This is a genomic window from Agarivorans gilvus (genome assembly GCF_001420915.1).
Lineage (GTDB): Bacteria > Pseudomonadota > Gammaproteobacteria > Enterobacterales > Celerinatantimonadaceae > Agarivorans > Agarivorans gilvus.
Genome location: NZ_CP013021.1, coordinates 3,497,844 through 3,553,936 on the forward strand (window position 1 = coordinate 3,497,844; position 56,093 = coordinate 3,553,936).

Sequence of the window (56,093 nt, forward strand, 5' to 3'; positions counted from 1 at the left end):
AATTGATTGGCTTGTTCTCGAGTACTGTCACAGCGAACGCGAATTTCCCCCACTCCGCGGCTATTCGCCCAATGGCGGCATTGTTTCACTAAGGCGCGACCGATGCCCTGTTGTTGTGAGGCTTGGTCAACCACCATACCGCTAATTTCGGCAAACGGAAGTGAGCCCAAGCGTAAGGCTATAAACACATGCACCCAGCCAATAATCTGGTCTTCTTGGTCTACATAAACAAAGGCTTGATGAGCCGGATTCTCTAAGATGGCATGAATATTCGGTAGCACAGCTTGGGCACTCGGATTATAACCAAGTTGTTTGGCCAGTTGCGCTACTTCACTGGCGTCTTGCTCTTGTATAGGCCTAATATGCATAGCTTTCCTTAATCAAATGAAAATAGTTTCACCGAACAGCCCATAGTGACTGACTTAACCAGTGAACTGCAAGCAGCTTAGAAGAATTTTGTTACTTTTTTACTACGCGAGGTTTACAAGCTAGTCATTAGTCAGCGCGGCGCTTAGCGCTTAAGTGAATTAAGTTGAGTAAGAGAAGGCAGGGTAGCGCTGAGCAAGTAAGGAAAGAGAGAAGGCGGCGTAGCAGGGGTTTAGCGGCTACGCCTTAAGAATCTTTAGTTAGCCCAGATAACTAAACTAAATAGTTTTTTACCACGCTTGATCACCGAGAACTTGCCGTAGAGGGCATCGCTAGCTTGCAAGTTAAGCTGTGGATCGGTGAGCTTTTCGCCATTCACGGAAACGGCACCGTTGCCGATGAATTCGCGCGCCATCTTGTTAGATTTAGCCAATTCAGTGGCGGTAAGCAGCTCAACTAAGCTGGCTTCGCTTTGCTCAAGTTGAGTGGTAGGCAGACCATCTTGCGCGAGCTGTTCTAAATCGGATTCGCTAAGTTCGCTTAAGTCGCCCGAGAACAAGGCTTGGGTAATGCGCATCGCCGAAGCTAGGCCTTCTTCACCATGGACTAAGCGGGTCACTTCTTGGGCAAGAATGCCTTGAGCTTCAGGGCGGCCTTGAGCTGCTTTATCACGCTCTTCAATAGCAGCGATTTCAGCTACGTCGATGAAGGTGAAGTAACGAAGGAAAGCGTATACGTCGGCATCGGCGGTGTTGATCCAGAACTGGTAGAAAGCATAAGGCGAGGTGCGTTTAGGATCTAACCAGATGGTGCCGGTTTCGGTTTTACCGAACTTAGTACCGTCGGCTTTGGTCACCAAAGGCATGGTCAGGCCATAAACCTTGTTGCCGTACATACGGCGGGCTAAATCGATACCGCCAGTGATGTTGCCCCATTGGTCTGAGCCGCCAATTTGTAGAGTGGTATTTTTCTTGTCACTTAATTCAGCAAAGTCAAAAGACTGCAACAACATGTAGCTGAATTCAGTAAAAGAGATGCCTGACTCGTCACGGTCGATACGTTGTTTTACCGACTCTTTTTTAATCATGGCATTAACGCTGAAGTGTTTACCCACGTTGCGCATGAAGTCGATAACGTTGATGCTACCAATCCAGTCAAGGTTGTTTATCACCTCTGCGGCATTCGCTTGCTCGCCAAATTCGATGAACTGGCTCACTTGCTTTTGCAGTTTGCCTACCCAGCCACTAACTACGTCGTCGCTGTTAAGTTTACGCTCAGCTGCTTTAAAGCTGGGGTCACCAATTAAACCGGTGGCGCCGCCCACCAAGGCGAGGGGTTTATGGCCAGCTTGTTGGAAGCGTTTTAGCATCAAAAGCGGTACTAGGCTGCCAATGTGTAGGCTGTCGGCTGTGGGGTCGAAACCACAATACAGGGTGCGGGCTCCACTAGAAAGGTGTTCGGCCAGTTCTTCATCGGCAGTGCATTGAGCAACCAGGCCGCGAGCCTTAAGATCTTCTAATAATGGATTAACCGTTGTTGTCATAATTTAACCTGTATGTATTTCTAAGCCCTTAGGGGAATGAACAATTTTCGAGCCGAAGATTCTACACTTAAGTCCTAACTAAAAAAACTGCTGAGTGACATCAAGCGTAGCTAAATCCTTTGTTTATTTAATTTTTCCGCTAACTAGCTCTTCTCTTAGGTCGAGCGGGGCGACAATCGTACCCTCACCGGCAAAGCTAGGCGCTACGGCTAAATCAAAACCGTCCTGTGCCATGCCAGGTAGCCATTTTTCTTTAAGCTCATCTAAATTAATCGCCAAGGCTTTGAAACTGGCGTGGTCTTTACTGGCCCAATGTTCCGCTAGCGCCGCATCACTCCATAACAACAGTACTTTCTCGTCACCGGTTTCGATGATTAAGCAGCCCTGTTCATCACTTAGCGTCCACACTTGCTGCTGGCTACGCGCCTGCTCGATAAAGTGTTGGTAGCGCTGTTTAGTGGTGAGGCGGTCATGTTCTTCGATAACAGAAAGCTGGCTCATGGGGTTTTCCTAAGTAAGATTTTAGCGGCGCGTAGTATAACAGTTTCTTGTCAGCAAAATAGTCTCGCTTTATTTATGCTTATTGATCTATTCCGGCGACCTTAGGGCGCGTCAGCGCTAGACTAGCCGCGAAATGTTAAGGCTGATTTAAGTCGATGGGAATAAGTAGTTGTTGTGCAGTTAGATTTATATGTAAACACGCTGGGGCGTCATATTAAGCAGCACTTTAGTGGGCGGGTTCGCAAACTCAGTGTTGATGGGGATTTCACCTGTCCAAATCGTGACGGCAGTATTGGTCGTGGCGGTTGTACCTTTTGTAACGTTGACGCCTTTGTTAAGCCCAAGCAACAGCAAATGTCGATAGTTGAGCAGTTGGCCGAGCGTAAAGCCGAGCTTAAACATAAAGACATTCGTTACCTGGCTTATTTTCAGGCTTATACCAGCACTTATGCCGAGGTGGAGTATTTGCGAGGTATGTACCAACAAGCGCTCGCCGACGACTCAGTGGTGGGCTTGTGTATTGGTACTCGCCCTGATTGTGTGCCAGACGCGGTATTAGAAATGCTGGCTGAGTATCAGCAGCAGGGTAAGGAAGTGTGGTTAGAGTTAGGTTTACAAAGTGCCAATAACCATACCTTAAAGCGGATTAATCGAGGCCATGACTTTGCCGCGTTTCAACAGGCGCTGGCGCGGGCGCATCAGCATGGTCTTAAGGTGTGTGCTCATCTGATTCTCGGTTTGCCGGGCGAAGGGCCGGACGATTATATGGCGTCTTTAAATGCCGTGCTGGCAGAACAGGTAGCAGGCATTAAGTTGCACCCTTTACATGTGGTTGACGGCAGTAGCATGGCTAAGGCTTGGCGAGCCGGACGCTTAAGTGTAATGACTCAGGCTGATTATGTAGAGCAAGCGGTGCGTTTGATTCGCCATACTCCACCACAGGTGGTTTATCACCGGGTGAGTGCGCATGCCCGCCCGCCAGTATTGCTGGCGCCCGAATGGTGTCATAGCAAATGGTTGGCGTTAACTGCGATTGCTAAAAAGTTAGCGAAAGAGGGGCCGCAAGGCAGCGCTTTGCAGCGCTAGTTACCCGCGATGCGTGAGCTAATTCCTTGTTTAGTAAATGATTATTTTAATATTTAAATTATTCAGGTAAAGTAAGCGCTATTGCGGAAAAAATGGACAATTAATGCAAGGCAGTTTCTATCCGGCGGCTTGGATGCAGGCCTCAATCGCTTTACTCAGTCTTTTGTTGGTGGTGGTGACCATATTGTGGGCCTTAGCGGCCAGAAAGGTGCGTGCCAAGCGTTTGGCCATGCAAAAATCACCGGCTGGGCAAATGACATTGGATAGTGAAGCCAAGCAAGTGCTGTTTGCTAATCCGCGTTTTTGTGAGTTAGTGCAGTTATCAAATAGTGGCAAAAGCTGGCAGTTTTCTTCGCACGAGCATTTAAACCAGTTAATAGCATTGCTCGAGCCCTACCAAAAACAGGCACGGGTGGAAGGGATCCACTGGAAGTTGGAATTTGGCGAGCATGCTCGGGTGCTGTTAATTTACGCCAATCTAGAGGTGGTTCGTGGCCGTGAGCTTTGGTATGTCAATGCCTATGAAAATGCTCAAGGGTATAGCTACCTTAATCGCATAGAACAAGAACAAGCATTGTTTGCTAACGTGCTTAACTCAATCCCCGAGTTCATTTATTTTAAAGACGCCGAAGAGCGGCTGCTGGGCTGTAATCAGGCTTGGGCTGGTTTTCATGGTTTGAAACCCAATGAGCTAACCGGCAAGCGTTTAAGCGATTTTCTCACTCGCCGCGAGTTGAGCTTAAGTCAGGCCTATGATTCAGAGGTATTAGCCGGCAAACCCTGCCAACATACCGAATGGTTTAGTGCGCCAGATAGTCGACAAATTTTGCTGCAGCACAACGTTTACCCCTTAAAAAATCAGCAAGATGAAGTGACCGGGGTGCTGAACGTTTCTTACGACGTAACTAAATGGCACGAGCTGAACCGCCAGTTAGAGCAAGAAAACCAAAATAGGCTGAGTTCTGAAAAAGAACTGGGTCGGCAGAATAACTTGATCCGTACGGTATTTAACTCTACTCCCGATCCCTTGGGTTTTATCGATGATAAAGGCAACTTTGTTGGCGGTAACGAACCCTTTGCCAAAATGTTTGGCTACACCAGTGATGCGCTACTAGGCAAACATTTAACTGAAGTATTAAGCGCCGAACAACTAGAACAACATCAAGTGCAAAACAGCCAAATTCTTGAAACCGGTAAACCGCTGCGTTACGAAGAGCTGGTGTATTTAGATGATGGCCACCAGATTTGGTATGAGGTAATTAAAGGTCCTTACTTTGATGATGTCAGTGGTGAGCGCGGAATTATCTTCATTACTCGGGATGTGACCGAGCGTAAGGCCACCGAGCAGCAATTAGCCGATGCTATCATGCAGTTACAGGAACTCAGTTTCATCGACAGCCTAACTCAGGTGGCTAACCGCCGTAGTTTTGATGAAAAATTGCAGCAGTTGTGGCTAACCCATCGCCGCGAAGGCTTAGAGCTGAGTTTGCTGTTATTAGATATTGATAGCTTTAAGCAGTACAACGATAACTACGGGCACCAACAGGGTGATGAAGCCTTGCGTCAGGTGGCCAAGCTGACCAGTCGTTCGGTGAAGCGCGGCTCTGATTTAGTGGCGCGTTACGGCGGTGAAGAGTTTGCTATTCTATTGCCTAATACCAGTAATGAAGGGGCCAAGTTGGTGGCTGAGAACGTACTGAAAAATATGACGGAAGCTCAAATTCCCCATGAATATTCCGAGGCGGGCGAGTATATTTCAGTGAGCATTGGCGTGGCCACTGTGGTGCCTCAACAGGGCGTGGATTATGGCGAGTTAGTTCGCATTGCCGATTTGCAATTGTATCGCGCCAAACACCAAGGTAAGGCGCGTTATTGTTGTGCCGGAGACAGCGCCAGCGCCTAAGTATTAGGCCTGATAACCTTGGCTAAGGCCTTTGGTAACAATACCTACCGCATCATGAGCGTGTAGGCTTTCTAGGTGGTTGACGCGTACCCAGAAATCATCAATGTCTGGACGGCGGTTAAGACAGTGCTGTAAACGCCGCGCCGCATCTTCACAAAACATCAGGTTCTGGCCATTAAGTCGAGCAAATTCTTGTTCATCCTCGCGTTTAACTGCCGCTTGTACTGGGGTTTGTAGGCTCTCTTCCAACTGATCGATCAGCTCGATTAAGGGTAAGTCAGTGGCGCTGGCATTTAACTTTACTTTGACTTGAGCGATGCTGCGCTGACTGTGTGGCGTAGCCACAATGCCTTGAGTACTGCCTAACCATTGTTGAACCTCGTCGCGAGACACTTGCTCTTGGCTAAATTGTTCGCTAAAAGCTTGCTGGATTAACTGGCGGGCTAAAGCTGCAGAGCAAGGGCAAGTCGAAGAATAAGGCACTTCAACACTGAGTTCTATCTCGGTGCGCTGTTGATGACGAGTGGCCACTATGCTGGTGGGGTAGGCTTTCCATCCGGTTTTACCCGATACCAGTGATTGACGACGTAAATGGTAATCAAAATCGAAACGAACTCGCGCGTGTTCGCTAAGGTCCTGATGGCTTTCGATAAATTGATCTAAAATGGCGTTTAATGCCGAATAATCCAAGATTTGCTGATTCGACAGTTGATCTAAGATCAGATACAAACGCGACATGTGGATGCCTTTGGCGTGAGGGTCATCTAAGCTGACGAAAGCTTCGATACGAGCGCTAACACGACTAGGCTGTTGGCCTTCAAAGGCAATCAACATTGGCATTTCGATTTGGCTCATCCCAACCCAGTTGAGCTTACCTTCGGTTTGAGCGCGTCCTGAATGGGCGATATCAGGCATTACACTAGACATGCGCGTAGTTCTCCACAGAAACTGCCAAGGCTTAGCGCGTTGACATGAGATTAAGGTGTAAAATGATGGGCTGTTATACCATAAAAACTGGTTTACTATTAACCCTCTTTATTTTATGGACTTGTGTAAGCAAGCATAAAAACAGCTCGGGTATAAGGAAAGGGCTTGAATGACGCCGTTAAAGAAACTCGCTACTTACTATGTGCATCTGTTATCTCGCTTGGGCATCGTAAAATTTAGTATCAGCTTAGCTGGTGCCATTATTTTAGTTGCCCTTGCGATACAAATGAGTGTGACTTTTGCTCTTACTGGGCAGGTGTCGTCGGTGGATTTAATTCGCTCGGTTTTCTTTGCCTTGATTATCACACCCTGGGCGGTATTTTTTATGTCGGTGGTGGTAGAGCAAATTGAAGACTCGCGGCAACGTTTAAGCAAGATGATCCGCAAGTTAGAGAAGATGCGCTCACGCGATTTGCAATTAACTAATCGTTTAAAAGCCAATATTAGCCAACTAAATAACGAAATCGACGAACGGGAAAAAGCCGAAGCAGCGCGCCGTCAGGCAATCAGCCATTTAGAGTTGGAGGTGAAGCAGCGCCAGCAGGCGCAACAGGAGTTGGAAGAACACTCGGCGCTGCTACGTAGCTTCATCGACAGTTCCCCTGACTTGGTGTATTACCGTAACGAACAAGGGCAGTTTTCCGGCTGCAATTTGGCGCTGGAACAATTGGTTGGGCGCTCAGAAAAGCAATTGATTGGCTTGACGCCTTATGATGTCTATCCCGAAGAAGTCGCCGACAAGGTTGTCGAAACCGACCATCAGGTATTTGATAATGATGAACCCTTAACTTATGAGCAATGGCTGGAATATCCCGATGGGCGTAAGGCTTTTTTCGAGCTGCGTAAAGTACCGTTTTATGGGCGTAATGGGAATCGCCTGGGTTTGTTAGGTTTTGGTCGGGATATTACCGAACGAATGCGCCACCAAGCCAATATTGAAAAGGCCAATCGCGACAAAGCGCAATTTATCTCAACCCTGAGCCATGAGTTACGTACCCCATTAAATGGGGTAGTCGGTTTGAGTCAAATGCTGTTGGACACTCCCTTAAATGACGCTCAGCGCAAACATGTGAATACGATTTTATTAAGCGCTACGACTCTGGGGAATATTTTTAATGACATTATCGACCTAGATAAATTGGACCGTCGCCGCTTTGCGGTGTCGATGGAAACCATGGATTTTAAAGCTCTAGTGAGTGACATCGAAACGCTGACCGAAATGCAGCTGCAGGCTAAAGGTTTAGACTTTCGCTTTGAGCAAATTGGGCCACTTCCGCAAAGCATCGTTGCCGACCCAACCCGTTTACGACAGGTATTGTGGAACCTAACCCATAACGCGGTGAAGTTTACCGAACACGGGCAGGTAGCCTTGACCATTAAAGCTAAGTCAGTGGCCGAACAGCAAGTAGAATTGGAATTTGTGATTGAAGATACCGGGCCGGGCATACCCGAAGACCAATTAGAGCAAATTTTTGCCATGTACTATCAGGTGGAAGGCAGTAAGTCGGCCACCGGAACCGGCATTGGTTTATCGGTATCACGGCAATTGGTACGCGCCATGGGCGGGGATATTGTGGTAAGCAGCGAAGTGGGTAAAGGCTCGTGTTTTACGGTACGTTTAACGGTGGATTTAGATGTTATCCCCGATGAAGCCGAACAAATTGACCATCCACCCTTAGAGATTTTATTGGTTGAGGATGTCGAGTTAAATATCACCATTGCCAAAGCGCTGTTAGAAAAATTGGGCCATCAGGTTGAAGTGGCCAAAAGTGGCCAGCAGGCACTGGCGATGTTTGAGCCAGATAACTTCGATTTGGTGCTGTTAGACATTCAATTGCCCGACATGACGGGCTTTGATATTGCTAATCAATGGCAGCAACAATATAGCGCAGCACAAATGCCGCCGGTGGTGGCCTTAACCGCCAATGTAGTCAACAGCAAAAGCCAATTTCAGGCGGCTGGGATGGTGGATGTGATCCATAAACCGATTAATCGTAATGCGGTGGTGCATTGTTTTAATGAGGTGTTTGCCATTGGAGAAGAGCCACAAGTTGAGGCCTCTGTGTCACCCAAGCAAGCTCTGAGCCGCAGCTCGCTACCTATTCTAGATTTAGATCTAATAGAGCAATTCTGCGAAACCATAGGGGTTAAGGTGTTAAATGACAGCGTGGATTTGTTTAAAAAGGTCATGCCAGACTATTTGCAAGTCTTAGAAAGCAACATGTACGCTAAAGACAAACAAGGCATTGTTTCGGAAGCGCATAAAATCAAAGGCGCCGCCGGTTCGATAGGCTTAGCGCGGATCCAGCGTTTAGCCAATAAAATCCAATCGCCGGAGTTGCCAGCTTGGGCCGACAATGTGGAAGACTGGATTTATCAACTCAGTCACGACTACCCGGAAGATCTTAAGTTGCTAGATAAGGCCATTGCTGAGCATATCGAGCAATAGCCCAGCGATGAGCACTGAGTTGTTTAAGCGAGGTTCACCAATACCAAGATCAGCAGTGGGCAAAGCAAGCTGAGAATAAAGCCGCTGGCGATGGCCACCGGTACCAACTGGTTGCCCCCGGCTCGTTGTAACATCGGTAGCGAGAAGTCCATGGCGGTGGCACCCGCATAACCAATCGTGGCGGCGGGCGAGCGCAGCATCAAGCTGGGGATTAGCAGTAGAGTGATTAACTCGCGGCTTAAATCTGCAAAAAAGACGGTACTGCCGATCAGTGGGTTTACCGCTTCGGTGAGCAAGGCACCCGATAAGGAGTACCAGCCAAAGCCGCTGCTCATGGCCAAACCTACTGAATAGGGTAAATCAAACCAGTAGGCGCAGATAAGCCCAGCGGGAATCGAACTTAATACCATCACCAGTGCGATGATCAGCCCACGGCGGTTGAGTAGTAATTGGCGAACACTGATCCCCGCACTGCGCAGTTCTATGCCGATGCAAAATATCAATGCAATGAGTGCGTATTCGGCTAACTCTCCCTGAGCGGGAAGACGTTGCTGATACAATAACCCCAAAAGCAAACCCAACATGAGCAAGCTAATGAGTACTAAAGGATCTTTAAACAAGGCCCACTTGTGAGTACTGCGCGCCTGCTGCGGCTCGGCCTTTGGCATATCTAAAAAGCGTCCTACCCAAACTAGAGCCGAGAGGTTAAACAGTAATAACAAGGCGATTAAGCTAAGGCTTTGATAGAGCAATTGCAGAATGTTTTGACCCAGATTATCAACAAAAGCCAAGCCATAACCCATTAAGAACAAGATGAGATAGAGCATCCAGCTGCTTAATCGGCGAACAAGTATTAATCCAGAAGGATGTTTTAGGGGAATGGCATAGCCAACAATTAATGCACCTAAAATAATCAATAAGCTGCTATACATCTCTGTGTCCTTACTCAAGCGGAGCTGAAATATAGCAGTAAATATGGCGGCTCACCAGTTTCGATTAAGCCTTGTTGGTAGACGACTTATTGACTTGGCTGGGGGAGCGAAAGGGTAGGCTAAGCAAACCTGGTAATTGTCGATTATCTTTAGCCAAGGGCCAGTTTGCTAGGCCAAAATTGATCCCTGGTGACCAAGTTCTGGTTGAGCCCGATAGCTGCGAAATAGTCGATCCCAACAGGACAAATTAAAACCGTAGTTACTGTTATGTTCATGATATAGCTGAGAGTGGTGTACTCGGTGCATGTCTGGGGTTACAAGGGCGTGTCTTAGTCGTGCGTCCCATCGTTGCGGAAGATTTAGGTTGCTATGATTAAACATGGCCATGCCGTTGAGAATCACTTCAAATAAAAATATCGCCAACAACGGTGGGCCTAAAATGACGATTAGCGCCAGTTTAATTGCCATCGATAAGGCTATCTCGATGGGGTGAAAACGCAGACCCAGGCTCACATCGTAGTCGGGGTCAACATGGTGAACGCGATGCACCCGCCAAAGTAGTGGAATGGCGTGAAATAAGCGGTGCTGCCAATAAATGGCAAGGTCAAATAACAATAAACAGATAGCAATACTGAGCCAACTTGGCAGTGCCAGTTGATTCAATACGCCCCAGTGTTGTTGCTCTGCCAGTGAACCTAAAGCCAGAGTGCCCAAGGGGAATATTAGCTTAATTGTTAAGCTATTAAGCACAATTAAGCCAAGGTTACTCGGCCAGCGCTGTCGCCGAGGGAAACGCCGAGCATGCCTAGGCCAAGCCCATTCTAAAATCATGAAAAGACTGAGTAGACCAACAAATAGGGCTAGCCGCCAAAATTCTAAATATTGCATGAGCTGAGTATAGTTAGGCGCTCAGGATGCACCAAGGGATAAACTTGTTTATTAAGAAGCGAAAACAGAGATGAGAGAGTCGCTGTTGAGTTTCTATTTACAAGTTTGTTGGTATGACATAGCCTTATTTCTTTTTAGCTAATTTTTATTCTATTTTTTTGATAGCTATAACAATTTCAAGCCATAGCGCAGGCTATTTTGGTCGATTGATTTAGTATGGCTGAATTAGCATTAGTCGTTACCCCCAAGTAAATTCTTATAGTTATGATCGAGTCTAAACCAGATCTAAGAATCGTAGATATTAACGCCTTGAAAAAGGGTATGTATGTAGTCGCAATTGCTAGCCAGACCGGCAAGGCTAACGTAGCTAAAGCTGGCCGGATTACCGAAGACAAGCAGCTTAAAGCCTTAAAAGATAAAGGCATTATTAATGTCACGGTAGACTGGTCACGAAGCAGCGTCGATGAAGCGTCTGAGCTAAGCACTGTGGATGAGGGGAGGCGCGCGCCCGTTCCTGAAACCAGAAGCTCTACTCCGGAAAGTGAAAAACGTGCTGCTAAGCGCTTATTTAATGAAGCCAAAAATCTACAAAGTAAGTACTTTAAGCAATTGCAGCATGGCGACTCCATCGATTTACAACCCATGGAGCGAGCCGCCGAAGGCCTGATTAACTCTCTGGAAAGCCAAAGTAATGCCCTGTTATGCCTCGCAAAAATTAGAGCTAAAGATAAATACTTAATGGAGCACTCACTGAATGTGGGCATGCTGTTAGCTTATTTTGGTCGTTTCTTGGGTATGAACAAAAATAAGCAAAAGCAGTTATTGATGGGCGGCATGTTACACGACATAGGTAAGATAAAGACTCCCGATGAGGTATTGCATAAGCCGGGCAAATTAAGCGATGAAGAGTTTGTGATTATGCGCCAGCACGTGGTGCATAGTTACCAGATCCTCAAGGCTCAAGAAGGAGTATCCACCACCATGCTGGATATCGCCCGTAATCACCATGAGCGTTTAGACGGCAAGGGTTATCCTAATCAATTAAAGGGCGAGCAGCTCTCTGAAACCACCCGCATGGCCAACATTGTGGACTGTTATGATGCGCTTACTGCTGACCGGGTTTATAAGAGTGGAATGCCCCCAACGGCGGCTTTTAGAATATTGTTGGCAGGCGTTGATAGTCAATTTGATAAGGTCTTGGTTGAGAAGTTCATTCGCTGTATGGGCGTATATCCCGTTGGCACCGCAGTGAAGTTAAAATCGGGTCGTTTAGCGGTAGTGGTGCAGCGTAATTCGGAGAAGCCATTAAACCCAGTGGTTAAGGTGATATTCAATACCTTAACCAATACGCATACTGAAGTTAGGTTACTCGATTTAAGTAAATACTCGCATGATCTGATCGAAGAGGCGGTATCTGCACGGGATTATGGCCTGTCGATTGACAATTTCTTGGTGGACCAGCCTTAAACTCCCGCGCCTCAATCTTAGTGCTGCATTTTCTTCATCAACATGACTTTTTTCACCGGCAGAGTGATGCGCTGTTGGCTGCCGTCGGAAAAATTAAGCTCTAAGTCTAACTCTTGGCCTTCTTTAAAACTTTGTTGAAGGTTAAATAGCATTAGGTGTAAACCGCCAGGCTTTAGCTCTACGCTGGAATGAGCTGGCACTTCTATTTTTTCAATTTGACGCATTTTCATCACTTCACCATCCATGCTCATGGTGTGTAATTCGACTCGGCCGGCGGCTGGTGTATTAGCCGAAACCAGGCTAATGGCGTGCTCTGAGGGGTTATTCAGGCGTAAGAAAATAGCACTGGTGGGCGCGTTGGGAGGTGTTGCTCTGGCGTAAGCCCCAGTTAATTCTAGAGAAGCCGCTAAAGAGTAGCCGCTAAATATTAGGCCTATTATTAGTAGAAATGCTCGCATTATGGGTCCTTATGGTTGGCTTAATAGTTGTTGTATTTTATCGATCACTGGTTGAGGGTCTAGGGTATGAGGGACTTTAGCTAGCAACTCTCCCTTGGGGTTAATGAAATAGAAAAAGGAATTATGATCCACGCTATATTCCAGCTCCGAGTCGGGAATATCCACATATTGATAATATACTCCTAGGCTTTGACTTAAGCCGAGTAACTGCCCTTCTTGAGGGCTTAATCCTACAATGTCAGGGTGAAAATAGCCGGCATAGGTCGTCACCATTTCAGGTGTATCTCGCTTCGGGTCAACACTGATAAACAAACTTTGTAATTGAGCCGCTTGAGCGGGCGATATTTCTCCTAGCGCAGCGCTAAGCACGGCTAAAGAAGTGGGGCAAACATCGGGACAGTGAGTAAAACCAAAGTAGGCAATATACAGACGCTTATCATCGCTTAGCCCCTGAAAACGGCCATCACTGCTGGTGATTTTAAATAAATTATTAGGCACCGTGGTGATCACCGCAGACGGACTCTCGGACACTTGAGGGCTAGGCGCGGGCTTAATCCATTGGAAACTAACAATGCCGGCAACGGCACTCAAGCAGATGACGGCTATCCAGATGAGATATTTCATTGGCTATCAACCTCAAAACTTAGGGCTAGGGGACGGCTGGCATCCAAAGAGGTAATTTCGGCTCGCCAACGCATTTTTCCGGTATTGCAAATCGGCAGTAACAGTTCGCTTTGATAACTGCCATTGGCATTGGGCTGCAAGTTAACTTTAACTTCACCCATATACATGTCTATACCCTGTAAACTTAATTCCAGAGGTGGTGGGTTTTCTAGATTGGTGCTTAGCCGCAGCGGCTGAGCTAACATGGCAGGCAGAGAGTCAGAAGGTAGGCTCAGTTGCCATTGTTGTTGTTCAACAAACCAAGAACACCGGCCTTGTTGTAGGGCCGAGCAATGCTCAAAATGAATATCAGCTGGCTTCGCTTGCCAATAGCTATAGCCAAAACCCAATGCAAATGCACCCGCAATAGTGCCGCAGACCAGCAGTGTTTTTTTAATTAAAGCAGACAATTATCAGTCCATGGTAGTGATGCGCCGAGGCGCGGTTAGCAGGCAAGCTAATCTACTCTGCTTGCTTTCATCTCTCAAGCCTAAATAATAATAGCGAGAATTACTGAGAACTAATTCCAATTCCTTCGGTCTGTTTATAGAAAGGAGAGCCGATGTTTAAACGAGTGAGGCGATGGACGGTAGTGCTGTTACTGAGTGTTGTGCTCAGCGGCTGTGGTATGCGTTTTGTTTACAATAATCTCGATTGGTTGGCCTATTGGTTGATAGATGATTATGTAGAGCTCACAGAGCAACAACAGCAGCAATTTGAACCGATGTTGCAAGATTGGCTCGCTTGGCACCGCAGTAGCCAACTGCCGATTTACTTGGCGCAGTTACAGTTATTTCGGGCGCAACTTGTCGCTGGGATCACCCCTGAGCAATTAAAAGAACAAGTGGCCGCTTGGCGAGAAAATGTGCGGGTGGTGGCCAACTATGTCTACCGAGACCTGGCCGAGCTAGCCCAGAGCGCAACACCACAACAGGTGAATCAGTTTATTAGTCAACTGGCGCAACAGCAGCAAACGGAGCACCGCCAGCAAAGCCATCTGGAATACCGTCAAGAGCATCTCAGCGAGAGTGTTGAGCGCTGGCTGGGAAGTGTGAATGCTCAGCAGCAAACGCTAATTGAACGGATGGCCGAGCAATTAGTGGATACTCGCCCCGATTGGTCTGCGGTGCAAAGCAAGTGGCAACAATATTTGGCCTTCAGTATGAGTCAGCCGCGTCAACAAGCCTACCTAGAGCAGCGTTTTTATGTATTGTTAGTTGAATCTGAGCAACTTTGGCCACAGCCGCTAGCGGCGCGTTTTAACGCAAACCATCAAATATGGGCGCAGGGAATGAGCGAAATATTGGCCTTGACCAATGCCAAACAAAAGCGCTATTTGTTGGCAAAGCTGGATGCTTATATAGAAGACTTACAATTACTGATAGGTGAGGACGGTTTGACTAAGCCTGCGGTACTGGCAGGCTTAGCCAATTAGTTAGCTTACGCGGCAACTTTCAGTGCTTGTGGCTGTTGCTTAAATTGTAGCGGACGGCCAACTGGCAAAATGGTGCGACCAAATTCGCCATTGAGTACTTGGGCCATGGCAAAATAAATCGCCGATAAACCACAGAAAATACCCTCAAAACCGGCGATGGTGCCGATTAAGGCATTGCCAGTAAAATCACGTATGGCCAATAACGCAAACAATAACGTTAGGCTACCAAATACCACTTGTTTGGCGGTGGGGTAACGTAATGAACCAATAAACATGAAGGCGGTAAATAGCCCCCACAGGCTTAAGTACCAGCCCATGAACCCATGTGGACTAGCTTCGGCCAAGCCCATTTTAGGCAGTAGCAACAAGCCAACAAAGCTAAGCCAGAATAAGCCGTAAGAGGTAAACGCAGTAGTACCGAAAGTATCGCCTCGTTTGAAGCACATTATGCCGACGATAACCTGTGACAGACCGCCATAAAACAGTCCCATGGCTAGGATCATGGCATCAATAGGAAAAAAACCAGCATTGTGAATGTTGAGTAAAACGGTAGTCATACCGAAACCCATTAATCCAAGTGGGGCGGGGTTTGCGGTAGTGGTAGTGCTCATAGTGTGTGCTTCCAAAATAAAGGGTAAAAGTGATGCGCTTTGTGGGCGGTGCATTATCTGAGCGAGACTAGCCGATTGATGTGATCTAGATCAATCTTTTATTTGGTTTTTTTAATGGAATTTCGTCAGGTATTTTCCTAAGGTGGAAAGACCATCGAATGGGTAAATTTAAGAGTCCTATGCCACATTGTATCGTTGAATATTCTGCTGATTTAAAAGCGCATCTTGATATTCAGCAAGTCTTGCATCAGTTATTTGTTTTGCTTGAAAAAAGTGCTGAGTTTGATAGCGCGGCGATCAAGTTAAGAGCGCAGCCTTACAGCGATGTATTCAGTGGTTTGGCCGACCACAGTTTCATGCATATTCGCTTACATATTCTATCCGGGCGTAGCCCACAACAGAAATTGGCGCTGACTAGCGCCATCGTGAACGGTTTGTCTGCCCAGTTAGCCATGGTAAAAAGTTTGAGCGCCGAAGTAGTGGATATTCAGCGCGAAAGCTACACCAAGCGGCTGACTTAGTCCGCAGCGTTTAAGTCAAATTTATCCAAAAGGGTTAAACGGGTGAGCGCTAGCTGGGTTGGCCCCTGTGGCTGGTGAATCAAGCGTAAACAACCAATTTCACAAAACAGTAAATCCTCAGCCACCGGGTAGAGCTGAAAGCTCAGTTCCTTATCTTGTAAATCCTTGCACAACAAGCGCAGTCCTTGTTGAGGATGCTGCTCAATGCTTACGTAGTCTTGTTGATTGCCATAGTCGCCAATAAACAACTTGGGATCGAGTTGTGAAGCGGCTGGGCGTTGCGCTTGAGAATTTGCTTGTTCGAGCAACCAACACCAAAAGCTTTGGCTGGCATACACATCATCCCAGATGTTGTGAGCGTGCTGAGGGTACCAAGTGCTATGCAGCGGAGCCTGCCGTGGCAGCAGACTGAGTTTATCGGCCAGCTCTATCGAGAATTCGGCCGGAATTACTTCGTCTTTGAGGCCATGAGCCAGATGAATCGGCAAGGAGTTGAGGCGCTGGTAGAGTTCGTCACAGATGGGGCGAGCGGGTAGCTTCAACGACCAAGGAGCCAGGCGATTTGGGTCGCCAGCAGCGAGAACGCTTAGTGCGGCGAAGCGTTGCGGCTGAGCCAAGGCAAGGTTGGCTACACCAAATCCCCCCATGCTCAAACCGGTTAAATAGATGCGCTGAGGATCAATATTAAATTGCTGTTCAATTTCGTCTAATAAACTAATTAGTTCATGTACTGCCCAAGCGCTGCGCCCCTCTGGAATATGTGGGCTAATACAAATAGCGTCTAGGTGGGCCTTTTGTAAGTAAGCATTGGGGCCAAAATCGAGTAGTTGTTTGATGTCGCCGCCAATTTCACCGCGACCATGTAAAAACAATACTAAGGGATAGGCTCGGTTGGCCTCTAATGACTGCGGCTGGCTCACCAAATAGTGATAAGAAGGATATTGCTGATGATGATGATGTTGAACAGAGATGGAATGAGAAAGCGCTGTGTTCACGTTAAGCTCCTTTAACTAACCCTAACGTGAACCATCATAGCGATTAAAAGCGATTAAAAATAGAGACGTACCACTGATTCCACCACACAAGCTGGGCGACGACAGCCTTCAATTTCCACGGTGATTTCTTTCACCAGTTCTAAACCGCGTTTAATCGGATTCACTTTAGTTAAGCGGGTGCGGGCACGGATCCGGTTATTCACCTTAACTGGATAAGGGAAACGCACTTGGTTAATGCCGTAGTTCACCATCATTTTTGCCGAAGGATATTGCGGGTTATCTGGGTCAACACTTTCGGTGAGCGCGGGCAATAAAGACAGGGTTAAAAAGCCATGAGCAATGGTGGTTTTAAACGGCGATTCTTCGGCTGCTCGCTCGGGATCGGTATGTAACCATTGGTGATCCTTGGTGACATCGGCAAATTGGTTGATTCGCTCTTGAGTAACGGTGAGCCAGTCGCCAATGTGGATCTCTTCGCCTAACTGCATCGACAACTCCTCCAATAACGCTTCGGCTTTGGGGTGTAGTTCAATGGTCTCTTTAGTGTTGGCGGGTTGCTCGGCAGCACTGCTAAGTTGGTGTTCTTTAACCCAACTCACTAACTGGTGGTGGTGAGCTTTATTAAGAAACTCGAGCCAATAGTCACGAATGGCCGGAGATAGCCAATCCTTTAACTCAAATGGGTTTTGAGCCAGCATTTCTCTCTTTTTCTTAATAAAATCAACTACCTTCATGTGCTCTCTCTATTTTTCCCAGGCTCTCGAGTGGGCCTATTCTAAAATAATCGCTAAGTCAGTCAAATAATTCTTAAAACTAAAGCTAGGTCACAGTAAACAATCTACGCCCTAGCTGCTGGTTTTAGTTACCCGGTTGAATATGTTAGGCCGAATTTAGCGCAGCCATACTTGTAAATCACGAACAATACGATTGCCGCTAAATTGCGGGTGAGGGTCTTCAATAGGATCTAAGGCAAAGTAATTACGTTGTTCTTCGGGCAGCGCATGGTAACTTCCCCATACTTGATAAAGCCAAGCTTCAGCATCCCACTGTAATTGATTTTGTTGATAATAGTCTAATGCGGTTTGGCCAACTGCGTTCTCAATCACAGCCAACAAATAGTTTTCAACATCTTGTTTAATCCGCTGCTCTTGTAGCGCAAACAACTCGGTCTCGCTCAGCATTACTGCCCGCTCCGGCTCGGCTGGAGTGAGTTTGCTGGATTGGCGCGGTGCCAATTGGCTAACCAAGAGCAGTAAATCTTGCTCGTGTTGGCTATTGTGAATATCGACGCTGGCAGGAGCAATTAAAGCTGCTGCCTGATTGAACAAGCTGGGTACATCCAGCTGTTGGCTGGGGTCATGGGCCTTAAACTCGGGGTGCTGAGCATGAAATAGCTGCAATCCTTTAAGTAAGCGCGATTTACCGCGCAATTCACGGAAGCGCCCCAGTAGGGTCAATAGCCGAGTTTGTACCACCGCCAATTCTTGAGTGCAGTCATGTACCGCCTGACTGAGATGAAGAACCAAGATTCGGCGCAGTTCGCGAATGTCTCCGGCGATTTGGCTTAAGCTGTCGAAGTTAAGTAGGGCGAGGCTATTTAATAGCTCGCTAACCTGTTGCTGGGCTAATTCATTTTCGCGGATTTTGGCACTCAAGCTAGGCACGTAACCAAACTCGTTGTTAATTCGCCCCCACAATACCCGCGAGCTATGGCGCAGGCTTTCGGTGAGGCTATAGCTATGTTCACTCAAGTCATTTAAATAGACTTCGGCTGCGGCTAAGTCGCCGATGTGTAAGGCTTCCTTATAATGCGCCGCCAAGGTTTTAATGGTGTCGAGGCGAGAGCCCACATTGGCGTCAATTTGCCGATTGCGGGTATCACTCAAGGCTTCTTCTAGCAGTCCGCGCAGATGCGAACTCAGATGCAAACCTTCATCCGCTGCTGGGCGCCAAATCACACCGGCCTTAAGCAGGCTTTCAATTTGTTTGCTGCTTAGTTGGCTTTCATCCAAGCTGCCGTTAAGGTAGCCGTGCATCAGGCTTTCGCCGTGGCGAGCCAGTAGCTTAAATAGCTTTAAGCCCGCCTGCTGCAAATGTTGGTTCACAGTAGCGACTCCTGCTGACCAATTGCATCGAGGGCTTGTTGTTCTAGGCCAAGCCCCTCGGCTTCGTCGATGAAGCTAATCACCTCAAAGATGTAATCAACTTTAGCGGTGGCGATATAAATTTGTTTTTCTTGGTTGGGGCGCACCAAATAGCCTTGCTCACACAAGCGTTTAAATATTTGTTTAAGCTGGCCATCCACTTGGCTGCTGGTAGAGCCAAATAGTTTATATTGAGCAATTTTCGCCAGTTGTTCGCGTAGTGCAGGCGTATCTTCCACCACCGTTTGTAATTCGCTTAGGCGCAGCGCCGAGCCTGCGCTGATTGGGCTGTCTTGGCCTTGGGCTTCTTGGCTGAGGATCAGCCATTCGCTGAGCGGTAACAGGTTGCCCGCTATCTCATTAAACTGTTGGCTAAGCACTTTATGTTCGGCATCACCCAATTGGCGATAGGCGCAAAAGTAGACTTCGCCTTCACAGGCACTGGCCAAGCGACGGTTGAGTACATGTAAGTGGCTGTCGATACGTTCTCGGTTACTGCTGTCACTCAGAAAATGAAAACCATCTTCATCGCTAATTTGGCAGATAAATTGCCCACTTAACAGGGCTTCCAGTAGCCGGCCAGTTTCACTCATGCCGGTGGCGCTAGGCATACTCATTGTTGACTCTCCAAGGTGGATTGGGCTTGCGCGGCTTTAGCAGCTTTGAGTTTTTCTTGTAAGGGATTAAGCCGAGGCTGTACCACTTGTAGTTGGCGCTTATCGCGGTTGATGATGTAGCGATGGGTAAATAAATCCAAGACTTCTGACTCTGGATTAGGGAAGGCGCCGAGAATGCGAATTTGGTTATGGTCGCAGGCATCAAAAATTTTCTTCACATTGCTTTGGTGCAAGGTACCTAACTCATCGATGGGCCAGTGAATGTAGGTATCGGCATTGCCGCGTAGCAGGCGAGTAAAGGCCAATAGAAACTTACATAAAATCAGGTAGGCCATGCCGTGGCTACTGGATTCATTTAGCTGGCGATCGGTGCGGATCAACAAATCACTGTTGCCTTCGCGCAGGCTCAGCTCAATCATCAGTAGCCTTGATACCCCTTCTTTGAGGGCGCTGCGACCAATAATGTCGAGGGCAATCCGCATACTGTTGGCGTAGTCTTCGTTAGGCAATTGGCTAAAACCTTGCTGCTGCCAGTTGTTGAAGTTATCCACGAATAACTTAAGTTCGTCCCAAAATTCCAACTCGCTGATTTTAGAGCGAATTTTTACCGCTGAATCGGACACCCCGTCTAGACTTAAGTCTTCGCCAATTTCGCGGGTAATGCGGCGGCTTTGGCTGAGAATACGTTGGTCGATGTCACTGAGGTTTTGGTAAAAGCTGCAAATGCTCATGCCTAGGTTACGGCCGTGGTCGATTAAACCCTGTACCTTTTGTGGTACCAAGCCGTTGAGCAATTCGGCTAAATGTGGCACGAGGTCGCGATAGGCCACGCTAGTTTCACCCTCGTCGTTGGTGTGTCGACAAGTGCTGCGCGAGCGCTCCCAAGTTTCGCTTAAATCCGAACCGGCTTGCTGGGCGAGTAAGCTGTCGAAGTGGCGCACTGACTCGTTCACTTGTTCTAAGTGCTGGTTACGTTGCTGGATTTGTTGCTCGGCTTCGCGGCTGCGCTCGGCTGGGCTGCCTTGAGCCTGCTCAGCTTTAGTCACTGGCAGTGCCGGCAGCGCCAGTTGTTTAATTTTACGTATTAGGTTTTGGCATTGGGCGTATTGTTGTTCTACTTGCTCTAACTGTTGCTTGTGCTTGCTCAATAAGGCTTGCTGGCTATCGCGCTGCTGTTGATAGTTGGCTAATTGCTGATTCAGCGCTTGCTTGGCTTCGCCTTGCTGTTGGCGAGCCGTCACCAAGGCCTGATTAAGCTTAGGTTTTTGACTTAACCAGACTTGCTGATGCCAAATTTTATATTCACTCACTTCATCGCGGTATTGCTCGGCGTCTTGAATGTTTTGGTTGAGTTGGCGCTTTTGTTTGGCTAAGTCAACAATCAATTGGTCATCTAAGCCCTGAGCTTGTAGCTCTCCGCGGTACCATTGTTCGGATTGTTTTAAAGCCTGCTTGGCTTGAGCTTGGCGCTGGCTGATGGCCTCCTGTGCTTGGCTAAGCTGAGTCTCTAGAGAGTCAATTTTTTCTTCCCACCAGGCTAGGGTCTCTAACTTGGCTTCTTGATGCTGTGCTTGTAATTCACTTAAGTAGTCTTGGTGCTGAGCATGCGCCTTGCTGAGGTAGTCTTGCAGCTTGCTTTGGCTCTCGCGTGACTCCTGCTGGCGCTGTTTTAAGGCTTGCGAAAACTGTTCTTTAAGCAGTTGTTTTTCTTCCTGTAAGCGCTGGTATTTATCGTCGCAGTTATGCAGGGCGGCAGTGGCTTCGGCTAGCGCCAGTTCTTGTTGTTGCACGGCTTGATTGGCGGCATCGAGTTCTTGTTCAGCTTGTTGGCGTTGCTTTTGCGCCTTGAGCAGCGCCTGTTGAACCTGCTCTAATTGCTGCTGAATTTGTTGCTCACTGGCGGCGCATTCCGGCGCATCAATGGCTTTTAGATCAACTACCAAGCCATAAAGGCTGTGCTGCTGCTCTTCGGCATGCGGTTTTAAATCGCGACGCTCTAAGAGGGCAGGGTTAATCAGTTTACCAATGCTCTGTTCCCAGAGTGGGTGTTCTTGGCGCAAGTGAGCCAGCAAGCTGCCATCGGCAGGGTGCAAGCGTTGTTGCAAGGTGTCTAGCTGTTGGCTTAGCAGGTTATGCTGCTGGCTGGCTTTGGCCAATTGCTGGTCGGCTTGCTGGCGTTGCTGCTTCAATTGCTGCAGTTGTTCACTGTGTTGGCGAACTTGTGCAGATAAAAGTTGGCGCTGCTGAGAGGCTTCATCAAGGCGGTTGTCCATGATGTTGAGCTGGCGGCTTTCTTCCTCGTTATAACCCATTTGTTGAGTGCGCGCTTCATGCTGCGCCAACTCTAGCTGAGTTTTGTGTTGCTGCTGCTGGAAGCGTTGCTCTAGCTGAGTAATTTGCGCTTGTTGTTGCTGTTGTTCGCTGCTGAGCTGGGCTTGTTGCTGTTGTTTTTCCTGATTTAACTGTTGTTGTAGCTGATCTTTATTGTTATGCAGCTTATTAAGCGCGCGGTTTAGCTGTTCGTTAATGTCGCTCTTACGTTGGTTGAAGTGGGCTTCAATGTCGCTGTGCTGCTCGGTTAATAGCTGGTGGCGTTCGCTCACTTCGCGTAATTGTTCGCGCCACTGTGGCAGTTGCTCTAATGCGCTTAAAGCCTGCTCAATGTTTTTGTCTTGCCAGGCTTGGTATTCATCTTCAATTTGATTGAGTTGCTGATCGAAGTGTTTCACGTCGGCATTGGCCGCCGACAGCGTTTGGTTGAGCTGTTCGCGTTGGTTTTGCCATTGCTGCTCTAGCGCGTTGAGATCTTGTTTTAGCTGATTGATTTGTCGCTGGCCGCTCTGAGTTTGGCTGTACAGCTCGCTTTCATCATCTTTGAGTTGTTGCTCAAGTAGACGCAATTGCGCCTCACTATTTAGTAGCTGCTGATGTATTTGTTCCAGTTTGACAAACTTAGGACGAATCGCCTCAAATTGTTGAATTAAGCGAGTTTCTTGGATCCACGCCTGGGCCTTATTGGCATCTACCCAGGTGGGTTTTAGGGTGACGCCGTCTTCTTCCATGATCGCCGCAATCATCGACTTGATGGTTTCCATCTTGCCTTCTTTAGAATGCACCGCCTTGGCGAGTTTTTCGATATGGCGCAAGGAGTGTTTAGGGTCGCACATCGAAAACTGACGCGCGTAGCCTTTTAGCGCACTGTCACCGCTGTTTTGTAAACTGCGATCGTTTTGAATGATGGCGCGATATTCACGGGTATTGAGAAACTTAGTGGTCGCTAGAGCCTGGCCTTGATAGAGCTGCTTTTTCAGCTTTTGACCCAACTTGGCCGGATTTAAAAACCAAGTGCCTTGCTGGTCTTGTTTTTCGATGAAATCTTCTAGCTCAAAGGGCTTGCCAATGAAACGGTACTTTACCCCTTGCTCTTCACGACCCGAGGACAATACTACCTGAGCCTGCTGGCCATTATACTGTTGGTATTCAAAGATGATGTAGCTGGCTTCTCGCGGTAAATACCAGCGCTCGAAACTGTCGCGGGTGCTGGGTACGACGCGGCTTGGATATTCGCCATAAAAAACGGGTATTAAGCGCTGTAGGGTGGTTTTACCCGAGGCATTAGTACCACAGATATTACTATGTTGGTCGAGTTTAAGTTCAACTACACCGCTAAGATGGGTGTCGATCAAGATGATCCGCAATAAGCCAGACAAAGTGCATCCTTTTTAAATTTAGCTAGTTGGTCTCTTGCTTGCTGGACAAGAGGGCAGCCATCAGGCAGGCCAATGTTTCAGTGTACCCAAGAACGCGCATTCAGCGAAGCCTTAGCTGTGGTGTTTGCTTAAAAACTGTTAGTTGTTGTACAAAAAATTAGCGCAGGGTTCGCTTAAGCGGATTGTTTGGCTATTGAACTTGCCGAGCGCTTGTGAAATACTCCCGCGCCCTTGGGTTCTCTCACCCCCAATTAACAAAAAGATAGGTCATAGTTACATGTGGTTTTTACAATTAAATGAGGCCGAGCGCCGTAGCGTGCTAATCCTTGCCTCCTTCCATATTATCGCCATTACCGCGAGCAATTATTTAGTTCAACTTCCCTTCATCTTGTTTGGTTTTCATACCACTTGGGGGGCGTTTACCTTCCCGTTTATTTTCTTGGCAACCGACTTAACGGTGCGCTTATTTGGCGCCAGCCGCGCTAGAAAAATTATCTTTTTGGCGATGTTCCCGGCTTTAATCGTGAGCTACTTGGTATCGGTGGTATTTTATCAAGGTGCTTATCAAGGTCTATCGGGTTTATTGGCTTGGAATGGCTTTGTGGCACGTATCGCACTAGCTAGCTTCTTGGCTTATACGGTGGGGCAATTGCTAGATGTTAAGGTGTTCGACCGCTTACGCCAGCTTAAGTTATGGTGGGTGGCTCCGGCTTGCTCCAGCGTATTTGGTAATTTAGTAGATACCTTCTTATTTTTTGCGGTGGCGTTTTTCGCTAGTAGCGATGCCTTCATGGCAGAGCATTGGGTAGAAATCGCTTGGGTCGATTATGGCTTTAAGTTAGCGGTGAATTTGGCTTTGTTCGTACCGCTTTATGGCATGTTGCTGCATTTTCTGCAAAGCCGACTCCATCCGCAAAAAGCCTTAGCATAAGCTTTAGTGAGGCTCGCCAGAGCCAATGGCGAGCTTTCTATTCTCTAGTTACTGCTTTGCTGTTGTTTTCTTTTTAGCGCTTCTTGCTGCAACATATCTTGTAGTTTTTCATGGTGTCCTTTGGCTACCATGGCGCTGGCAATCGCTGTTTCTTGTATTAAAGTGGCATTTAGCGCCTGACTCTTCTTACCCACTGGAGTTTTATAAAAGGCCACTAATTGGCTTAGCTCTTCATCCGTGAAGTGCTTTTGGTATACCTCGGCAATTTGGGGTTTGATTTCTTCCCAAGTGAGGTAGCTCTCGGCCCATTGTGTTAATACTTCTTGGTAGTCGGCTAAAGGCGGATTGTTGCGAATTAATGCGCTATTAAGATTGTGCCGAATAATCTTCATTTGCTGTTCGCTATCATTTAGTGCGAGTAGTTCATCTATGGGGCTGGCTTGTAGGGTACAAGTGGCAAAGAGTAGGGCGGCGGCAAATAGCTTTTTCATAGCGTCATCCTTGAAGTAGTGTAAAGCTGGTATTTTCAACAGCTAGTGATTTATCTTGTAAGCCTACACCTTCTATAACGAGGGTGAAAGGATTGACATGGTTGATCTGCTTAAGCTTAGTTAAAATAGCGCTTTGATTGATCATGATAAGGCGGGTAACAGATAGATGGCTAAAGCCAAACCTCAGGTAAAATTACATAGCTATGGAATATATAGTCACTGGGATAGTGATGCTAAAGCCTTGCCGCAGATCCGCGAATTTACCACTCGAGTCGAAGCCGAACTCGAGGTGGAATTTGGTTTAATAGTGAATATTAAGAAGGCCAAAGGACAGCAGCTGCATTATTGCATTTATCATCCCGATATTCCCGATGATGACGGGCAGGTGATGGCCCCCTTTACAGGGGATGAATATGTGCGTAGTAACGACTGGGACTTTTACCTAGGTGACACCATTTGGGCACCGGTGAGTAATAAACTGGGAATATGGCGAATGACCATTGAGCTGGCTGGTCAGCTGGTGGCCGATAAATCCTTTGAGCTCTATCAACAGCAGGCGGGAGATGCGGCTGACTTTTTCAATCCCCGTCGCAAGTCTAAGTTGAAGCCGCGTTAGCTTATCGCTTTAAGCATAGCGGCAGGTTGCGTGGAGGCCTGCCGGTGTTCAAGTTAGCTTAAACGCTCAGTCCTGAACTTCATTAAGATAGGCTTGTAATTGCTTTTTTTCTTCGTACTCGTCGATGCGTCGTCGAGCTCGCGCCTTATCTCTTTGGGTTTTATGGCTCTTGGCTTTAGCCGTGAAATCTTGTTCTTCCCATTCATCAAAATCATCGAAGTGTGAGTGTTTCATGCTCATTCCTAGCTTTAACTTAATTAAGTGTAATTTGGCCTAGCCGCTGTCGCGCCGAGCTTTGCCGTTAAATACGCGGCAAAATATAACGAGATTAAATGAAAGCTTTATGACGATAAGAGATGATGTAAATGACATTTATTTTAACATGCAAGCAACACCGCGCCGCTGTGCTTAAGCTCTAGCGTTTTGATGTTTCGATGATTCTAATTGGCTGCATTTTTATTAAATGGCGATAATTTGACTATATTCCCCCTTATGTTTCTATTTTTTAGAATGTTTGCCAAAATTAATTGCAATTTTATTCGCAAGTTTGATCGGTCACACTAATAAAACCAGTACTCTGCTGGAGCTGTGTCATAGGAGAAAAAATGGGGATTCGTAACACCGAGCACGGTTACGGTTGGCTAACAATTGTTTTACATTGGTTGGTTGCCGGATGTGTTTTTGGATTGTTTGGATTAGGCCTATTTATGGTAGACCTAAACTACTATTCTAGCTGGTATCAAACGGCACCCAACATTCACAAAAGTGTCGGTATTTTGTTGTTTTTTACCATGCTGTTTCGCTTGTTTTGGCGTGCTATTAATCCTAAAACGGCGAGTCCTGCAAATCATAAAGATTGGGAGAAAACCGGGGCGAAAATAGGCCACTTCTTGCTTTATGGGGTGTTGTTTTGCCTGATGATTTCAGGTTACTTCATTTCAACCGCTGATGGGCGCTCCATCAGTGTCTTTGCTTGGTTTGATGTTCCGGCCTCAATTACACATATTCAGCAGCAAGAAGAAATCGCTGGAGACATCCACGCTTTTCTCGCCTGGAGTTTAATGGTGTTGGTGGCAGGGCATGCCTTGGCTGCCCTAAAACACCATTTTATAGATAAAGACAGCACTTTAGTGCGCATGTTGAAATCAACTAAATAGATAAAGGGATCCATCATGAAAACACAACTTAAAGCCGCATTATTGTTAGCCAGCACCGTGGCCATCGCCTTGCCTGCTAGCGCTGCCGATTACACCATTGATACGCGTGGCGCTCACGCTTCTATCAATTTCAAAGTAAACCACTTGGGCTACAGCTTCGTGGTAGGCCGTTTTAATAGCTTCAGTGGCGACTTTAGCTATGATCAAGCTGCTCCAGAAGCGACCACCGTTGCAGTAAAAATTGATACCTCGTCAGTAAACTCTAACCATGCAGAACGTGATAAGCACATTCGCAGTGAAGATTTTTTAGCTGTTGATCAATACCCAGAAGCAAGTTTTAACAGTACTAAGTACGAAGCGAGCAGCGAAGATAGCGGTACTCTTTACGGTAAGCTCACCCTGCGTGGTGTGACTAAAGAGATTGCCATCGATGTAAATAAAGTGGGTGAAGGTGCCGATCCTTGGGGTGGGTACCGTGCAGGTTTTGTGGGTACCACTGATTTAGTGATGAAGGACTTTGGTATTCCAACGGATCTTGGACCTAAATCAACCACTGTTGCAATGGAATTAGTTATCGAAGGCGTTAAAAAATAGTTTTTCTTAAGCTGCCCCAAGGGCAGCTTTTCTTCCCTCTTTATTACTGACCGTTAGTTTTTAGCCGTTATTATCACGCCAGTTTCGCCACTTCATCCGGATATTTTGAAATTACCATGAGTAGCTCAATTATTAACCATTTTATGAAACTGTTTTCATGAGTTTTAGTGGCTTAATTTGTTGATCAACTTAGCAATTTAGATATAAATGATTAATTGTCTGTGAAATTTTGATCTACCTACTAGCTATTAATTTGGTTAAACATTACCCTTGTTGAGCTACTACATTTCAAGCCTTTTAAAGCTTTGAAAATTTTATGTTTTATGTAAAACACAGGGAGTGTTGGTTTGGCTATCAGTATAATAATTTGCTTAGTTGTCTTAGCTGTGTTGGGATTTAAACTTAGGCATATTCATTATACCTTTGTCTGCGAATTACGTTCAGGCAAGGTAAATGTAATTAAGGGGCATGTTCCTAGCTCTTTTGTACATGACTGTCGCCAGATGATGCGCGGCCGAAAAGTGGTAGGTTTAGTAAAGGGAATTAAACGTAATGGCAGTATGCATCTGCATTTTTCTCGTTCCATTACACAAGCAGACCAAATTTATTTGGAAAAGAAGTTTCCGCATAAGCTATATAGCTCGGATCCTTCTGATATAAACGGTAGTGTTTCGCTAGATTAATTAAAAATAAAGTGTGAGAAAGCCCGGTTATTACCGGGCTTTTTTATTTGGCTAAGAAGGGCGCTCAAGCCTTGGCTTAATCGGGCCAAGAAAGGCTGGTTTGTTATCGCTCAAGTTATTCATTCCTTAGTAAAAAATAAGCTTAGGTTTAGCCAAAATAGTGCGTCTTTGGGCTGAACTGGCTTATAGTATGGCTACTAAGGATGGTTAATTAAGTTTGGTATGGTAAATAATCTAGCAACAAAGAGTATCTGTCATGTGGTTAGCAGCCTATTGGTGGGAGGCGCTGAACGTTTTGTTATTGATTTATGTGTAGAGCAGCGAGCCCAAGGGATGCAGGTTGAGATCATATCCTTCGGCCAGCCGGATGACCCACTGGTGGCTGTGGCTAAAGCCTTAGGCATTAAAGTGATTGTGATTAAGGGCATCAAAGGCTTAATGCAATTTCGTTTATGGCGCGCTTTTCGCGCTCAGCCGCTAATTCATTTTCATTCCCCTGCGGCTTTAAAAACAGCCTTACCAATATTGCCCTTTTGCTTGGATAGAAAAATTGTGTATACCCGCCATGGTGCCGACCCCTTGGCAAGCGCATCGTGGCGCAAGGTGCATCAATTTGCTCGTCGTTACATCGACAATATTTGCTTTGTTTCCTTGGAGGGGCAGCAGGTGTTTCACCAGCAGCATGGTTGGGAACATGTGGCCTCGGCGGTGATCGACAATGGCATAGCCATGCCCGAAGAGCGAGAAATAGTGCCGCACCCACAAGATGGCCGTTTAAGAGTGGGCTCGGTGGGAAGAATGGTTGCCTTGAAACATCAAATTAGCCTATTAAAGGCAGTGGCTTTACTGCCCATGCCACTTGCGCAAAAAATTGAAGTACATTTTTTTGGCAGTGGCGACCAGTTACCGCTGCTGCAACAGTTTAGCCAACAAAACTTGCAGCACTGTGAGGTGGTATTTCATGGCTTAGTGAGTGAGCGTGCTGAAATATACAATCGTTTTGAGTTATTGGTTGTGACCTCTGAAACCGAAGGCATGTCTTTAGCAATTATGGAGGCGATGGCCTACAAACGAGCGGTAGCTGCTACTAAAGTAGGGGGCAATCCACTCTTGGTGGAACAGGGACAGACTGGGTTCCTGTTTGACTATGACGACAGCCAAGCCTTAGCTGCAGTGCTAGAACAAGCGCTGGCCAAGCCTGAACAGTTGATAGCTTTGGGTGAGCAGGGGCGTCAGCGCATATTAAAGCAGTTTTCTCTGCATAGAACTCAGCAGCAATATCAAGCTGTTTACGATGAGCGGGGTAGCAGTGTTTGAGCATCGGGCTTAGATGGCGTTAGCCCGTTTTCTCTGCACTTAAGCTAGCCCCAGCTGTAATATCAAGCTGTTTACGCTGAGCGTGGTAGCAGTGTTTGAGCATCGGGCTTAGAAGGCGTTAGGCTGTTTTCTCTGCACTTAAGCTAGCTCCAGCAGCAATATCAAGCTGTTTACGATGAGCGCGGTAGCAGTGTTTGAGCATCGGGCTTAGACGGCGTTAGGCAGTTTTCTCTGCACTTAAGCTAGCCCCAGCTGTAATATCAAGCTGTTTACGCTGAGCGCGGCACTTGCCTTTGATATTAGGGCTGCTGTTTCTGTGGGGCGGGGCGCTCGCTGCTCTGCTGCCAATGTTGTGGCACTGCTTGGCGACGTGGTTTATTTAAGGCGCGTTTTATACCTCGGACTAACCATAATAAAAAAATCGCAATGGCCAACAAGGACATAGCAATAGCGATGTGTTCTTGCTGCGCTGTATTAATGATACTGGCGGTGGCTTTTGCAGGCCAAATTGAACTGAATGAAATAAATAAACCGACGATGAATAATTTCATGACGCTACCTAGAATCAAATGAGAATGATTATCATTTGATTCTAGGACTTTGTCAGATTTATGCAAGTCATTTATACAGCGGCTTACATTTCTCGGTGTAAGACCTCAAACATTCGTTTGGCTTCGGTTATCACTAAATCGCGTAGTGGGTTAGAGGGGGTATCATTGCGCCACACAAAAGATAGTGAACGTTCAATGCTAAGTTCCGGCACGTTAAGCCTAACTAAGTCACCCATTTCTAATGCTTTTAACACATCTAAATAGGGCAAACAGCTTAAGTAGTTATTGTTAGCCACTAGGGAGCGCAGTACCGGTACATGTTCATATTCACGGTGAACTTTAAGTGTTTCAATGGTGCCTTGAATGGCACTGTCGAAGACCCGCCGTGTTCCTGCTCCTTGCTCGCGTAAAACCCAGCTGGCCTGCTCAAGTTGCGCAATACTGACCCGCTCTAATTTGGCGTAGGGGTGATGGGCTGCAGCCACGATCACTAAGTGGTCATTACACCAAACTTGATGGGCGATGCGGTCATCGTCGCAGCGACCCTCAATCACCCCAAGTTGGTAGTCATAATTAATTAAGCCATTAATTACCTCTGCGGTATTCTCCACTGAGAAGCTCACTCGCAATTGAGGGAAGTTACTATCAATAGAACTGATAAGGTCGGGGATGAGGTGCTCTGCTGCGGTTTGGCTGGCACACAATTGCAGTTCACCACTCACCAGATGTTGTTCGGCGAAGCCTTCTTCAATTTGCATGGCATCCAATAATAATTGCTTGGCTTTGGGGCGCAGCCAAAGTCCCCACTGGCTAAGCACCATGCGCTTTCCGCGTCGATCGAACAAGGGTTTTCCAAGCAGTTTTTCTAACTGAGCTAAAGACATGCTAGCTGCCGATTGGGTGAGCGCTAGGTGCTCTGCTGCGGCGCTGACACTGCCATGGGTAGCAACCGCTTCAAATACGGTTAGTTGCTTTAATGAGTAACGCATTTATCTCTCCTTGGGGCGCGCAGCTCACTACGCTCATGCTTGGGTAAAATGATAGGCAAGGTCGCTATCAATTGTATTGATATGGCTCATAAAAATTATCCGCTTACCAGTGAAAATTATTCTCTATAAGGTAATAGCACGAATAATTTTTAGCGACTTAAGTTGCTTGCTATTACAGGTTTTAAAGCAAATGAAACACCTTGACGTAGAGCACCACTCAGCGCCAAAGATGCTAAACGGAGGCACTAAAGCGGAGTCGCCTCTGGCAGCCCTTAGCCCCGAGCAAATGACCCAATATGCCGAGCAGTATGCATATAAAAAAGCAACTAATACGACGGCTAAAACAATAAGCCTGGCCATCAGCGCCGGGGTATTTATTGGTTTAGCTTTTATTTTCTATATCACCGTCACAACAGGTTCGATGGCTGTTGGGTGGGGAATTAATCGACTATTTGGCGGACTAGCCTTTAGTTTAGGGCTGGTACTACTGGTGGTTTGTGGTGGCGAGTTGTTCACCAGTAGTGTGTTGTCGATTATTCCCCGCGCCAGCGGTCAACTTAATACCCGCTCCATGATAGCTAATTGGAGCAAGGTGTATCTAGGTAACTTTATCGGCGCCTTGCTGCTAGTGGGCGTGGTGAGTGGAGCCAAGCTATATCAGTTAGACCATGGCCAATGGGGTCTTAACGCCATGTCGATTGCTCAACACAAACTAGAGCACAGCTTCATTCAAGCCGTGTTACTGGGCTTGCTGTGTAACTTACTGGTGTGTTTAGCGGTATGGATGACCTTCAGTGCTAAAACTAGCGCCGCTAAAGCTGGCTTAGTGATATTGCCGGTGGCCATGTTTGTTAGCACCGGTTTTGAACACGTTGTGGCCAATATGTTCATGGTGCCTTTAGGTATTGCCATTAAAAGCTGGGCAGAGCCTGCATTTTGGGCACAAATCGGTGTTGCCGAAAACGCCTTTGAACACCTGACTTGGGCAAACTTCGCTCGACACAATCTACTTCCTGTCACCATTGGCAACATCCTTGGTGGAGCGCTAGTGGTGGGGCTGGGTTATTGGTCGGTATACAGCCGCAAACCCGCCAGCAAACAAGCAGCTAACAATTTATCCGTTTTATCAAATCAATCTTATGGTCCTGTTGGAGAACCTACTATGCAAAACCTTAAAAATCTCACTGTCGCTGACGTAATGATCTCCGCTGACAATGCGCTTAGTCCTGATATGACCATCGCCAGCGCATGTGACGCTTTATTGGCTCAAGAGCTATCTGGTGCCGTTGTAGTGAACGAAAAAAATGAGTTGGTTGGATTCATTTCTGAATTAGAAATTTTACGCAAGCTGTGGCTGGAAGATTACAGCAAACCAAGCACCACTAACGTAGCAAACATCATGCAAAAGGACATCATGACCGTGGCACCAAATCATAACTTACTAAAATTGGCTGAATACATGAGCGTAGACGTAACCCAAGTTTACCCTGTGTCTGATTCAGGCATGTTGTTGAGCTCAACTCATCAACCACTAGAAGAGCGTTTGCGTAACAGCAGTGTTTACCGTCCAAAAATCTTCCCAGTGGTAGATAACGGTAAATTAGTGGGTGTGGTGACTCGTCATCAAGTGCTTAAAGCGTTGCGTCCCGCTCTAGGTGCGCCCGTTAAACTCAATCAAGCTGCAGAAATTGAAGCTATTGCCGAGTCTTCTGTCGCTTAGGGTAGTGATTGCCTTTGTTTTAAATAATCCAAGGCTTGTTGGCTAGTGGTGGCGGTTGCAGGGAATGCAGCCGCCTTTTTTAATGCTTGATAAGCCTCGTTGTAGTACTGCAATCTCAAATACAATAAACCCTGCTGCAGATAGTTTTCAGCCCGCATCGCCCCGCTTAACTGGTTGGCTTGCTGGTAACTATTGATACTGGCTTTAAACTCCCCTAATTGTGTCTGAGCATAGGCCAGTAGTTGATAGCTGTTGGCATCTTGATGAACTTTAACATGCTGCTCAAAACACTTGGCCGCACGGGCATACTCCTTAGCGCTAAGCCAAAGCCGACACAGCTCTTGGTGTTGACCGCTAAGTATATCTCGTTGCATGCCCTCACTAACTAAGCGTGCTGCCTGATAAGGCTGGTTTTGTTGCTGCATTAATTTGCTGAGTAACCGGTAGTGCTCAGCTTGGCTAAATAGGCCTAAATGATGAGCCTGTTCTAAGTAAGCCTGGGCTTGTTGCATCTGACCGTGCTGCAGGTAAAGCTGAGTAATTTGCCACCAAGCCGACATATCCTCAGGGCGCGCATCCAAGATATGCTGCTGTGCGGCAATGGCCGCTGGCCAATCTTGTTGTTGGCTGTAAATCACCACTGCCAATTGCCACCAGCTTAAAGGAGCTGGTGAGGGCTGGTTAAGCGCTAGCTGAATGCTTTGCGCCGCTGCCGGCCACCGCTCTGCTCTGGCTTGCGCTTGAGCCAGCCAATATTCCAACTGGTAGTTGATAGTTTCTCCCGACTGGGTCTTCCATCGCTGAAAGCTGCTGATGGCGCGCTGCCATTGCTGAGTCTGCAACTGCAGTTGAGCTATCATCAATAAACTTTGTTGCTGCACTGGCTCTGCTAATTGCTGCAGTTGATATGCCTGCTCTAGGTGTTTTAAGGCTGCATCATAACGTTGTTGTTGTAGCTCAACTTGGCTTAGATAGTATAAGGCGTAGGCCTGTGCAGTCGGCCGCCGCTGTCGCGAATACTGTTGCTGTAATTGCTCAAAGCGGCTCTGAGCCTGCTGATACTGGCCATCGGCGAGTAATTGTTGGCTGGCAGCAAGGTGTCGGCTCTCTGCTTCAGAGAGCGGCTGGGCAAATGAAGAAAATGCTATAAGAAAGATTGATACTAATACTAAGTTATTGATCATGGGTTAATTTAAACTCAATCTTTTGCCTACTTTTAAAGCCAAATGGGGCGGTTTTCTGGTCAACAGGGAAGCGCCATTGGCTAAGGCTACGCTTTGCCGCTTGCTCAAATACTCCACTGGGTGTGGCTTCTAGCACTTTAATGCTGGATGCCAGCACTTGCCCATTAGCTTGCACATTAAACTCTAAAGTGACGCTGCCCTCGATATTTCGTCGCCGAGCCGCTAGCGGATACTCTGGTGGATGCCGGTATTGCGGCTGAATACTAAGATTCAAGCTAGGGCCACTAGCATCATTTGCTGGCTGCGGCGCGTTGATGATGGCATTGGCTAAGCTTAAGCCGCGTTTAAACTCTGCATTATCCAATTTGGGCAGGCTTAAGTCACTGAGTGTCGCCAGCTTGGCTGGGCTGGTATCACGAGTATGCGCCGAGGTAGGGGCTTGTTGATAGCTGGGCTGGCTTGCCGGGATGAGTTGCGGCGCCTCAGGTAGGCTGCGTTGGCGAATTTGTAGTTCACTAGACTGGCTCAACTTAAATAGCTGAATGGGGGCCAAATCAGGAGGGGAGGGCTGGTTTTGTTTGGGCAAGCCCGAAAGCTGAGCAAGCGCAATGAACATCGCGCTTGCGAGCACTCCTCCAAATGGCAATAGTAGCAATATTCGGAGCATTAGTGCGGGCTCGTTTCAGTGGCTAAGCGATAGTCGACTTTGGCCAGTCGCAGTTGATCGAGTACTTTTACCAGTTGTCCGGTGGTGGCCTGCTGGTCGGCTTGTAGCAGGACTAGCGGAGCGGGCTGTTGTTTTCGCTGGACTAAACGCGCTTTTAGCAGGCGCAGATCGGTGCTTTGACCATCTAAGAATAAACTACCGTCTGCGGCCAGCTGCAGGATGAGCACTGGCCTTGTTTGTTCGCTGGCGCTACTAGACGTCGGTGGGTTAATTTCAATGCCTTGAGGTTTTACTAAGCTGCTACTTACGATGAAGAAAATCAGCATAATGAAGACGATATCCAACATCGGGGTAAGATTGATGTCGTTCTCTTCTTGTTTAAGGCTTAATTGGCGTCGAGACTTCATTGATGGCTCCCTAAGCTTAGCCCTGTTGCTGCTAAGTTAAGCTGACTACGCTGGCTCCAGCGCTTCAAATAAGTAAAATTGATAATACCTAATAAGGCTATGCTCATACCTAACATAGTGGGCAGAGTGGCCCGTGCGATTGCCGCTGCCATTAATTGTGGATCGCTGTTAGCGCTTACTGCCATGTTATCAAACACTTCAATCATGCCGCTTACTGTGCCTAACAATCCAAGCAGGGGGCAAAGGCTAATCAAGTTTTTAATCAGACTTAGGTAGCGTCCTAGCGCCAGCTCTAAGTCGCAGCGTCGGCTTAAATCCTTGGCGGCAGCTTGCCAGTGCAGCGGCAGAGTCTTGCTTTGAGTCTGCTGGTAGTTACGTAACAGTTTGGGATAACTTACAAAACGGAACCAGTAGCGCTCCAGTAACAAGCTGGCTAATAGGCTGCTTAGCATTAGCAGTAGGCTGAGCACCCAGCCTCCTTGATAGAGTAAATCGCTCAGTATATGGCTGGCTTGCTGGTAGGTGTTGAGCAGGCTGTTCATTAGCTGGTCTTCAATTCGGATTGAGCGGCCTTGGGCTGTTGGGCCAACATAGCCAAGCTTTTTTGCTGCATCAACTGCAACAGTATGCGGCTGCGGGTATTTAATAGGCTAGAGCAAAACAGTAAGGGTATGGCCGCTATCAAACCCAGAACGGTGGTGATCAGGGCTTGTGATATACCTGCTGCCAGCAGGCTTGGGTCACCATTACCAAATAAACTGATACTTTGAAAGGTCACTATCATGCCAACCACTGTGCCTAATAATCCCAGCAGCGGAGTCACTGCAGCGAATAATTTAACCAGACTTTGACCTCGCTCGAGTTGCGGCAATTCCAGCAAAATGGCTTGGTCTACTTGCAATTCCAGCTGTTCCAGCGAGGCCAATGGCGTAGCCGCGGCCAGTAATACTCTGCCTAGGGGATTGTCCGCAGAGGCTTGGCTTTGGCTAAGTTGGCGGCGCACCGCGCGCTCAACCAACATCAGGCGAATCATTCGGTATAGCGCTACCGCTAAACCAATGCAGGCCAAAGCAATAATTACCGCGCCCACCTTACCGCCTTGTTGAATCCGTTCTTCCAGCGAAGGGTAGTAGTCTAATTGCCGCAGTAGCTGGCCTCGGGAGGGGTCCACTAACAGTTGTGCGGTTTTGCCCGCGTAATAGTCGCGCGCTTGTTGTTGAGCTGCGGGCTGGCTGGGATAAACTTGAAGCTGCTGGGCCTCGCTTCGCCATTCTAGATATTCGCCCTGTTGATTGATGATGTTGAAGCTACCAATGCGTAGCAAGCTTTGCTGCTGAGGAGCGCCTTGCTGATCTATGAAGCTCGCATCAAAAAAACTGATAGTGCCACTTATTTGCAGTTGTTGGACTAGCGTAGCGGCCAGTGTTTGCATGCTTTGGGCACTTACTAAGCTGCGTTGCGTGGCAAGATTGAAGCCTTCAGCCAGCTGCGGATACTGGCTGCTAAGCAGCGATTGGCGCAGTTTGCTTTGGCTTTCTTCAGCCTGTTGCTTGAGTAAATCAAATACCGGCCCTAATTGGCCACTTTGTTGCTGCAACTGGTGTTGTTGCTCGCTCAAGGCCTGCTCATTGGCTTGAAACTGCTGTTGTAGCCGCTGTTGTTGCTGTTGAGCTTGTTGTAAGCGCTGCTTGGCTGCTTCAAGTTGTTGTTGTTGCTGCTCTAATCGGATGATAAAGCCTTGTTCTCGTTGCTGATTTTGCTGTTGGCTTTGTTGAAGCAAGCTCGGGCTGGCGGCTTGGGCGCTAAGGCCAAGTAAGCTCAGGCCTATAGCGAGCATTTGGCAGTATTTATTCATCACTCGCCTCCTTAGCGGCAGGCAGTGGCAAGAGCAGTAAGGCTGGCGCTTGCTGCTCTTGCCAGGCTATCGCAATGGCTTGGCTTAACTCACGATTGGCGGCGTCATCAAGGGCCAGCCAGGTTTGTTGGTCGGCCTGCCATAGGGCTGATGATTGACCATTCAAGCTTTGGTAGTACAGGGCGGTGCGACCGAGACGAAAGTAGTTTACTTGTTGCTGGTTTAATGCGCCGGAATAGGCCTCAATGGTTTCCCCATATTCCATTTCAATTTGATAGGCCTCGAGCACTTGGCGGTATTTCTCGGCCAAACTTACATCGGCGCGATCCAGTAAGCTGGCTAAGCGAGTAAGCCGCTGTTGGCGCTCCTGGCTAAGAAAGGGCAGGTCACTCGCCACAAAGTTTTGCAACTGGCTTAATAGTTGGTGCACCATCGGTAGGGCTAACTGCTGGCTATACTGCAGTTCTTGGAGATCTTGTTCCAACTGAGTCGATTGTTGGTTTTGTTGGGCAGTCATGGCACTCAAGTGCTGGTTATATTGCTCTAATAGTTGAGCCTGTTGCAGTAGCGCTTGGCTTTGCTCTGCCGCGGCTTGGCGCTGTTGTTCGAGCTGGTCGATGCGTTGTTGAGATGCACTATTTAGCTCTTGGAGCCGCAGTTGCTCGTCAACTTTCACACCGGCTTGAGCCTGGCCTAACAGCAGACTAACAAAGATAAAAATCAGGCATCGCATAAGCATCAACTTTCCTTAGCTAATAAACAGCCCCTTGCGTTGCAAGATTTCTTTGATTAAAGGGCTTGCTTAAGTTTAAAACCTAGAGGCTAGAAGAGTGTATTTTAAACAAGCGAGATTATAAGGCAAAAGCAGGCGCTTAAAATGAATTATCTGCATGTTCGGCCTCTAGCTCTGGCGCTAAATATTTAATGGGGCATCGCGAGTAATACTAAACTGTAAAATGGAATCAACATTAGATGAAATTGATGTAAAATCGCCGTTTACTTGTTAACAACATTGGCCCATGGATGAGACGTCGCCTTTCACTACGCTACCTTTTGTTCTTCTTGAGTATGACTGCCGCCCTGTTGCCCACTTTACTGGTGAGCTCGTGGTTTCAACAACAACTGCATGAACATGAAACAGCGATGGTGCAAGAGAAGCATTTGCTGATCGCTAAAAATTTGAGCCTAGTGCTTGAGCAATATGCCCAACAAACCTCCATCGTATTTAACGGGCTGTCCCATTCTTTGGTGGTGGAGCACTCCGCGGAAGATTTGGCTCCTCTATTAGAAGGGGTCAACATTTATGCTTTAGCCGAATGGCAACTGGGCCGAGGTCAGCACTTCTTTTACGGTTCGCTTAACTCTAAGCTGTTTGCCAATCCGCCGGTGCAATTACAGGTGGCATTAGAGCAAGCAAGAAATAATCGAGGACGTGTTATTTTCAGCGGTGTGGTGGTGGAAGGTTTGGCTCAGCCCAGTCTTATCTTGTGTCTTTATCAGGGACAAGATCGCTATTGGATAGGCGCTTTGGGCACCCAATACTTTTTGAAAATTCAAGCCGCCTTAAACTTTGGTGAGCAGGGCCATGCCGCTATTTTCGACCAATACGCAAGAGTATTGGCTCATCCCAACCAGCAGTGGTATTTACATGCTGAAAACCTTTCTGAGTTAAGTCCCTTAGTTAAAATGCGTAAGCAGAGCTCGGGGGTTGATCAGTTCTATTCGCCTGCTTTACAAAAAGAGATGATTGCCGGTTTTGCGCGGGTTGAGCCGACTGGCTGGCGGATTATCGTGCCTCAGCCGCTAGCCGAGTTACAACAGCAGTCGACTCAGTTGCAGCGTTATGCTTTTGTTATTAGCCTGCTTTGCTTGCTGTTAGTGGGGGTGGTGACTTGGTTTCTAGCCTGCATGATCGTAAGCCCTATTCGCAAGGTAGTGGAAACCGCCGAGGAAATTTCCCATGGTGAAATGGGTAAATATGTACAGTTAAATAGGTGGTGCACCCCTGTAGAAATTGCCGCTTTAGAAGCCAAGTTTAATGCCATGGCCGGAGAGGTCTATACCAGTAGAACCTTATTAGAACAGCGGGTTAAACAGCGCACCGCGGCCTTAAGTAAAGAAGTGGCGGTGAGAAAAAAGGCCCAGCAACAAATTTGGCAACAAGCCAATTTTGACCCGCTAACTAAGTTGCCTAATCGGCGCATGATCAACCGCTTATTGAATGATGCCATTGCCAGCCGTAGTGGCGAACAGCGAGTGGCTTTAATGTTGCTGGACTTAGATCAGTTTAAGGGCATTAACGATACCCTAGGCCATGACATGGGCGATATGCTGTTACAAATTGCCGCCCAACGTATTCAGCATTGTATTGCTGAAGGGGAGCATGTGGCGCGCCTTGGTGGTGACGAATTTGTCATCCTACTTAACGAGCAGGCGCAAGGCCAAAGGGTGGCCGAAGTAGGAGAGGCGGTGCTGCAAACGCTTAATACGCCATTTCAGTTGGGTATTGAACGAGTTTATATTTCTACCAGTATTGGCGTGGCGTTTGCCCCAGATGATGGTGATAGCATCGACGATTTACTTAAACATGCCGATCAGGCGATGTATGTAGCCAAGCAACAGGGGCGTAATCGCTTAAGCTATTTTACTGCTTCACTGCAAGAGCAAGCCCAGGTGCGGCGAATGCTAGCCAATGACTTACGCCAAGCTGTGGCGAAAAATCAGTTGCATTTGCACTATCAACCGATTGTTGAAATAAGCACTGGGCGCTTAATTAAAGCAGAGGTATTGGTGCGCTGGCTGCACCCCAAACAGGGCTGGATTAGCCCCAGCGACTTTATCCATATCGCCGAAGAAACCGGCATTGTGTTGGAAATGGGCAACTGGATCTTCTCTCAGGCGGTGGCGCAACTTAAAGCTTGGAAGGAGCAAGGTATGGCCCCGATTCAGCTGAGTATTAATACTTCGCCAAAACAGTATTATGAAGCCGAGTTTGATGTGGCGCAGTGGTTACAGGAGCTGCAAGACGCCGGGCTCTCGAGCGCCGATGTGGTAATGGAAATCACCGAAGGTTTGTTAATGGAGAATAGCCCGCAGGTTGACCAAAAATTGTTAGCCTTGAGTGAAGCCGGTGTGGCAGTGGCCTTAGATGACTTTGGTACTGGGTATTCTTCGCTAGCCTACTTGCAGAAGTTTGATATTGAGTTTCTAAAAATTGATCGCATGTTCATCGAAAATCTAGCCCAAGATGGTGATGATTTGGCGGTGTGTAAGGCGATTATTGTGATGGCACATAAGTTGGGCATAGAGGTGATCGCCGAAGGCATTGAAACCGCCTTACAGGCATCTTTATTAGAAGAAGCGGGTTGTGATTATGCTCAAGGCTTTTGGTTTTCAGAGCCACTCAATGCGCAGGATTTTGCTGAAATCTTAGCTGGGCAAGCTTCTTTATTGCCACCGAAATGCTAAGCCGAGCCAGCTTTGTTACACTGTAGCTCGCACTCAGTGTTATCAAGGTTGTTTGTTCATGCTGGAAATTTCAAATCAGCTTCGCTTGGCCGAATGGGAAATTGAATTAAGCGCTATTCGTGCTCAGGGAGCTGGTGGACAAAATGTTAATAAAGTCGCCAGCGCGGTTCATCTTCGCTTCGACATTAAACGCTCTAGCCTGCCGGCTTTTTATAAAGAGCGTTTGCTAAAACTCAATGACCAACGTATTTCTAAAGAAGGTGTGGTTATCATCAAGGCGCAGTCTCACCGCACCCAAGAGCGCAATAAAGAAGATGCCTTATTACGCTTGAAAGAGTTGATTATGAGTGCCACTGCGGTACAGAAAAAACGCCGCCCCACTAAAGCGACTTATGGATCTCAGCGTCGGCGCATGGATAAAAAGACCCAACGAGGCCAAACCAAGCAGCTGCGCTCTAAGATCAGCTATTAAAGGTCTTGTTTACTGAATTCCACTCTGCTCGGTAGCGAATTTGCCAGTGATCTAGCTCGAAAAAAGCAAGTAAACAAGCTTGCTGGTCGCAAATCCGCCTGACTCATCCCTCGTTTCTGTGTAAGGTTTTTGTTCCTTCTTTATCACAGTTTTGAGGTTACAGGGTGTCGCGTTTATTGGCCTTTGGTGAAGTATTGGTGGATTGGATCCCGCTTGAGTTACAACGCCAGGGACGGCTTGAGATACCTATTTATGGACAATTCCCCGGTGGCGCTCCGGCTAATGTGGCGGTCGCCGTAGCTGAGCTTGGCCAATCTGCCTATATGCTGGGGCAAGTGGGCGCCGATCCCGCGGGAGATTTTTTACGAGACTGTTTACTGCGCCAGCAGGTGAATTGTGACTATTTGTTACGCAGCGAGCAACATGCCACGCCAATGGCTTTTGTCAGCTTAGACGCCGACGGCGAGCGTAGTTTTACCTTTCAACGCAGCGATAGCGCCGATCTAAAATTGAAAGCCAGTTCTTTTCCGCTGAGCTTATTTCAATCGTCGGGTATCGTTCATGTTTGTTCTAATACCTTAACCGAAGCAGAAATCGCCATGACCACCATGTCGCTATTGGCCAATGCGCGGCAGGCCGGCATGTTGGTTAGCTTCGACGTGAATTTACGCCTACCCTTGTGGCAGGACACATCGGCCTTGGTGAAGCGAGTGATGGCACTGGCGGGGCTTAGCGATATGCTTAAGTTAAGCCAGCAAGAGTGGGATTATTTGTCGGAGCAGTTGGCGGTGAACGATCTCGATGCCCGCCTATTTGCGCTAGGTGTGCAAGTGATTCTACTAACCAATGGCGGCGCGGCGGTACAGTTATTACTGCCTAAGCAACGGATTAGCCTAAGTCCGCCGCAGGTAGAAGTGGTGGATACCACCGGTGCGGGAGATGCGTTTAGCGGTGCTTGGTTAGCTTATTTGCTAGAGCAGCAAATAGATGATTTGCCAGCCTTAAAAAGGGCCCTGGCTGAGCCTCCAATCTTGCAGCAAGCCTTAGCTTACGCGGTGAATGCCGGAGCTTTAGCAGTGACTAAAGCCGGTGCTTGGAGTGCCTTGCCCAATGCCGATGAATTAAATGCTTTTATTCAAGCCAAGGAGTAACTATGTTGCCAGTTTTTCGCAGTAGTCAGTTTTTGCAAGAGCACTTGTTAAACCTAAGTGATTTTTATCAGCAGTATGCCATTGACCCTGAAGGTGGCTATTTTCAATCTTTGCTACCCAGCGGTGAAGTACAGCAGGGCAGTGTGAAACAATTGGTGAGCTCTACGCGCTTGGCCTACATCTTTGCTCAGGTGGGCTTACGTGAGAACAATAGCTACTACTTAGCCTTAGCCGAACATGGTTTTAGCTATGTTGAGCAGGTACATTTCGATCCACAAAGACAAGCTTATAACTGGCTATTGGATGGGCATCAAGCGATAGATAAAGGCAATCTTTGTTATGGCTTGGCGTTTGTTATGTTGATGTATTCGGCAGCGGTTAAGGTCGGACGTGAAGGAGCCAAGCAGCAGCTTAAAGCTTGTTTTGAGCTTATGGAGCAGCGTTTTTGGCAGCCTGAATGGGGTCTTTATGCCGATGAGGCTAGCCCTGATTGGCGCGAACTTAGCCCCTATCGAGGCCAGAATGCCAATATGCATGCCTGTGAAGCGATGATTGCGGCCTATGAAGCCACTCAGGACGAGGTCTACCTGCATCGAGCCATCACCATCGCGCAAAATATTTGCTTACGTCAAAGTTATGCCACCGACGGTTTAATTTGGGAGCACTATCAGCAGGATTGGCAATTAGATTGGGATTTTAATAAAGATGACCCCAAAAACCTGTATCGGCCCTGGGGCTTTCAGCCGGGTCATCAAACCGAGTGGGCGAAGCTGCTGGTGATGTTATCGCGTCACCATGCCGCGGCTTGGTTACTCCCTTGTGCCGAAAAGTTGTTTCGTTATGCCATGGAGAAAGCTTGGGATTACCAATATGGTGGCCTGTACTACGGTATGGCGCCGGATGGTTCGGTTTGCGATGATGAAAAGTATTTTTGGGTGCAAGCGGAGTCTTTTGCGGCGGCTGCTTTGCTCGCCACCGCTACCGGGAAACAAGAGTATTGGACGGCTTACGACAGCTTATGGAAATATTCTTGGCAGCATTTTTGTGAGTCTAAACATCAACCTTGGTGGCGGGTGTTAAGCCGCGAAGGTAAAGTACAAGACCCGCTAGTGGCTCGTCCCGGAGCCAAGATTGACTACCATACCATTGGAGCCTGTTTAGAAGTATTGCGCGCCTTAGGCGCATAGATTTATAGGTATAGTTAGCCATTATGCTTAAGCATCAGGGCGCGGCCACGCCCTGATATAAGCGCTTTTGCTAATAGGCAGTTATGCTAGGCTTGTCGTTTCGATGTTTAGGGAAAAACACTGGTGGATACTTACTATACGCTTTGTTATTTAGCCGCCTTGGCAATGATTATTGCTTACCTCAATAACCGTATTGGCTCTTGGCAGACCACGATTACTATTACTGCTGCGTCTATTTCTTTGTCTTTACTGGCCATGGGTTTAGGACAAAGTGGTTGGTTGCAGTCCTATCCTCAGTTAATTGCATCGCTGCATGCTCTAGATTTTAAAGAATTATTACTCCATGGCATGTTGGGTTTTTTGCTGTTTGCTGGTGGCTTGGGCATTAATCTGCGTTATTTGGAGCACCAGGCAAAAGAAATTGCCGTCTTAGCCTTGTTCTCAACCCTGTTATCTAGCTTTACTGTGGCCGGGTTATTGTGGTTTTGTTTACCCTACATTGGCTTGCCGATGGATTTTATCTACTGCCTATTGTTTGGCGCGCTGATTTCACCCACCGACCCGATTGCGGTATTGGCTATTGTGAAGACGATGAATGCACCGAAACAAATTGCAGTGCAAGTTGAGGGGGAATCATTATTTAATGATGGCTTTGGTCTGGTGATGTTTGTCTCGGTATTTGGCATCGCCTTTGAGCAGCAAGAGTTGAGTGCGGCATCAATCTCTTGGTTATTTATTCAAGAAGCCTTGGGCGGCATAGCCTATGGTTTTGTGCTGGGTTTAGTGGCCAACTATTTAATTAAACATACCGATGATGATTCCTTGGAATTGTTAGTGAGTTTAGCCATTCCGTCAGCGGGTTTTGTCTTTGCCGAGCAGTTGGGAGTATCAGGGGCGTTAGCGATGGTGGTGGCGGGAATATTTATTGGCCATGTAACGCGAGAGCGGTATTTTACCAAGGCCAGCAAGCGTGGCTTTGATCATCTATGGCATGTCTTAGAAGAGTTTTTAAACAACCTGTTATTTTTGCTGATTGGTTTAGTGGTGGTCGGGTTTACTTTCCACATCGAAAACTTGTGGCTGATGCTATTGGCTATTCCCTTGGTATTGCTCAGTCGCTTAATCAGTGTTGGTTTGCCTTATATTGGTTTCTCGATGAAACGGACTTACAACCCGATGTCGGTACCTATTTTAACCTGGGGTGGCTTGCGCGGGGGTTAGCACTGGCGATGGCCATGTCGATACCGGCTGGCGTGATAGTGTTGCCTGAGAAAAACATCGGTGTGCGGGAAATGATTTTAGTCATGACCTACGCCGTGGTGGTGTTTTCTATTTTAGTGCAGGGCTCAAGCATTGTGCCTTTGATCAATAAAGCCAAAGAGTATGAGCGTAAAAGAAAAACGACTGTTTAATTTTGTTGTAAATCTCCAGCGTAATAGCAATGGCCTTAGTGGCCATTGCTTTACTTAAGTGGCTTAGTGAGCTGGTAGGGCGCATCGCTGCTCACTAGCACGCCGTGTTGTAAGAAATTTTTACCTAAGATCATGCTGTAACTAAAATTCGCTCGGTTTTGTAAATTCACACGTATTCGCTTGCTCAATTCACCCAATTTAACCTGCATTTCCACCACTGGCCGAGAGTCGGCAGTTTCGCCGACTCTGGCTTTAATGACCATGCGCCCCACCACCTCGCGAGTAAATTGCTGTTCTACACCCGCCTTATTACGGTAGGTAAATTTTACCCAAGGCTTACCCTGTTTATCGAAGTATTCGATGTCTTCGGCATGCATCGAGCTGAGATCTGCGCCGGTATCTAGCTTAACCGCAATGGCCATACCTGCGACTTGCGCCTGTTCCACGTAACCGGCCTTGATAGGCGGCGTTTTGTTAAAGATGTTCTCAGTGCGGGTATTGATCAGCAACGGCCCGTCGACAAAGCGCTCTCCTATTAGCAGCGCTTCGGGCTTATCTGCGGTGGCTTGTTCTAGGGCAATGTCGCTATGCAGTATTTGCTCACCCAGCTTTAAACTAGCGGATATAACCGGTCGGCTTTGTTCTCCCACAAGAATATTGCGCTGAATGTCTTGCTCAAAAACATAGGCGCTTCCTTGTCTGTCGGTGCCGCTAAAGGCCGCAATGGGCTTGACATGGCCACTACGTTCTAGCGTTTTTAAGCGTTTGACTCGCAGCAGGGAAGTGGAGACCGCCAACGAAGGGCTAGCGTTGAACTCCACGCCATTTATGCCAATCACTTCTTGAGCACTCATCATCAATGCGTGGGGCTTATAGTCAATGGCCTTGCTAAGGCCCTGTTCACTGAGATAGTCGGCGCTTAAATCAATCATGAAATGCTGATTCAGGGCTTCTCTACCTAGGCGCAGCTGGCTAGAGTATGCCGAGCGGTCGCGTAATACCAGTTCTATAGATTTGCGAGTTTTGCCAAAGCTTAGTGTTAGGTTTACCAGAGGATGCTGTTTGTCACCAATGTTGAGCATTTTTAATAGTGGCAGGCTTAATCGTTGCCGCTGCTGTGGCGTAACCACATCAAAGCTTACCTGTTGTTGCTTTAGGTTCACTTCGATGTTGCGAGCGTCTAAGCTACTACGTCGGTAATGAAGAGAGTAACTCACGGCGAGCGCTTGTTTGCCTAAATAGGCGGTTTCTTTTTTACCTAGTACGCTGGCTTGCGCCTCTTGTTGTAAGTAGTCGTAGCTGGAATCGACCCAAGCGTGGTTTTTTAAGAAGGTTTTGCCAATCAAAATGGGATAAGAAAAAGCACTCCGATCGGTTAGGTTAACGGCTGTAGCCACCGTTAGGTCTCCGGAAGAAAGCAACAGCTCAACGACCGGGCGATATAAGATGCCATGATCTGCTCGGCCTTGAATACCACTTATTCGTGCTAGAGGACGTTGTACCGTTATTAGCTCACCGCTTTGTGGATTAACTAAATCAAAACTAACGCTGGCTTGAATATTTCGCTCGGGGGTGTCGAAGCTGTCCAACCACCATTGGCTATTGGGCTCACCGAAGTGTTCTGCGATGGCTTTAAGTAGCGCTTCATCTTTTAAGTGTTTGAGCTGCGGATGCTGGCTTTGCACATGAATATTCAGAGCGTGTATTGAAGTGGTATCGGCTCCAGTATCTATTTTGGCGGGAACCGCTATTTGGTGAAGCTGAGGAATGCCGGCATAGACGATGTTTTCTATACGCCCCATAACTAGTTTGTTATCGAGTTGGTAATAAGCGCCATTACTATAAAAAGGACTTTGCTGCAGGGACGCTGCGAAACTTGGCGACACTGCACTGAACAAACACAATAACGAAAACAGGCTGCGATTTAAAAAGCTCATTAGCAATCTTATAGTTATGACCAAATTAATAGTGTACATCATTTTCATGCTAGCCCCCTTTGAAGGGGAAGTAAAATCCCGAGCCTGTAGTTTCAACAGTATGATTTTTAGTGGTTTTAGTTATTAGCCTTGTGCTTTTTATGGATTTATTCGCTGCTTTAAACTGTTGGTTATTTAGGCGAATTGCGAGCTTGCTAGCGCTTTAGTTAATCAATCAAAGTAATAATATGATTCTCTTAACTGTTTTAGTGGTTGTTGATTGCTTAGCCAATTTGCCCTCGTTATAGTTCGTCGAATCAGTAATGTAGGGTCGGTTTAGGCCAGCTCGATTGGAAATAGTCATGGATGCTGAAAGTATAGAAAGTTTAGTTCGTCAGATGTTAACTGAGGGGGTTCAGCTTGAGTCGTCTCAAGTTAGCGCGTTTTTTATTGAGCATGGCGAAGCGCCTCCCTCGGAAGAGCAGCTAAACCAGGCCATTGCCTTGGGTCAGAAGTTGTTACATAAGAGCTATCAGCAGCATTATGCGATTGCTCAGCTACCCAATGGTTTTGCCGCTTCTTTAAATGATTGGTTCATCCAGTTAGAGCAATCAACAGAGGCTCGAATTAAGCGTATCTGTGAGCAAAAACAGCTGGTTTGGGAGGCTCAACGTAGCCAGCTAATGACAGAACACCAACAGCAACTGAGCGAAGCCAAGCAGCAGTTAGAACAAAGCCAGCAAGCAGCCGAGCAACAGGCGCTTAAATTGCAGCACGCCGCGGCTAAAACCAGTGAGTTATTTAGTGAGCTAGATAAGCTTAAACAGTCGCAGTTGCCACTGCAGCAAGCTTTTGAGCAAAGCCAAAACGATTTACAGGACAGCCAGCAACAGTGCCAACAGTTAGAGCAACAGAAACACAGCCTAACTGAGCAATTGGCCGCTTTACAAGACCAGCTTAAGGCTTACCAACAAAACGGTGAAAGTGCTAAACAGCAACAGTCTGAATTAGAGCAAAGCCTGCGTCGCCAGTTGCAAGAGATGACGGCGGCTAAAGAGCAAGAAGCCGCTTTAACACGCCAGCTTAGTGATGAACAATGCGAATTAAATGAGCGCATGACGGTACTGGTTAAAACTAAACAGCAACTGGAAGCGGAAACTGCCCAGTTGCGCGAGCAGCATCAACAGCAACACTCTGAACAGAACGCGCTAGCCCAACAAATCGAGTCTTTGCATGAGCAACTAGAGCAGAGCCAGCAAGAGCTTCATCAACAGGCTGAGCAGGCGAAGACTTTTGCTATGGCCGCTGAACGAGAAGCAGAGCTTGCAGAGCAACTGCACAGTTTAGAGCTGCGTAGCGCAGACGATGCCAAAACCATTGCGCTGTTACAGCAACAGCAGCAGTCGCTCAGTCAGCAAGTGGCTACTTTAGAGGGTGACAAACAAGCATTAGATACGGTGAACAGAAGCGCCGAGGCGCAACTAGAGGCAGTATTACCCGAATTAGAAAAAGCCCAGCAGCAACAGACCGAGTTGGCTAAGCGTTTAGCCAACGTAGAGTCTAAATACTTTGATGCTACCAGTGAACTGGCGCAGGTGAAGAAGCAGTTGGTCGCAGCCAATTCGCAAATTGATTTAACCAGCGCCATGGCCGACTCTGATAGCCGAGTTCTGGCTAAGGAGCGCCAGTTAAGCGAAATGAAGCAACAGCTTAGTAATTTGGAAGCGCAGCTACATAAAGAGCAACAAGGCCATAGTTTAACGAAACAAGCCTTAAGCCAACTAGATGAGCAAATACTCGATGCGCAAATTGGCACCGGCAATATGCAAAGCCAAATTAATGAACTGCAAACTCAGCTCAAACTGAGTGAACAAAACAACCAGCAATTACGCCGTGAAATCGCTGAAGCGCATCAAGATATTAGCAATCTAAGTCAAAATAACGTTAGTTTAAGTGCCAAATTGGACCGGATAATCAGCGCTAAGTCTAAAGATTTAGCTTAACCGCGTTTTTTTTGACTTGTGATAATGAGTTCTTGTCTATTCACTGGCTAAATTCTAAGGCCGATGTCATACAATATTAGATTTTAGCGATGTAGTGGTGAATATTGTGTGTAGTTATAAGCTGTTAGTCCGTTCTTTTGCTTCGGCGGTAAAACGACCACAGTTGCGACAGATGGGGAGCGAGTTGCTCGCCGAATGTGCAGCGGCTTATACTGCTCGCTCGCTCACTGTTGCTGATATACAAAGAAACGAGTTCGGTCAGCCTTATTCGATAGGCTCACTCAGTCAAAGACTATTTTTGAGTTTGAGCCATAGCGGTAATTATCTAGTCGCTATGGCTTCTTGTTATCCCTGTGGGGTGGATATTGAAAGGCATAAAGCGCGCCCGTATGCTGAGTTGTGGCAAGATATTCGACATCCTCTTGAACCAAATTCGCCAGCTAGCTTAGCCGAGTTTTATCAGTGGTGGACGCGCAAAGAGGCGGCTTGGAAGGTGTTTGCATGCCAAGAACCCAGTCATATGCAAGACTTGCAGGTCGTTGGGGAGCCAAGGCATTTCTACAAAGAGTTAACGATAATTGATTTATCCGCACCGCAAGGCTATGCCTTGTCTATTGCATTGCAGCAGGAGGATAAACAAGAACATGAGTAAGCTGCTTAGTTAGGCATGTATTTATCGTTAGGAATATAGTTTAATGACAAGCATTCTTGGATCTGTCACCAGCGGTGACTTTTGTGTTGTATTGCTTGCAGTGTAAGTTGTGGTATGGAAGCTATTTTTAAAATTGACAAATGGACTAGTTGGGTAGCTGGAAATGAAGCTACTGATGCGCCTCAGCTTCCTGAAGTGCCTGCAATGCAAAGGCGCAGATACAGCTTATTAAGCAAAATGGCGCTGAGAGTCGCCTTAGATTTACTACCTGAGCAAGGTCTGATTCGCAGCGTGTTTGCCTCGCGCCATGGCGAGTTACATCGCACCGTTGATTTATTGCTCAATATCAATGACTCTTCTGCTCTTTCTCCTACTAAGTTTAGTCAGTCGGTTTACAATACGGCGAGTGGCCTTTATTCAATCAAGCAGAATAATTTAGCTCCATCCACCGTAGTCACTAGTGCCAAAGATACTTTAGCGATGGCTTTTGTTGAGGCCTATAGCCAAAGTCTTGTCCATCAACAAACCGTATTATTGGTTTATGTCGATCAGCCCCTGCCTGAGCTCTATCAGCCTTATGCCGATGAACCCGAAGAAACGCTGGCCTTTGCTTGTTTACTCACTGCTGCAGAGCAGGGCTGGGCAACGCGTTTTGAAGCTAAGCAACAAACGTCATTGCCTGCTACCCATGTGGCAAGTCAGCTAATTAGCGCCTTATCAGAGCCCTGTGAGCAGTTTACTTGTGATTTAGGGGAGCAAAATTGGCTTTGGAGGGTCGCTAATGAGTCAAAGGCTTAATTACTATTGGCGTTTAGTGATGACCGCATTCTCATTTTTGAGCTTTGGCGTGTTTGGGGTATTTTTGTCCTTAACTCTGTTTCCGATATTGCACTTCATTCCTGCGCACGATAAACAGGCTCGCAACCAACTTTTGGTACATAAAATATTTAAATACTATGTCGCCATGATGCGTCTATTGGGCGTATTAAGTGTTTCGGTTTCCGATAAAGATAAATTGCAGCAATCGGCGGGTAAATTGGTAATAGCCAATCACCCTTCGTTGATTGATGTGGTGTTATTAATTGCTCATTTGCCGGAAACTAGCTGCATTGTAAAACAGAGCCTTTGGCGGAATCCTTGTATGTCGATGATTATCTCTGCAGCAGGCTATATAAAGAATGATGCAGAGCCTGAGCTGGTATTAAAGGCTTGTGGACAAAGTTTTAATAAGGGCGCCAGTTTGATTATATTTCCCGAAGGAACTCGCACTACTCCGGGAGAACAGTTGAAAATGCAACGCGGTGCAGCCAATATAGCCTTGCGCTGCGCGGTGGATTTTCTACCGGTGACAATTAAGGTCACACCAACCACCTTAACCAAGTCTGAACCTTGGTACGCTATTCCTGCGACTAAGCCGCACTTTTCTTTAGTTGTTGGGGATCCTATTCACACTAAACAGCTTTGTTTGGCAGATACTAGCGATGCCAAAAAAGCACGAACAATAACTAGACATTTACAGCAACATTTTTATAAGGAACTGAACTGCCAATGAACGTATTAGAGCAGGAAATCAAGCAACTAATTATTGATGCTTTGGAGTTGGAAGATATTGCCGTTGCCGATATTGATAGCAACGAACCATTGTTTGTTGATGGCTTGGGCTTAGATTCAATTGATGCGCTGGAGCTGGGGCTAGCGATTAAGAAACAATACAAAATTAAGCTGGATGCTAATTCAGAAGACACTAAAAAGTATTTTGCTAGCGTAAGCTCATTAGCTGAGTTTATTCAATCGGAACAACAAGCGGCGTAAATATTATGACCAGAGATGAAATATACCAAGCGCTAAAAGATATATTGGTTAAAGAGTTTGAAGTGCCAGAAGAGGAACTTTCTCTAGAAGCTAATCTATATCAAGATCTAGATTTAGATAGTATTGATGCCGTTGATTTAGTGGTAAAACTGCAACAGTTAACTGGTAAGAAAATACAACCTAATGAATTTAAATCTGCGCGCACAGTAGCCGATGTTATTGATGCCCTTGAGCAGTTAGTTAGCGATGCAGCTTAATCTTAAATGAGCGGTATAGTCAAAGTGATGGTGATGGCCGCGTTAGCGGCCTATCCATTTCTTATTTACTTTGGTTTGAGCTCTTTTTCTAGTTATGTCATTGGCGCGTTCATCGCGGCGATTTTTGCTGTCAGATTATTGCTCACTTGTCGTGGGCGAGGGCTAATGAAACAGCAAAAATGGCTAGCCGTGGCAGGCTTAGGGCTAGCTGGTCTAGCGCTGATTCGTCAGGAGCCTAGCTGGTTTAAATGCTATCCCTTACTGGTTAATTCTTTATTATTCATAGTTTTTTCAATGAGTTTGAGAGAGCCTCAGCCGATCATTGAGCGTTTTGCTCGCTTGGGCCGAAAAGCGATTCCCGACGCTGCGCGTCCGTATTTTATAAAATTAACAAAAATTTGGTGTGTGTTTTTTGTGTTAAACGCAGCAGTAAGCGCCTGGACCATCTGGGGTGCAGATTTGAAAACTTGGACTTTATACAACGGTTTAATCAGCTATCTCTTGATGGCTGGTTTGCTGGGTGGTGAATGGATATACCGAAAAATAACTCGACTGGAAGCCAATTATGAATGAAATAATGCTTCCTCCCCAGAATATTGATTACTCTCTGGCTCTGCGTGAGACTAATCTGTCTAACCAATACTGGTGGCAGCAATTGGCGGCTAAGTGGCTGCAATTTAGTCGTTACCCTCAGCAGCGTTGGCTGCTATTTGCCGAAGATAGCTTTGATTTTTCTTATTGTTTATTTGCCTTGTTATTGGCCGGTAAAACCCCGGTATTAGCGCCCAATAAGCAAGCGGAAACCTTGGCTAAGTTACTGGGAAAAGTCGATGCGGTATGTGCCGATGTGGCGGTTGAAAATGCGCCACTTCAGCTTGATACAGGTGCTAATGCGTCTGCTGAAGCGGTGGACTTGAGCAATATAGGCGCAGAGATTGCTGGTGAACTCGAGCTTCACTTGTATACCTCTGGTAGTACTGGCGAGCCTAAACTTGTGGTTAAGCGTTGGCGGCAGTTGTTGGCTGAGGTGGAAACCTTAGAACGTCAGTTTGGTCCGCAATTAGAACATAGCTTGATTTGTTCTAGCGTCTCTCATCAACATATTTATGGTCTGTTATTTACCGTATTATGGCCAGTATTAGCTCGCCGTTGTTGGCGGGTAAAACCCTTAGTGTATCCAGAGGATTACTGTGCTTTAGCGGCTCAGCCAATCAGTTTGGTCTCTAGTCCTTCTTTTTTGGCCCATTTAAGTTTACAGCCTGAATTGGCGGCTAAGCCACCGCAGTTCTATCTAAGCTCTGGTGGGCCTTTAAAAACGGAAACCTTAGAGCGCTTATTGGCCTTGTGGCAACAGGCGCCTAGCGAAGTATTCGGGAGTAGCGAAACTGGCGGGGTTGCTTACCGAAATCAAAAAATCCACCGTTATTGGAAGCCGTTTAGCTGCATCGAGTGGCGGATTGCTAGTTCAACAGCCTTACAGATCCGTTCTCCTTATCTGTTGGACCCTGCGGAGTGGTACCAAATGGATGATGCGGTAGCACCACAAGAGGATGGATTTAACTTGCAGGGGCGACTTGACCGAGTCGTAAAAATCGCAGAGAAGCGAGTCTGTTTAGAACAGATGACCCAAGTCCTTTCCGCGCATCCGTGGATACAACATTGCGATTTATTCACTTTACAATCAGCACGCGAATACATCGCTGCTGTGGTGGTGCTTAGCGAGGCTGGCCGGGCTGCGCTAGCTGCTGGGAAATTAGCTTTGAATAAACAATTTCGTCAGCATTTATCTGGGCATTTTGAAACGGTAACCTTGCCGCGAAGATGGCGTTACGTGGATCAAGCAATGGTGAATTCTCAAGGTAAACGTCAGTTGCAAGCAATGAAGGAGTTGTTTCAATGAAGGATTTTGGGCGGCCGTTGGGTAAATTACTAGAGCGCGAAGGCGAGCAGGTCAAATTAAGCTTGTTTGTGTCTAAGGACTTAGCGTGTTTGCAAGGCCACTTTCCACAATTGCCTGTGGTGCCAGGCTTGGCTCAGCTGCATTGGGCGGTGTTGTTTGGTGCTGAATATGTGGCGCCAAGCAATCAGGTGCAAGCTGTAGAGGCTTTAAAATATCAGCATGTTATGCAGCCAGAGAACGAGGTTCAGCTAGAACTGCGCTTTGATCCTAAAAGCAATAAATTGCATTTTAGATATTACAGTGAACAGCACGCATACAGTAGTGGCCGGGTGGTATTGAAGGTTGATAATGTTTAAACCTTGTGTGGTGATCCCTAACTACAATCACCGAGACGCAATAGAAGCTACCATCAGTGAGCTACAACTGCCTATTATTCTGGTGGATGATTGCAGTGAACCCGAGATAGCTGACTTTTTAGAGCAGCTAGCCGCTCAATATCAGCATGTTCAGTTAATTCGCCACTCGCATAACCTTGGCAAAGGTGGGGCTGTGATGAGTGGTTTGCGCGAGGCTCAGGCTCAGGGTTATAGCCATGCTTTGCAGGTGGATGCCGATGGTCAGCATGATTTGGCTGATGTCGCGCGCTTTTTGGCTCTAGCAGAAGCTCAGCCTCAAGCCTTGATCACCGGGGTGCCTGAATATGATGACAGTGTACCCAAGGCGCGTTATTACGCCCGCTATATCACCCACGTATGGGTATGGATAGAAACGTTGAGCACCCAGCTGCAAGACAGTATGTGTGGTTTTCGTGTTTACCCCTTGGCCAGCACCATTGACTTGCTTAATTCAGCCAAGCTTGGGCAACGGATGGATTTTGATATTGAAATATTGGTCCGTCATTATTGGTTGGGCACCCCCATTCGACAAGTACCAACCCAGGTTATCTATCCTGAACAGGGCTTGAGTCATTTTCGGGCTTGGCAAGATAATTGGTTGATCTCTAAGATGCATACCAAGTTGTTCTTTGGCATGTTATGGCGCTCTCCTAAGTTGTTGTGGCGTAAGCATAAGCAAGCGCATTGGTCATCAATGGCCGAACGCGGTAGTTTGTGGGGTTTGAAGTTGACCTTGCTGGGCTATCGTTTAGGTGGACGTTATTTGGCCAAGCTGCTGCTCTATCCGGCTATTGCTTATTTCTTTATTAGTGGCGGTACTACACGGCGGGCCTCCCAAGCATTTTTAGCTAAAGCGGCAGCTCAGCCCGCTAGCCCCTTGCCAGCAAAGCCTGGATGGAAGCAGAGTTTTGCCCATTTCCTTAGTTTTGGTTCTGCGTCACTGAGTCGGCTTGACGCTTGGTCGCAGAAAATGACCCGAGCTGAAGTTGATTTCCCCAATAAAGCCATGTTGGTCGAAACCCTAAAGGCTAAGCAAGGGCGGTATTGCTTACTTCTCACTTAGGCCATATCGAAATGTGCCGCGCCTTGGCGGAAACGGAGTACCGAACGCGAATTAACGTGGTAGTACTTACTGAAAACGCAAATAAATTCAATAAAATGCTGGCGGAGTTAAACCCCGATTCTCAGCTGAATTTGATCCACATTTCGGAATTTACTCCGGATTTAGGGATCCGTCTTGCGCAATATGTTGAGAATGGTGAACTAATCGCTATTGCCGCCGATAGAACGCCCGCCGACAGTTATGGTCGAGTGAATTACCACGAGTTTATGGGCGCCTTAGCGCCTTTTCCTCAAGGCCCTTTTATTATCGCTGCATTATTGCGTTGTCCGGTATTTAGTCTGTTTTGCATGCAGCAGCAACACGGGCGTTACCATCTTTACTTGGAAAAGATCAGTGACGATCTAGGCGCAAACAGAAAACAACGCCAACAACGCATCGAACAAGCTAGCCAACAATATGCCGAACAATTGCAATATTTAGCCATTCGCTATCCCTTGCAGTGGTTTAATTTTTATGATTTTTGGTGTCCAGATACTCAGGACACAGTGACTAAAGGATAACAACGATGACTCAAGTGGATATCGTGTCGTCGCAGCAAGAGAATGCGGAACCAGCGGCTCAAGCCCCTCTAAAAGTAGTATTTGGTGAACATGCACTAAGCATTGAGCAAGTTGCCTTATTAAGCCAACAACCGCAGTTAGCGGAGTTAAATAAGCGAGCTGACTATGTGGCTAAGGTGGAACGAGGCGCTGAGTTTTTAGATCGCCTTCTGGAAGAAGATGGCGCTATTTATGGAGTGACCACTGGTTATGGCGACAGCTGTACGGTGGTGGTGCCGCTTGATTTAGTTGAAGAGTTACCGCTGCACTTAACCCGCTTCCATGGCTGTGGTCTAGGCCGAGTACTCACTCCTGAAGAGGCTCGAGCGGTAGTGGCCAGTCGATTAAATTCTCTTAGTTTGGCTAAATCAGGTGTTAGCTACCGTCTTTTACAACAACTGGAGTTGTTATTAAAACACGATATTATGCCGGTGATTCCTGCCGAAGGTTCGGTCGGGGCTTCTGGTGATTTAACCCCGCTTTCTTATGTGGCCGCATGCTTAATGGGTGAGCGCGAAGTGTATTACAAGGGGCAGCGTCGAGCGACTTACGAAGTGTTTGCAGAATTGGGGATAGAAGCAATACGTTTACGTCCTAAGGAAGGTTTGGCGATAATGAATGGCACGGCGGTGATGACCGGTTTAGCCTGTTTAGCTTATCGTCGAGCAGAGTACTTGAGTCAGGTAACCAGTCGCATGACCGCCTTGGCGTCATTGGCTCTTAAAGGTAACTCTAATCATTTTGATGAATTGCTATTTGCGGTGAAACCTCATCCTGGGCAAAACCAAGTGGCCGAATGGATCCGCAACGATCTTAACCATCATCAGCATCCGCGTAACTCAGAGCGCTTACAAGATCGTTATTCGATCCGCTGTGCTCCGCATATTATTGGCGTGCTCCGTGATGCGTTGCCATTTATGCGCCAGTTTATCGAAACCGAGTTAAATAGTGCCAATGATAACCCCATCATTGATGGCGACGGTGAACACGTATTGCATGGTGGTCACTTCTACGGCGGTCACATTGCCTTTGCCATGGACAGCATGAAAAATGCAGTGGCTAACTTAGCCGATCTGGTGGACAGACAAATGGCTTTGTTGATGGACGAGAAATTTAATAATGGCCTACCGCGTAACCTTAGCGCGGCCTCGGCTGAGCGAGCTTCTATCAACCATGGTTTTAAGGCGGTACAAATAGGTGCCTCAGCCTGGACCGCAGAAGCCTTAAAACAAACTATGCCTGCCAGTGTATTCTCGCGCTCTACTGAGTGTCATAACCAAGACAAGGTGAGCATGGGTACCATTGCCGCACGCGATTGCCTAAGGGTACTAGAACTGACAGAGCAAGTAGTGGCTGCTGGCTGGTTAG

General features: G+C 47.1%; 57 protein-coding genes (2 of these 57 cut by a window edge). 31 read left to right on the forward strand and 26 right to left on the reverse strand.

The window, feature by feature from the left end:
* From AR383_RS16580 to AR383_RS16590, 3 genes are all read right to left on the reverse strand, one after another.
* A protein-coding gene (locus AR383_RS16580) for a GNAT family N-acetyltransferase (RefSeq protein WP_055734132.1) crosses the window boundary here: on the reverse strand, nt 1-368 show its 5' portion. It extends 61 nt beyond the left edge of the window; 368 of the gene's 429 nt are visible here — the first part of the coding sequence; its start codon is at nt 366-368; its stop codon lies off the left edge, out of view.
* Between the two features lie 254 nt (nt 369-622).
* Nucleotides 623-1,909, reverse strand: a complete 1,287-nt coding sequence (tyrS, locus tag AR383_RS16585) for a tyrosine--tRNA ligase (RefSeq protein WP_055734133.1) — start codon at nt 1,907-1,909, stop codon at nt 623-625.
* A 123-nt stretch (nt 1,910-2,032) separates the two neighbouring features.
* Entirely contained in the window at nt 2,033-2,410 is a 378-nt protein-coding gene (locus tag AR383_RS16590) for a DUF2750 domain-containing protein (RefSeq protein ID WP_055734134.1), read from the reverse strand.
* 174 nt (nt 2,411-2,584) lie between these two features.
* On the opposite strand from AR383_RS16590, the gene mnmL reads away from it, so the two are divergent.
* Nucleotides 2,585-3,496 carry a tRNA modification radical SAM protein MnmL/YtqA gene (gene mnmL, locus AR383_RS16595; RefSeq protein ID WP_055734135.1) on the forward strand — a complete coding sequence of 304 codons (912 nt, stop codon included), beginning with the start codon at nt 2,585-2,587 and terminating at the stop codon, nt 3,494-3,496.
* Between the two features lie 103 nt (nt 3,497-3,599).
* Nucleotides 3,600-5,399 carry a sensor domain-containing diguanylate cyclase gene (locus AR383_RS16600; RefSeq protein ID WP_055734136.1) on the forward strand — a complete coding sequence of 600 codons (1,800 nt, stop codon included), beginning with the start codon at nt 3,600-3,602 and terminating at the stop codon, nt 5,397-5,399.
* Nucleotides 5,400-5,402: 3 nt separating this feature from the next.
* Here the strand turns inward: AR383_RS16600 and folE2 are convergent, their stop codons facing one another.
* The gene (gene folE2 / locus AR383_RS16605) at nt 5,403-6,326 is read right to left on the reverse strand and encodes a GTP cyclohydrolase FolE2 (RefSeq protein WP_055734137.1); all 924 of its coding nucleotides are present in this window, start codon (nt 6,324-6,326) and stop codon (nt 5,403-5,405) included.
* 169 nt (nt 6,327-6,495) lie between these two features.
* On the opposite strand from folE2, the gene arcB reads away from it, so the two are divergent.
* Entirely contained in the window at nt 6,496-8,835 is a 2,340-nt protein-coding gene (gene arcB / locus AR383_RS16610) for an aerobic respiration two-component sensor histidine kinase ArcB (RefSeq protein ID WP_055734138.1), read from the forward strand.
* 23 nt (nt 8,836-8,858) lie between these two features.
* Here the strand turns inward: arcB and AR383_RS16615 are convergent, their stop codons facing one another.
* Entirely contained in the window at nt 8,859-9,767 is a 909-nt protein-coding gene (locus tag AR383_RS16615) for a LysO family transporter (RefSeq protein WP_055734139.1), read from the reverse strand.
* 168 nt (nt 9,768-9,935) lie between these two features.
* A complete protein-coding gene (locus AR383_RS16620; protein WP_232304755.1) occupies nt 9,936-10,655 on the reverse strand; it encodes a sterol desaturase family protein in 720 nt (239 codons plus the stop codon).
* A 264-nt stretch (nt 10,656-10,919) separates the two neighbouring features.
* Between AR383_RS16620 and AR383_RS16625 the strand changes: the two genes are divergently transcribed.
* Nucleotides 10,920-12,122: an HD-GYP domain-containing protein gene (locus tag AR383_RS16625; RefSeq protein ID WP_083481660.1), complete on the forward strand. Its 1,203-nt coding sequence runs from the start codon at nt 10,920-10,922 to the stop codon at nt 12,120-12,122.
* Between the two features lie 17 nt (nt 12,123-12,139).
* Here AR383_RS16625 and AR383_RS16630 read toward each other — a convergent pair whose 3' ends face one another.
* The 3 genes from AR383_RS16630 to AR383_RS16640 are packed head-to-tail and all read right to left on the reverse strand — an operon-like array spanning nt 12,140 to nt 13,653.
* Nucleotides 12,140-12,580 (reverse strand): copper chaperone PCu(A)C, encoded by a 441-nt coding sequence (locus tag AR383_RS16630; protein ID WP_055734140.1) that lies wholly within the window; start codon nt 12,578-12,580, stop codon nt 12,140-12,142.
* Between the two features lie 9 nt (nt 12,581-12,589).
* Nucleotides 12,590-13,204: an SCO family protein gene (locus AR383_RS16635; RefSeq protein WP_055734141.1), complete on the reverse strand. Its 615-nt coding sequence runs from the start codon at nt 13,202-13,204 to the stop codon at nt 12,590-12,592.
* Nucleotides 13,201-13,653 carry a hypothetical protein gene (locus tag AR383_RS16640; RefSeq protein ID WP_055734142.1) on the reverse strand — a complete coding sequence of 151 codons (453 nt, stop codon included), beginning with the start codon at nt 13,651-13,653 and terminating at the stop codon, nt 13,201-13,203. The genes AR383_RS16635 and AR383_RS16640 overlap by 4 nt, the downstream gene beginning before the upstream one ends.
* A 152-nt stretch (nt 13,654-13,805) precedes the next feature.
* On the opposite strand from AR383_RS16640, the gene AR383_RS16645 reads away from it, so the two are divergent.
* Nucleotides 13,806-14,678 carry a DUF6279 family lipoprotein gene (locus AR383_RS16645; RefSeq protein ID WP_055734143.1) on the forward strand — a complete coding sequence of 291 codons (873 nt, stop codon included), beginning with the start codon at nt 13,806-13,808 and terminating at the stop codon, nt 14,676-14,678.
* A gap of 5 nt (nt 14,679-14,683) precedes the next feature.
* Here AR383_RS16645 and AR383_RS16650 read toward each other — a convergent pair whose 3' ends face one another.
* Entirely contained in the window at nt 14,684-15,289 is a 606-nt protein-coding gene (locus AR383_RS16650) for an acetate uptake transporter (RefSeq protein WP_055734144.1), read from the reverse strand.
* 158 nt (nt 15,290-15,447) lie between these two features.
* Here AR383_RS16650 and AR383_RS16655 point away from each other — a divergent pair, with 158 nt between their 5' ends.
* Nucleotides 15,448-15,810, forward strand: coding sequence for a 5-carboxymethyl-2-hydroxymuconate Delta-isomerase (locus AR383_RS16655; protein ID WP_083481661.1), 363 nt, complete (start codon nt 15,448-15,450; stop codon nt 15,808-15,810).
* Here the strand turns inward: AR383_RS16655 and AR383_RS16660 are convergent.
* The 5 genes from AR383_RS16660 to AR383_RS16680 all read right to left on the reverse strand — a co-directional run bounded on the left by AR383_RS16660 (nt 15,807) and on the right by AR383_RS16680 (nt 23,276).
* Nucleotides 15,807-16,805: a carboxylesterase family protein gene (locus tag AR383_RS16660; protein WP_055734145.1), complete on the reverse strand. Its 999-nt coding sequence runs from the start codon at nt 16,803-16,805 to the stop codon at nt 15,807-15,809. The genes AR383_RS16655 and AR383_RS16660 overlap by 4 nt on opposite strands.
* 53 nt (nt 16,806-16,858) lie before the next feature.
* Nucleotides 16,859-17,539: a MaoC family dehydratase gene (locus AR383_RS22195; RefSeq protein ID WP_055734146.1), complete on the reverse strand. Its 681-nt coding sequence runs from the start codon at nt 17,537-17,539 to the stop codon at nt 16,859-16,861.
* A gap of 156 nt (nt 17,540-17,695) precedes the next feature.
* Nucleotides 17,696-18,910: a hypothetical protein gene (locus AR383_RS16670; RefSeq protein WP_055734147.1), complete on the reverse strand. Its 1,215-nt coding sequence runs from the start codon at nt 18,908-18,910 to the stop codon at nt 17,696-17,698.
* A complete protein-coding gene (locus tag AR383_RS16675) occupies nt 18,907-19,566 on the reverse strand; it encodes a hypothetical protein (RefSeq protein ID WP_055734148.1) in 660 nt (219 codons plus the stop codon). Before AR383_RS16675 ends, AR383_RS16670 begins: the two co-directional genes overlap by 4 nt.
* Entirely contained in the window at nt 19,563-23,276 is a 3,714-nt protein-coding gene (locus AR383_RS16680; protein ID WP_055734149.1) for an ATP-binding protein, read from the reverse strand. Before AR383_RS16680 ends, AR383_RS16675 begins: the two co-directional genes overlap by 4 nt.
* A 277-nt stretch (nt 23,277-23,553) precedes the next feature.
* Between AR383_RS16680 and AR383_RS16685 the strand changes: the two genes are divergently transcribed.
* Nucleotides 23,554-24,207, forward strand: a complete 654-nt coding sequence (locus AR383_RS16685; protein ID WP_055734150.1) for a 7-cyano-7-deazaguanine/7-aminomethyl-7-deazaguanine transporter — start codon at nt 23,554-23,556, stop codon at nt 24,205-24,207.
* Nucleotides 24,208-24,251: 44 nt separating this feature from the next.
* On the opposite strand, the gene AR383_RS16690 is transcribed toward AR383_RS16685, so the two are convergent.
* A complete protein-coding gene (locus AR383_RS16690; RefSeq protein ID WP_055734151.1) occupies nt 24,252-24,698 on the reverse strand; it encodes a DUF2059 domain-containing protein in 447 nt (148 codons plus the stop codon).
* 166 nt (nt 24,699-24,864) lie between these two features.
* Here AR383_RS16690 and AR383_RS16695 point away from each other — a divergent pair, with 166 nt between their 5' ends.
* Entirely contained in the window at nt 24,865-25,314 is a 450-nt protein-coding gene (locus AR383_RS16695; protein ID WP_055734152.1) for a DUF3859 domain-containing protein, read from the forward strand.
* A gap of 66 nt (nt 25,315-25,380) precedes the next feature.
* Here the strand turns inward: AR383_RS16695 and AR383_RS21820 are convergent, their stop codons facing one another.
* Nucleotides 25,381-25,548 (reverse strand): PA3496 family putative envelope integrity protein, encoded by a 168-nt coding sequence (locus tag AR383_RS21820; protein WP_188407437.1) that lies wholly within the window; start codon nt 25,546-25,548, stop codon nt 25,381-25,383.
* A gap of 371 nt (nt 25,549-25,919) precedes the next feature.
* Here AR383_RS21820 and AR383_RS16700 point away from each other — a divergent pair, with 371 nt between their 5' ends.
* The 4 genes from AR383_RS16700 to AR383_RS16710 all read left to right on the forward strand — a co-directional run bounded on the left by AR383_RS16700 (nt 25,920) and on the right by AR383_RS16710 (nt 29,065).
* The gene (locus AR383_RS16700) at nt 25,920-26,471 is read left to right on the forward strand and encodes a cytochrome b (RefSeq protein WP_055734153.1); all 552 of its coding nucleotides are present in this window, start codon (nt 25,920-25,922) and stop codon (nt 26,469-26,471) included.
* A gap of 15 nt (nt 26,472-26,486) precedes the next feature.
* Complete coding sequence (locus AR383_RS16705) at nt 26,487-27,065, forward strand: YceI family protein (protein WP_055734154.1); 579 nt, start codon at nt 26,487-26,489, stop codon at nt 27,063-27,065.
* A gap of 347 nt (nt 27,066-27,412) precedes the next feature.
* Nucleotides 27,413-27,748 (forward strand): DUF3634 family protein, encoded by a 336-nt coding sequence (locus AR383_RS21395; protein WP_083481662.1) that lies wholly within the window; start codon nt 27,413-27,415, stop codon nt 27,746-27,748.
* A gap of 222 nt (nt 27,749-27,970) precedes the next feature.
* A complete protein-coding gene (locus AR383_RS16710) occupies nt 27,971-29,065 on the forward strand; it encodes a glycosyltransferase family 4 protein (protein WP_083481663.1) in 1,095 nt (364 codons plus the stop codon).
* Nucleotides 29,066-29,364: 299 nt separating this feature from the next.
* Here AR383_RS16710 and AR383_RS16715 read toward each other — a convergent pair whose 3' ends face one another.
* Both AR383_RS16715 and AR383_RS16720 read right to left on the reverse strand, forming a co-directional pair.
* A complete protein-coding gene (locus AR383_RS16715) occupies nt 29,365-29,616 on the reverse strand; it encodes a hypothetical protein (protein ID WP_055734156.1) in 252 nt (83 codons plus the stop codon).
* 83 nt (nt 29,617-29,699) lie between these two features.
* Complete coding sequence (locus AR383_RS16720; RefSeq protein ID WP_055734157.1) at nt 29,700-30,605, reverse strand: LysR substrate-binding domain-containing protein; 906 nt, start codon at nt 30,603-30,605, stop codon at nt 29,700-29,702.
* Nucleotides 30,606-30,795: 190 nt separating this feature from the next.
* Between AR383_RS16720 and focA the strand changes: the two genes are divergently transcribed.
* A complete protein-coding gene (gene focA, locus AR383_RS16725) occupies nt 30,796-32,325 on the forward strand; it encodes a formate transporter FocA (protein WP_055735078.1) in 1,530 nt (509 codons plus the stop codon).
* Here the strand turns inward: focA and AR383_RS16730 are convergent.
* The 6 genes from AR383_RS16730 to AR383_RS16755 are packed head-to-tail and all read right to left on the reverse strand — an operon-like array spanning nt 32,322 to nt 37,171.
* Nucleotides 32,322-33,509 (reverse strand): tetratricopeptide repeat protein, encoded by a 1,188-nt coding sequence (locus AR383_RS16730; RefSeq protein ID WP_055734158.1) that lies wholly within the window; start codon nt 33,507-33,509, stop codon nt 32,322-32,324. The two genes, focA and AR383_RS16730, sit on opposite strands and share 4 nt — an antisense overlap.
* On the reverse strand, nt 33,499-34,125 hold the full coding sequence (locus AR383_RS16735; protein ID WP_055734159.1) for an energy transducer TonB: 627 nt from the start codon (nt 34,123-34,125) through the stop codon (nt 33,499-33,501). The genes AR383_RS16730 and AR383_RS16735 overlap by 11 nt, the downstream gene beginning before the upstream one ends.
* 50 nt (nt 34,126-34,175) lie before the next feature.
* A complete protein-coding gene (locus tag AR383_RS16740) occupies nt 34,176-34,583 on the reverse strand; it encodes an ExbD/TolR family protein (protein WP_055734160.1) in 408 nt (135 codons plus the stop codon).
* Nucleotides 34,580-35,125 carry a MotA/TolQ/ExbB proton channel family protein gene (locus tag AR383_RS16745; protein WP_055734161.1) on the reverse strand — a complete coding sequence of 182 codons (546 nt, stop codon included), beginning with the start codon at nt 35,123-35,125 and terminating at the stop codon, nt 34,580-34,582. Before AR383_RS16745 ends, AR383_RS16740 begins: the two co-directional genes overlap by 4 nt.
* Complete coding sequence (locus tag AR383_RS16750) at nt 35,125-36,438, reverse strand: MotA/TolQ/ExbB proton channel family protein (protein ID WP_055734162.1); 1,314 nt, start codon at nt 36,436-36,438, stop codon at nt 35,125-35,127. Before AR383_RS16750 ends, AR383_RS16745 begins: the two co-directional genes overlap by 1 nt.
* Nucleotides 36,431-37,171 carry a DUF3450 domain-containing protein gene (locus AR383_RS16755; RefSeq protein WP_188407435.1) on the reverse strand — a complete coding sequence of 247 codons (741 nt, stop codon included), beginning with the start codon at nt 37,169-37,171 and terminating at the stop codon, nt 36,431-36,433. The genes AR383_RS16750 and AR383_RS16755 overlap by 8 nt, the downstream gene beginning before the upstream one ends.
* A 290-nt stretch (nt 37,172-37,461) precedes the next feature.
* Between AR383_RS16755 and AR383_RS16760 the strand changes: the two genes are divergently transcribed.
* From AR383_RS16760 to AR383_RS22595, 6 genes are all read left to right on the forward strand, one after another.
* Nucleotides 37,462-39,906, forward strand: coding sequence for a bifunctional diguanylate cyclase/phosphodiesterase (locus AR383_RS16760; RefSeq protein ID WP_083481665.1), 2,445 nt, complete (start codon nt 37,462-37,464; stop codon nt 39,904-39,906).
* A 58-nt stretch (nt 39,907-39,964) separates the two neighbouring features.
* The gene (gene arfB / locus AR383_RS16765) at nt 39,965-40,378 is read left to right on the forward strand and encodes an alternative ribosome rescue aminoacyl-tRNA hydrolase ArfB (protein ID WP_055734165.1); all 414 of its coding nucleotides are present in this window, start codon (nt 39,965-39,967) and stop codon (nt 40,376-40,378) included.
* Between the two features lie 164 nt (nt 40,379-40,542).
* Nucleotides 40,543-41,529, forward strand: a complete 987-nt coding sequence (locus tag AR383_RS16770; RefSeq protein ID WP_055734166.1) for a carbohydrate kinase family protein — start codon at nt 40,543-40,545, stop codon at nt 41,527-41,529.
* Between the two features lie 2 nt (nt 41,530-41,531).
* Nucleotides 41,532-42,716 (forward strand): AGE family epimerase/isomerase, encoded by a 1,185-nt coding sequence (locus AR383_RS16775; protein WP_055734167.1) that lies wholly within the window; start codon nt 41,532-41,534, stop codon nt 42,714-42,716.
* A 123-nt stretch (nt 42,717-42,839) separates the two neighbouring features.
* Nucleotides 42,840-43,937: a cation:proton antiporter gene (locus tag AR383_RS16780; protein WP_335338354.1), complete on the forward strand. Its 1,098-nt coding sequence runs from the start codon at nt 42,840-42,842 to the stop codon at nt 43,935-43,937.
* Nucleotides 43,938-43,951: 14 nt separating this feature from the next.
* Nucleotides 43,952-44,128: a hypothetical protein gene (locus AR383_RS22595; RefSeq protein ID WP_335338355.1), complete on the forward strand. Its 177-nt coding sequence runs from the start codon at nt 43,952-43,954 to the stop codon at nt 44,126-44,128.
* A gap of 50 nt (nt 44,129-44,178) precedes the next feature.
* Here the strand turns inward: AR383_RS22595 and AR383_RS16785 are convergent, their stop codons facing one another.
* Nucleotides 44,179-46,065, reverse strand: coding sequence for a putative ATP-dependent zinc protease (locus tag AR383_RS16785; protein ID WP_055734168.1), 1,887 nt, complete (start codon nt 46,063-46,065; stop codon nt 44,179-44,181).
* A gap of 341 nt (nt 46,066-46,406) precedes the next feature.
* Between AR383_RS16785 and AR383_RS16790 the strand changes: the two genes are divergently transcribed.
* The 12 genes from AR383_RS16790 to AR383_RS16840 form a co-directional block, all read left to right on the forward strand.
* Complete coding sequence (locus tag AR383_RS16790; RefSeq protein WP_055734169.1) at nt 46,407-48,047, forward strand: coiled-coil domain-containing protein; 1,641 nt, start codon at nt 46,407-46,409, stop codon at nt 48,045-48,047.
* A 106-nt stretch (nt 48,048-48,153) separates the two neighbouring features.
* Nucleotides 48,154-48,699 (forward strand): 4'-phosphopantetheinyl transferase family protein, encoded by a 546-nt coding sequence (locus tag AR383_RS16795; protein ID WP_157051775.1) that lies wholly within the window; start codon nt 48,154-48,156, stop codon nt 48,697-48,699.
* A 114-nt stretch (nt 48,700-48,813) separates the two neighbouring features.
* Nucleotides 48,814-49,497, forward strand: coding sequence for a beta-ketoacyl synthase chain length factor (locus AR383_RS16800; protein WP_055734171.1), 684 nt, complete (start codon nt 48,814-48,816; stop codon nt 49,495-49,497).
* Entirely contained in the window at nt 49,481-50,251 is a 771-nt protein-coding gene (locus AR383_RS16805) for a lysophospholipid acyltransferase family protein (RefSeq protein WP_055734172.1), read from the forward strand. The genes AR383_RS16800 and AR383_RS16805 overlap by 17 nt, the downstream gene beginning before the upstream one ends.
* Nucleotides 50,248-50,511, forward strand: a complete 264-nt coding sequence (locus tag AR383_RS16810) for a phosphopantetheine-binding protein (protein WP_055734173.1) — start codon at nt 50,248-50,250, stop codon at nt 50,509-50,511. The genes AR383_RS16805 and AR383_RS16810 overlap by 4 nt, the downstream gene beginning before the upstream one ends.
* A 2-nt stretch (nt 50,512-50,513) precedes the next feature.
* The gene (locus AR383_RS16815) at nt 50,514-50,768 is read left to right on the forward strand and encodes an acyl carrier protein (protein ID WP_373869472.1); all 255 of its coding nucleotides are present in this window, start codon (nt 50,514-50,516) and stop codon (nt 50,766-50,768) included.
* Nucleotides 50,769-50,774: 6 nt separating this feature from the next.
* Nucleotides 50,775-51,341, forward strand: coding sequence for a COG4648 family protein (locus AR383_RS16820; RefSeq protein WP_055734175.1), 567 nt, complete (start codon nt 50,775-50,777; stop codon nt 51,339-51,341).
* Nucleotides 51,334-52,668, forward strand: coding sequence for an AMP-binding protein (locus AR383_RS16825; protein WP_055734176.1), 1,335 nt, complete (start codon nt 51,334-51,336; stop codon nt 52,666-52,668). Before AR383_RS16820 ends, AR383_RS16825 begins: the two co-directional genes overlap by 8 nt.
* Nucleotides 52,665-53,024, forward strand: coding sequence for an ApeI family dehydratase (locus AR383_RS16830; RefSeq protein WP_055734177.1), 360 nt, complete (start codon nt 52,665-52,667; stop codon nt 53,022-53,024). Before AR383_RS16825 ends, AR383_RS16830 begins: the two co-directional genes overlap by 4 nt.
* A complete protein-coding gene (locus tag AR383_RS16835) occupies nt 53,017-54,126 on the forward strand; it encodes a glycosyltransferase family 2 protein (protein WP_232304756.1) in 1,110 nt (369 codons plus the stop codon). Before AR383_RS16830 ends, AR383_RS16835 begins: the two co-directional genes overlap by 8 nt.
* Complete coding sequence (locus AR383_RS22200; RefSeq protein WP_232304757.1) at nt 54,108-54,686, forward strand: hypothetical protein; 579 nt, start codon at nt 54,108-54,110, stop codon at nt 54,684-54,686. The genes AR383_RS16835 and AR383_RS22200 overlap by 19 nt, the downstream gene beginning before the upstream one ends.
* Nucleotides 54,687-54,691: 5 nt before the next feature.
* Nucleotides 54,692-56,093 carry the 5' portion of an HAL/PAL/TAL family ammonia-lyase gene (locus tag AR383_RS16840; RefSeq protein WP_055734178.1) on the forward strand. Its footprint extends 197 nt past the window's final position, so 1,402 of the gene's 1,599 nt are visible here — the first part of the coding sequence; its start codon is at nt 54,692-54,694; its stop codon lies off the right edge, out of view.

What these genes read in the sequence shown, in the direction of transcription:
- AR383_RS16685 (WP_055734150.1), top strand. Translation starts at nt 23,554, where the DNA reads ATGTGGTTTTTACAATTAAATGAGGCCGAGCGCCGTAGCGTGCTAATC.
- AR383_RS16650 (WP_055734144.1), bottom strand. Translation starts at nt 15,289, where the DNA reads ATGAGCACTACCACTACCGCAAACCCCGCCCCACTTGGATTAATGGGT.
- AR383_RS16785 (WP_055734168.1), bottom strand. Translation starts at nt 46,065, where the DNA reads ATGAGCTTTTTAAATCGCAGCCTGTTTTCGTTATTGTGTTTGTTCAGT.
- AR383_RS16805 (WP_055734172.1), top strand. Translation starts at nt 49,481, where the DNA reads ATGAGTCAAAGGCTTAATTACTATTGGCGTTTAGTGATGACCGCATTC.
- AR383_RS16615 (WP_055734139.1), bottom strand. Translation starts at nt 9,767, where the DNA reads ATGTATAGCAGCTTATTGATTATTTTAGGTGCATTAATTGTTGGCTAT.
- tyrS (WP_055734133.1), bottom strand. Translation starts at nt 1,909, where the DNA reads ATGACAACAACGGTTAATCCATTATTAGAAGATCTTAAGGCTCGCGGC.
- AR383_RS16755 (WP_188407435.1), bottom strand. Translation starts at nt 37,171, where the DNA reads ATGCGATGCCTGATTTTTATCTTTGTTAGTCTGCTGTTAGGCCAGGCT.
- AR383_RS16835 (WP_232304756.1), top strand. Translation starts at nt 53,017, where the DNA reads ATGTTTAAACCTTGTGTGGTGATCCCTAACTACAATCACCGAGACGCA.
- AR383_RS16600 (WP_055734136.1), top strand. Translation starts at nt 3,600, where the DNA reads ATGCAAGGCAGTTTCTATCCGGCGGCTTGGATGCAGGCCTCAATCGCT.
- AR383_RS16800 (WP_055734171.1), top strand. Translation starts at nt 48,814, where the DNA reads ATGGAAGCTATTTTTAAAATTGACAAATGGACTAGTTGGGTAGCTGGA.
- AR383_RS16620 (WP_232304755.1), bottom strand. Translation starts at nt 10,655, where the DNA reads ATGCAATATTTAGAATTTTGGCGGCTAGCCCTATTTGTTGGTCTACTC.
- AR383_RS22595 (WP_335338355.1), top strand. Translation starts at nt 43,952, where the DNA reads ATGTCGATACCGGCTGGCGTGATAGTGTTGCCTGAGAAAAACATCGGT.
- AR383_RS16705 (WP_055734154.1), top strand. Translation starts at nt 26,487, where the DNA reads ATGAAAACACAACTTAAAGCCGCATTATTGTTAGCCAGCACCGTGGCC.
- AR383_RS16625 (WP_083481660.1), top strand. Translation starts at nt 10,920, where the DNA reads ATGATCGAGTCTAAACCAGATCTAAGAATCGTAGATATTAACGCCTTG.
- arfB (WP_055734165.1), top strand. Translation starts at nt 39,965, where the DNA reads ATGCTGGAAATTTCAAATCAGCTTCGCTTGGCCGAATGGGAAATTGAA.
- AR383_RS16810 (WP_055734173.1), top strand. Translation starts at nt 50,248, where the DNA reads ATGAACGTATTAGAGCAGGAAATCAAGCAACTAATTATTGATGCTTTG.
- AR383_RS16825 (WP_055734176.1), top strand. Translation starts at nt 51,334, where the DNA reads ATGAATGAAATAATGCTTCCTCCCCAGAATATTGATTACTCTCTGGCT.
- AR383_RS16730 (WP_055734158.1), bottom strand. Translation starts at nt 33,509, where the DNA reads ATGATCAATAACTTAGTATTAGTATCAATCTTTCTTATAGCATTTTCT.
- AR383_RS16695 (WP_055734152.1), top strand. Translation starts at nt 24,865, where the DNA reads ATGGCTAAAGCCAAACCTCAGGTAAAATTACATAGCTATGGAATATAT.
- AR383_RS16720 (WP_055734157.1), bottom strand. Translation starts at nt 30,605, where the DNA reads ATGCGTTACTCATTAAAGCAACTAACCGTATTTGAAGCGGTTGCTACC.
- AR383_RS16790 (WP_055734169.1), top strand. Translation starts at nt 46,407, where the DNA reads ATGGATGCTGAAAGTATAGAAAGTTTAGTTCGTCAGATGTTAACTGAG.
- AR383_RS16760 (WP_083481665.1), top strand. Translation starts at nt 37,462, where the DNA reads ATGAGACGTCGCCTTTCACTACGCTACCTTTTGTTCTTCTTGAGTATG.
- AR383_RS16745 (WP_055734161.1), bottom strand. Translation starts at nt 35,125, where the DNA reads ATGAACAGCCTGCTCAACACCTACCAGCAAGCCAGCCATATACTGAGC.
- AR383_RS16590 (WP_055734134.1), bottom strand. Translation starts at nt 2,410, where the DNA reads ATGAGCCAGCTTTCTGTTATCGAAGAACATGACCGCCTCACCACTAAA.
- AR383_RS16645 (WP_055734143.1), top strand. Translation starts at nt 13,806, where the DNA reads ATGTTTAAACGAGTGAGGCGATGGACGGTAGTGCTGTTACTGAGTGTT.
- AR383_RS21820 (WP_188407437.1), bottom strand. Translation starts at nt 25,548, where the DNA reads ATGAAACACTCACACTTCGATGATTTTGATGAATGGGAAGAACAAGAT.
- AR383_RS16715 (WP_055734156.1), bottom strand. Translation starts at nt 29,616, where the DNA reads ATGAAATTATTCATCGTCGGTTTATTTATTTCATTCAGTTCAATTTGG.
- AR383_RS16775 (WP_055734167.1), top strand. Translation starts at nt 41,532, where the DNA reads ATGTTGCCAGTTTTTCGCAGTAGTCAGTTTTTGCAAGAGCACTTGTTA.
- AR383_RS16675 (WP_055734148.1), bottom strand. Translation starts at nt 19,566, where the DNA reads ATGAGTATGCCTAGCGCCACCGGCATGAGTGAAACTGGCCGGCTACTG.
- AR383_RS16700 (WP_055734153.1), top strand. Translation starts at nt 25,920, where the DNA reads ATGGGGATTCGTAACACCGAGCACGGTTACGGTTGGCTAACAATTGTT.
- AR383_RS16740 (WP_055734160.1), bottom strand. Translation starts at nt 34,583, where the DNA reads ATGAAGTCTCGACGCCAATTAAGCCTTAAACAAGAAGAGAACGACATC.
- AR383_RS16750 (WP_055734162.1), bottom strand. Translation starts at nt 36,438, where the DNA reads ATGAATAAATACTGCCAAATGCTCGCTATAGGCCTGAGCTTACTTGGC.
- AR383_RS22195 (WP_055734146.1), bottom strand. Translation starts at nt 17,539, where the DNA reads ATGAAGGTAGTTGATTTTATTAAGAAAAAGAGAGAAATGCTGGCTCAA.
- AR383_RS16630 (WP_055734140.1), bottom strand. Translation starts at nt 12,580, where the DNA reads ATGCGAGCATTTCTACTAATAATAGGCCTAATATTTAGCGGCTACTCT.
- AR383_RS16820 (WP_055734175.1), top strand. Translation starts at nt 50,775, where the DNA reads ATGAGCGGTATAGTCAAAGTGATGGTGATGGCCGCGTTAGCGGCCTAT.
- AR383_RS16655 (WP_083481661.1), top strand. Translation starts at nt 15,448, where the DNA reads ATGGGTAAATTTAAGAGTCCTATGCCACATTGTATCGTTGAATATTCT.
- focA (WP_055735078.1), top strand. Translation starts at nt 30,796, where the DNA reads ATGAAACACCTTGACGTAGAGCACCACTCAGCGCCAAAGATGCTAAAC.
- arcB (WP_055734138.1), top strand. Translation starts at nt 6,496, where the DNA reads ATGACGCCGTTAAAGAAACTCGCTACTTACTATGTGCATCTGTTATCT.
- AR383_RS16830 (WP_055734177.1), top strand. Translation starts at nt 52,665, where the DNA reads ATGAAGGATTTTGGGCGGCCGTTGGGTAAATTACTAGAGCGCGAAGGC.
- AR383_RS16735 (WP_055734159.1), bottom strand. Translation starts at nt 34,125, where the DNA reads ATGTTCATTGCGCTTGCTCAGCTTTCGGGCTTGCCCAAACAAAACCAG.
- folE2 (WP_055734137.1), bottom strand. Translation starts at nt 6,326, where the DNA reads ATGTCTAGTGTAATGCCTGATATCGCCCATTCAGGACGCGCTCAAACC.
- AR383_RS16635 (WP_055734141.1), bottom strand. Translation starts at nt 13,204, where the DNA reads ATGAAATATCTCATCTGGATAGCCGTCATCTGCTTGAGTGCCGTTGCC.
- AR383_RS16690 (WP_055734151.1), bottom strand. Translation starts at nt 24,698, where the DNA reads ATGAAAAAGCTATTTGCCGCCGCCCTACTCTTTGCCACTTGTACCCTA.
- AR383_RS16710 (WP_083481663.1), top strand. Translation starts at nt 27,971, where the DNA reads ATGGTAAATAATCTAGCAACAAAGAGTATCTGTCATGTGGTTAGCAGC.